Below are 56042 nucleotides of genomic sequence, written 5' to 3'. Positions count from 1 at the left end.
CGTGGAGTACGAGGGCGACGCGGCCTCGTCGTACAACGAGGTCAGGATGACCCCGGTCGACGACCACCGCCAGGCGACGCTGGACACCCAGCTGATCGTCCGGCCCGGCACGCCGGTCTGGACCTACCGCGACTACTGGGGCACCGACGTCAGCGTCTTCGACGTGACCGGCAACCACCGGACGCTGTCGATCGAGGCGGTGTCCCGGGTCGACACCTCACCGGTCCGGCCGCTGGCCAGGCCGCTGCCGTGGGACGTGCTCCGGGCCGTCGGCGGTCCGGTCGCCGAGCTGCTGCGGCCCACCGAGCGGACCACGGTCACCTGCGGAGAAGTAGGGGTCTCCCAGACCCACGGCAGGGACCCCCACGAGACCGCCGAGGCCATCGCCTGGGCGGTGCACGAGCGGGTCGAGTACGTGCCCGGCGCCACCGGCGTCCTCACCAGCGCCCAGGAGGCCTGGGACCAGGGGAAAGGCGTCTGCCAGGACATGGCCCACCTGACCGTCGCGCTGATGCGGGCGGCCGGGCTCCCGGCCCGATACGTCTCCGGCTACATCCATCCGGTCGCCGACGCGGCCGTCGGGGAGGCCGTCGCGGGGCAGTCGCACGCGTGGGTGGAGTACTGGTCGGGCGAGTGGAACGCGCTCGACCCGACAAATCGCTCAAAAGTAGGCGAAACACATGTAGTGGTGGCGCGCGGGAGAGACTACGCTGACGTACCCCCTTTGAAAGGTATTTACCAAGGACCACCTGCGGGAAGACAAGAAGTAAAGGTTGAAGTGACCCGGTTGGCGTGATCATTACGTATTACTGGGAAAGCTGAGACCAATACGGGAGAGGAGAGCCTCTTGTGAAAAGGGTCCAGATCATCCAGCGCCCCCGTCCGCCCCGGCAGCCGCTGCCCATCGACCTACGCACTCCCTCAGGGCGGGTCCTCCCTTTTTGACCCGGCCCCCGACCTACCGCCGGCCCGAAGAAGCGTCGGCGGCCCGCTCGTAACAGCGCTCGAACCCCTCAAGGACCACCGGCCACGAGCATCTGACCGGCGACGTCGACCGATTGTGCTCGGCGATCGCCCCTCGTAGCGCAGGGTCCCCCGCGAGCCGTGCCACCGCACCGGCCAGCTCGTCGAAGGTGCGCCCCAGCAGGCCTTCCTTGCCAGGGCTCACGAAGTCGGCCACACCGCTCTGCGACCGTGCCACCACCGGCACCCCCGCCGCGCGCGCCTCCAGCGCGGCCAGACCGAACGACTCCCGGGGCGCCGGGGCGACGAAGACGTCGGCCTCCGCCAGCAGCTCCCTGATCTGTTCCCGGGTGAACCTTCCCGGCATCTCGACCCAGTCGATCCGCTTCGATCGCAGATGGCGCTCCATCTGCCCCCGTGCGGGCCCGTCACCGACGATCGTGGCCCGCAGGGTGATCGGCTGCCTGGTCTTGGCCCTGGCGGCTTCCAGGAGTTTCAGGAGCCGCACGGGCTGCTTGCGCGGCGCCAGCCGGCCCACCGCGACCACGTGAACCTCGTTCGCAGGTGTACGGCCCGGCCCCTCGGGCCGCCAGCCGGACAGGTCGAGCCCGTTCGACACCACGTGGACGGGCGTTCTCGGCCCCGCCACGCGCCGGATGGGCCGGGCGGCGGCCTCGGAGACCGCCGTGCCGACCAGACCCCAGTTCTGCCAGCCCCACGTCGCCCGCAGCGCCCGGTAGAGGTTGGCGGTGACGGGATCCCACATGCTGTGCACCGTCACGACCGTGGGGATCCTCGCCCGGCGGGCGGCCAGCACCCCCATCCACGCGAACGGCGACACCGCGCCGGTGTGGACGTGGACGACCTCGGGCCGGTATCCCGCCATGATCCGGGCCAGATGGCCGGTCCCGCGCGGATGGACCGGCAGGTCGAACGGCATGCGCGCGGTCACCCGATGGACCCCCGGCAGCGGCTCGCCCGGGGTGGCGGTGACCACCTCGACGTCGTGCCCCGCCTCCCGCTGACTCCTGATCAGGTCGGCGACCTGCACCTCGATGCCGCCCAGCCGGGGCAGGTAGCAGTCGCTCACGTGAAGGATGCGCACCCGTTCAGCCTGACAGAGGTCCGGACCCGGCTCAAACGCGCGATCGGAGGGTGGGATCATGTGTCGGGTGAAGACAGCGGTGTTCTTTCACGCCCATCCCGACGACGAGGCCCTGCTGACGGCCGGGACCATGGCGATGCTCGCAGCCGAGGGCCACCGCGTGGTCCTGGTGGTGGCCACAGCGGGCGAACACGGCCTGGCCGAGCTCCCCCACGGCGACGAGCTCGGCGAGACCCGCATGAACGAGCTCTACGACTCGGCCGCCCGGCTGGGCTGCGCCCGCGTGGTCCGCCTCGGCTACGCCGACTCGGGCCTGGAGGCCGGCGGCGGGGCGGAGGACCGCCCGGCCGACGCCTTCATGGACGCCGACATCGAGGAGGCCGCGACCCGCCTGGCCGCGGTCCTCGACGAGGAGAAGGCCGAGCTCCTGACCATCTACGACCCGTCGGGCGGCTACGGCCACCCCGACCACGTGCAGGTCTACCGCGTGGGAACCCGCGCCGCGAGGCTGGCGGCGACCCCGCCGATCCTCCTGGAGGCGACGGTCAACCGCGACCCCCTCCTGAAGGGCGTCCGCCTGGCCGCCCGGCTCTACCCCCAGCTCGACATCCGCTCGTTCGAGACCGCCTACTCGGCCTCGGCCGACATCACCCACCGCGTGAACGTCCGCAGATGGACCTCGGTCAAACGCCAGTCGATGGCCGCCCACGCCACCCAGGCCAGCGGCGGAGACGGCGACCGCACCCTGGCGGCCCTGCTCAAGATCCCCGCCCCGGTCTACCGCTATGTCTTCGGCACCGAGTGGTACGTCCGCCGCGACCTGCCCCCCGGCACGAAGATGACCCACCCCTTCGACGACTGACTCAGGGCTCCGTGACGACGTCCCGTGTAGATCTCCCGGGCCCGGGCGACGTCGACGCCGCCGGGCACGTGCCAGAACGCCAGATCGAAGCTCATCACGTCTCCACCCGATCTCAGATCACGCCCGAAGCGGAGACGGCACTATCCCCCTGGGGATCTGGGCCGGTTCGTACCAGAGGAGGAGCGAAGCGCTCTGTGCGCCCGGCAGACTGGGCGCATGAACAGGTGGGTGCGGGTCGGCATGTCGGTCGCGTCGCTGGCGCTGGCCGCGGGGCTGATCGTCTACCTGCCCTCGATCATCGGGTCGCTGACCGGGGCGACGATGTCGTGGGGGCAGATCGGGGGCCTGTTCGCCGCGGTCTCCTGGCAGATGGCCGCGCTGATGACGGTCGTGTGGCTGACCAGCCTGCTCGCCTACACGTTCGTGCTGACCGGGTCGCTGCCCGGGCTGGGGCACACGCAGGCGCTCACCCTGAACGCCGCGGGGAGCGCGGTGAGCAATCTGCTGCCGTTCGGCGGGGCCGCCGGAGTCGCGTTGACGATGGCGATGACCAAGGGGTGGGGGTTCCCCGTCGGGGCGATCGTCGCCTCGACGCTGGTCAGCGGCGTGTGGAACATGATCTTCCGGTTCCTGCTGCCCGCGGCCGGCATCCTGGCGCTGCTGCTGTCGGGGACGGCGCTGTCCCCCAGTGTGACCAACGCCGGGTGGGTGGCCTCGGTCTCGCTGCTGGCGCTGGTGGTCGTCGTCGGGGCGGCGCTGTTCTGGGAGCGCGGGGCCCGGGTGATCGGGCACGGCGCCGACCGGGTGGTGGGGCTGACGCCGAGGAAGATCCGGCCGGCCGAGCACTGGGCGTCGGAGGGCATCCACAAGCTGCGGGCCGACATGGCGGGGGTCGTCCGGTCGGGCTGGCTGAAGATGTCGTTCGGGATGGTCTTCTTCCTGGGGTTCCAGTGGCTGATCCTGGCGCTGTGCATGGTCGGGACCGGGTCGTGGGTGGGGACGGCGCAGTCGATCGCCGTGTTCGCGCTGTCCCGGGTGCTGACCAGCGCGCTGGCCACGCCCAGCGGCGCGGGGTTCATGGAGGCCGGGACCGCGCTCGCGCTGATCGGGTTCGGCGCGGGCGAGGCGCAGGCCACCGCCGCCGCGATCCTGTTCGGTTTCTGGACCTACACGATCGAGATCCCGTGGGGCGGGCTGGCTCTCGGCGGCTGGGCCCTCCTGCGCAGGCGGGACGGCAGACGCGAGGCGGAACCCGTCACTCGCGAGAAAGCATCATGATCTTGCGCGACAATTGACCTCACTCTCCCCGAAGTGAGGTTGACCGGTGAACGTCTTGTGTACCGTTTGGCGGCGCGCATAGCGTGGCGGCTGACATGAGCACGGTGGGCTTCCGGGTCTTGGGCCCGGTCGAAGCGTACGACGGCGACAACGAGCTCGATCTCGGCGGCCTCCGCCAGCGGGCCGTTCTGGCCAGGCTTCTCGTCGCCCGGGGTCAGGTGGTCCCGGTCGACACTCTTCTGTTCGACCTGTGGGCCGACGACGCCGCCAAGGGCGCGCAGTCGGGCCTCCAGGTGTACATCTCGCGGTTGCGGCGGGTGCTGGAGCCCAACCGCCCGAGGGGCGGGCCCAACCGGCTGCTGGTCACCGTCGCCTCCGGCTACGCCCTGCGGGCCGCGCCCGAGCAGGTCGACGCGCTCCGGTTCGAGGCGACCGTGCGGGCGGCCGGCGAGCGGCTCGACGACAACCCGCAGACCGCCAGGGCCCGGCTGGAGTCGGCTCTGGGGCTGTGGCAGGGCACTCCGTACAGCGACTTCCAGGACCAGTCGTGGGCCGAGGCCGAGGTGACGCGCCTCAGCGAGCTGCGGCTGGTGGCGCGGGAGCGCCACGCCGACGCGGGGCTGCGGCTCGGGCTCCACGCAGAGACCGTGCCCGACCTCGAGGCGCTGACCACAGAACATCCGCTGCGCGAGGAGGGCTGGCGGCTGCTGGCCCTGGGCCTCTACCGCTGCGGGCGGCAGGGTGACGCGCTGGCCGCGCTGCGGCGGGCGCGGACCATCCTCGACGACGAGCTCGGCATCGACCCCGGGCCCGCGCTGCGCAAGCTGGAGAGCGACATCCTGTCGCAGGATCCGGGCCTTGAGCTGACGATCCTGCCGCGCCGGGCCGAGACGACCCCGACGTGGCCGCCGCGCCCGCTCGAAGTGAGCCCGCTGCCGCCGCTGGAGACCGAGCCGTTCGTCGGCCGTGAGTCCGAGCTGACCTCGCTGCTGGCCGCCGTCCCCCACACCAAGTCGGGCCGCCTCACGATCGCGCTGGTCGGCGGCGACCCGGGATCGGGCAAGACGACGCTGCTGCGGCAGCTCTCCGGCCGGCTGGAGGAGCAGGGCTGGATCATCGCGGCCGGGGGCTGCCCCGACAGCCCGGCGACCCCGCCCGGCTGGGCCTGGGTCGAGGTGCTGCGGGCGCTGATCGCCCGCCGTGGCGCCGGGGAGTACGGCGCGCTGCTGGCCCCCCTGCTCGACGACCACGCGCCGGTCCCCAACGACGACGACGCCTCCGGTGGCTTCCGGCTCCACCGGGCGGTCGGCGGATTCCTGTCGGGCGTGGCCCGCGAGGCGCCGCTGCTGATCACCCTCGAAGACCTCCACTGGGCCGACGACCAGACCCTCGCGCTGCTGCGCGCCCTGCCGAGCCTGCTGGCCGCCAGCAGGGTGCTGCTCGTGGTCACCTGCCGCGAGGGCGAGCTCAACGACCAGCAGCAGGACGTGCTGGCCGCGCTGGCCCGGCTCGGCCCGGTCCGGGTCGAGCTCGACGGGCTGTCCCCCGCCCAGACGGCCGAGCTCGTGCGGGCGACGTTCGTGCGCGGCGAGATCGACCACGACGTCGTGGCCGCCATCGTCGAGCGCACCGGCGGCAACCCGTTCTACGTGAAGGAGACCGTCCGCCTGTTCGAGGCGGAGGCCGACATCTCCCAGGTCCCCTCCGGGGTCCGCGACGTGCTGCGCCGCCGCATCGCCCGGCTGCCCGAGAGGGCCCAGCAGATCCTGCTGCAGGCCGCCGTGATCGGCCGTGACGTCGACGTGGACGTCCTGGTCGACATCTCCGGCGAGGAGGACTCGGTCGTCGACGCGGTCGAGGCCGCGCTGCTGGCCGGTCTGGTCACCGAGCCGGGCGCCGGGCGTCTGCGGTTCGACCACGAGATGGTCCGCGACACGCTCTACTCCGACGCGTCCCGGCTGCGCCGCTCCCGGCTCCACGCCGCTGTGGCGTCGGTCATCGAGGCCCGGAACCCCGGCGACGTCGCGGCCCTGGCCCACCACTACGACCTGGCCGGCACCGCCGACACGGCCGCCAAGGCGGTCCGCTACGCGGGCCTCGCCGGTGAGCAGGCCGAACGCCGCTACGCCTACCGCGAGGCGGCCTCCCAGTGGGAACGCGCGATCAACGCCTACGACCGGGCGGGCGGGCGGCAGATCAAGGAGCGGCTCGAACTCCAGGTCCGCACGATCCACGCCCTGGCCCTCGCGGGCGACATGACCGCCGCACGGGCCCACCGCCGCGACGCGATGGACGTGGCGCTCCCGCTGGGCGACCTCGAACTGACCGCCCGGGTGGCGGCGGCCCTGGCCGTCCCCCACAAGGGCATCGCCCGCGACTTCACCCGCACGGCGTGGGAGATCGTCGACGTCACCGAGAAGGCGCTGCTGGAGCTGCCGCCCAGCGAACACTCGCTGCGCGCCAGCCTCCTGGCGACCCTCGCCCTGGAGCTGGAGGGCTCGGCGACCCCGCGCGGCGAGCAGGCCTCGCTGGAGGCCGAGGAGCTGGCCCGCGCCAGCGGCGACCCCAACCTCCTGGCGATGGCGCTCAGCGGGCGGCTCCGCCAGTCCTACACACTGGCCCAGGTCGACGAGCGCGAGGACATCGGGCGCGAGCTGCTCCGGGTCGGCGCGGAGTCGGGCCAGATCTCGGTCCAGACCCTCGCCCACCTGGTCCTGCTCGAATGCGCGGCGGCCCGCGGCGACTTCGCCGAGGCCGACCGCCAGCTGGCCCGCGCCGACAAGCTGGGCCAGCAGTACGGCCTGGCCGCCCCGGCGGCCGTCGGCGCCTGGTACGCCGGGCAGCGCCTCATGATCACCGGTGACTACGCCGGGGCCGAGGCGGCCTACCGGAACGCGGCCCGGCTGACCGCGCGGGCCGGGATGCTGGAGGGCCGTCAGGACCTGCCGCTGATCGCGACCTTCTGCCTCCACCTGGTCCAGGGCAGGGCCGACGAGATGGCCGACGCCCTCGGCGAGGCGCACACCCGGGGCGCGAAGTGGACCCTCGACGCCTACGCGGTGGCGCTGGCCGAGGCCGGGCACCTGCGCGACGCCCGTGCGGTGGCCGTCACGCGCGAACCCGTCCGGGGCGACTTCCTCTACGAGCTGGCCATGACCTGGCGCGCCCTCGCCGGCCTCCGGCTCGACGACGTCGACCGGATGAACGAGGCCTACGCCGCCCTACGCCCCTTCCACGACCGGATCGCCGGGGCGGGCACGGGCGTGGTGGCGCTGTGGCCGGTGGCCCGGACCCTGGGCGACCTGGCGGTGAAGCTGGGCCACCCGGAGGCGCGCGCCCACTACGAGAAGGCGCTCACGGTGGCCCGGCGGGTCGGCGTCCAGCGCTGGGTCGACGACGCGGAGGTCGCCCTCGACCGCGTCTGAGGCCGGGATCACTCCGGCTCTCCGACCGGCGGCAGGTACGGGAACTCGTCTCTCGGCTTCGGGCTGACCGATTCGCGCCCGATGCCGAGGGTCACCGGCGTGTTCGCCGCGAAGGAGAACATGACGTCGGGGGCGTTGTCGGTCAGGGCGCGGCCGTTCCAGCCCGCGAAGGTGAAGGCCGCCTCGGTGCCGATCGTGTACGGCAGCATGTTCGGCAGCATGCGCTCCATCACCGTCTGGGCGTAGGCCTCCGGGTCGGCGGCCGTTCCGTAGGCGCGGACGACCCCGGCCACCTTCGAGCGGATCACCTCGCCGTGGAGTTCGATGTCCTCGGCCGGGCCGTTGGTGTTGAGGCGGTCGCCGAGGTCCTCGTCGTACTGGGTGAACAGGGGGTGGATCATGGGCAGGCCCGCGCGGTTGATCGGGCGCCAGCCGCCGCTGTCGGTGGCCAGGCTCGTCTGGGCCCAGACGCCGATCCGCCCGTCGGGGGCGGCGATGCGGCTCAGTTCGCCGTCGGGCAGTTCGACGACGGTCGAGTAGACGGTGTGCCCGGCGAACAGGTTCCCGGCCTTGTCGGGGTTCCAGCCGGTCAGGTCGACCTTCATGCCGTGCTGGAAGGCCTGGCCCACGGCGTGCAGGACGTCGGGTTCGATCCAGAAGGAGTCGCCGGCCTGGCCGGTCCAGACCCGGCCGCCGCCGTCGAACTCGACGGTCTCGCCCATGCGGCCCTCGGCGATCGTCTCTCCTCCGGCGGGGGTCACCCAGTCGAGGCGGAAGGTCTGGCCGCCCTGTTCGTCGCGCTCGCCGAAGGTGAAGCGGAGGGTGACGTCCTCGACGGCGTCGCCGTTGCCGTCGATCTTGAACTCGTAGCGGCCCTCCGGGTGGAGGCCCTTCGGGGCGTCGGGGCCGGCGAAGGAGTGGCTGTGGTCGGCGGCGAAGACGGTGCCGCGTTCGCCGCGGAAGACGTAGAGGTCGCAGATGTCCAGGCGCGGGTCCTGGCGGGCGAGGGGTGAGTCGAGGTGGTGGGACATCGCGTGCTCCAGAGGCCGAGGCGTCCTGACCACGACGGCCCTCCCCCGGGCCGGGGAGATCCAGACCCAAGAATCAGCAGGTCACGAGGAACTTCTCGCTCATGATGCGGTCACCTGAGACGTCCAGGACCACCCGGTAGGAGCCGGGGTTGCCGGGGACGCGGACGCGCCAGTCGACGGTCCGGGTGGCGCCGCTGAAGCCGCCGGTGCTGGACAGGTAGTCCTGCCAGGCGCCGGTCGTCACGCTGCGGCGCTGGAGGGTCCATTCGTAGGTGACGGCGCCGGAGGCCACCACGCTGCGGGCGCGGTAGGAGCAGCCGGCGAGTTCGCCCACGGTGACCTCGCCGGGCTCGGGGGTGACCAGGCCGTTCTCGGCGGGGATCGACCGGGCCGACAGGGTGAGGGTGCGGGCCGGCTCTTCGGTGATCGTCGTGCCGGTCAGGTAGGCGGCGGTGGCCACGGCGGTGGCGATGAGGAGTCGCAGCGCGGTCCGGCCGCCGCTCGCGACGAGGCTGCGGGATTTCATGCCTTTTTTGTAGAACGCCGTGGTTGAGTGGTGGTTGCCGTCCGGTTGCAGGGGGTGTGGTGCGTGGCGCGGTCCAGGCGGGCTCGCTTAAGGTAAGGCTGTCCTAATTGTCATTCCAAGGCGGCACGGTGGAGTTCCCAGACCCGATGGCGGCGTCGATTCTCGGGCTGCCCTACTGGCTCGTCGGCGCGATCCTCACGGTCGCCCTCTTCGGCGCCTTCCAGGTCTACTACTGGGTGGGACACAAGGTCGGCGACGCCGTCTACGCGTCGCGACTCGGGCGCAGGATCGGGCAAGAGCGGATCATCAAGGTCGAGAACGTCGTCCGCAAATGGGGGGCACTCGCCGTCTACGGGTGTTTCTTCGTGCCGGGGCTGCGGCACACGCTGCCGTGGGTGGCGGGCGTGCTGCGGATCAACTACCGTTGGTATCTCGTCGCGAGCGCGCTGGGCTGCCTGACCTGGGCGCCGCTGGTCTGGTTCGGGCTCTATTCGGTCGTCTGGGCCTGGCTCCGGCTCGCCGCCGACTCGCCGGTCGCCGCGGTCGTGCTCGCCGTCGTGGTGCTGGCCGGTCTGGTCGGGTGGGCCCGGTGGCGCCGCCGCGGCCGGAACGCCCCGGCGGCGCAGGCGGGTTAGAGCTCCGAGTCGTCGAGAGCCGCCTCGGGGGCGGTGCGGCGCACCGACTCGACGCCGTTGACGCAGGCCGCGCGGCTGGTGAAGGGCCCGCTGACCGCGATGGTCTGCCCGTTGCCCATGACCAGCCTGAACCGGTAGGTCCCGGCCGTGTCCCTGCTGATGACGAATCTGCCCGCCATGTCGTCTCCCCCCGAATGCCGTCCGGCGGTCGCATGCCTACCCGTGCGATCATGCGGGCATGCGTGCCGCCGTTCTCGTCACCGCCGTGCTCACTTGGGCGATTTTTCTCTCCGTTCCAGCCCATGCCGACCCTCGGGTGACCGCCTCCGAGGTGTACGTCGTGGATGTCACGTCGGGAACGGTCCCGTACGCCAAACACGAGGATCGCCGGGTCCCGGTCGCCAGCCTGACGAAGGTGATGACGGCCTATGTCGTGCGCCGCCAGGCCGATCTCGACGACCTGGTGACGATCACCGCCGCCGACGTGAACCACGCCCACGCGAGCGGCGCGACCCACGCCGGGCTGCGGGCCGGTGAGCGGCTGACCGTACGGCAGCTCCTCTACGCCCTGCTGCTGCCCTCGGCGGCCGACGCCTCCAACGCGCTGGCGCGGGCCTACGGTCCCGGCAGGCAGCGGTTCGTGGCGCGGATGAACACCGCGGCCCGCTCCCTCGGCCTGCGCGACACCCGGTTCGTCAACGCCGACGGGCTGCCCGCCCCGGGGCAGTACTCGACCGCCAGGGACCAGCTGGAGCTGACCCGGGTCGTGCTGAAGGACCGGGTGCTGTCGCAGATCGCCCGGACCAGGGTCGCGAGGGCCTCGGGGCACGTCTGGACCAACACCAACAAGCTGCTCGCCACGACGCCGGGCGCGATCGGGCTGAAGACGGGCTACACGCGGGCCGCCGGCTACTGCCTGGCGTTCGCGGCAAGACGCGACGGGCACACCTATCTCGGCGTGATCCTGGGCGACACCGGCGACCTGCGGCGGTTCACGACGGCGCGGAACCTGCTGAGCTGGGCCGAACGAGTGAGTGACAGGCGATAGCGGCGGCGGCCACCACGTTGAGCGAGTCGACGCCGTTCTTCAGGGCGGCCGGGCTCATCGGGATGCGGACGCGCTCGGTCGCCTGCGAGAGCCAGCGCGACGACAGCCCGTCGCCCTCGGAGCCGAGCAGCAGCGCGGTCCTCTCCCCCAGCCTGACCTCGTCGATCGGCACGGCCGAGGCGTCGGGGGTGAGGGCGAGCAGGTCGTAGCCGTCGAGGGCGGCCAGGCCGCCGTGCCAGTCGTCCATCCGCGCCCACGGGACCGCGAAGACGGCGCCCATCGAGACCTTGATCGCGCGGCGGTAGAGGGGGTCGGCGCAGCGCGGCGACAGGACCACGGCGTCGACCCCGAGCGCCGCCGCCGAGCGGAAGATCGCGCCGACGTTGGAGTGGTCGACGAGGTCCTCCAGCACGACGATCCGCGCCGACCGCCGGGCCAGGTCGGCCACCTTCGGAAGGGGCAGCCGCTCGAAGGAGGCCAGCGCCCCCCGGTGGACCGGGAAGCCGGTGACCTGCTCCATGAGGGCGTCGCCCACGACGTACACCACCTGGTTCTCCAGCACGTCGGCCAGGTGGGTGAGCCACTTCGGGGTGGTCAGGAAGGCGCGGGCGGGGTGGCCGGTCTGGAGGGCGCGGCGGATGACCTTCTCGCCCTCGGCCAGGAACAGGCCGTGTTCGGCCTCCAGGCTCTTGCGGAGCTCGACGTCGCGCAGGTGGGTGAAGTCGGTCAGGCGCGGGTCGGCCGGGTCGTGGAGCTCGATGACCATCACGCAAGCCTACCCTTGCCACCCCTTGGCGACGGCGAAACAGATGTGACCGATCGTGACCGGTACAGTACTCAGCGCTGTATCCGGCGGTGCGAGTGCGATCGGGGGTCAAGGTGCCTGACCAGCGGACGCTCACGCGCCCGGCCGTTGTTGTGGCCGAGAGCTGGCTGAGGGACGCCCGCCGCGCGCGCCTGCTGTCGGTGGCGACCCTCGGCTGGCTCGGCGCCGAGAGCCTGCTGGGCGTCTACGCCGGCTGGACCGCCGATTCGGCCGCGCTGCTCGGGTGGGGCCTGGCGGCCCTGGTCGAGGCGCTGGCCAGCCTCGTCGTGCTGTGGCGCTTCACCGGCGACCGGCTGCTGTCACCGTTCGCCGAGCGCCGCGCGACCCGCGCGGTCGCGGTGAGCTTCTGGCTGCTGGCGCCCTATCTGGTGGTTCACGTGCTCCACGACCTCGGCCACGGTCACCGGGCCGCGCCGACCGGTCTCGGCGTCGCGGTGACCACGATCAGCCTGGTCAGCATGCCGGTCCTCGGGTGGGCCAAGCGCCGCGTCGGGGCCCGCCTGGCCTCGGCCGCGACGACCGGCGAGGGCACCCAGAACGTGCTGTGCGGGATCACCGCCGCCGGCGTGCTCGCCGGGCTCGGGGCGGCCTCGATCGGCTGGTGGTGGGCCGACCCGCTGGTGGCGCTCACGCTCGCGGGGATCGCCGTGTACGAAGGCGGCAGGGCCTGGCGCGGGCACGTCTGCGACCACTGAAGCGACAGCACCGCCACGTCCATGCCGGCGTCCCGGAGGGCGTCGATCACCTCTGAGGCCCCGCCGGGGATCGTCCAGACCCGGCCGTGACGGCCCGTCAGATGGACGGCGCGCAGCCCGGGAAGGGCCCGCAGCGCCTCTCTGGCCGAGGGCGGCAGGCCGGGGCGGTTGAACTCCAGCAGCAGGAGATCCCCGTCACGCATCCCAGCCCCCGGGTGCAGATTCGTCGAATTGCACAACACGATACATCGCGAGATGGCGGTGTCAAGATGTATCGCGATGCCCATCATCGCAGTAAAAGGGACGTTTTGCCGGTCTAGTGGTTGCCACTATGGTTCCGTAAGCATTACGGAGAATCTCCCTTTATGCCTGGACAGGGAGACCAACGAGCGACGAAGAGGCCATCGTGGGACGTCACCGCACTGACGAGATCGAGGGCGGCTACCCCGCGTACGAGCAGCCGCCGTCCCGGCGGAAGTCAGCCGGGCCGGGCAAGGTGCTCGTCCCCCTCGCCGGGGCCGTGGCCCTCGCGGTCCTCCTGGGTGTGGCGGCGTACGTCGTGGTGAACAAGGACTCGGCCGGGTGCTCCGGCGAGAAGGTGTCCCTGTACGTGGCCGTCGCCAAGGACATCGAGCCGGCCGTGAGCGAGATCGCCGGCCGGTTCGTCAAGGCCGAGAAGCAGGTCGACGGGCGCTGCGTCGAGGTGGCCGTGAAGGGCACCGACTCCGACGGGGTCGCCGCCGCGCTGGCCGGGACCGGCGGCGCCAGCTCCGCGCCGGACATGTGGATCCCCGACTCGTCGCTGTGGCTGTCCCAGATGCCGGAGAAGTCGGCGCCCAAGGTGACCGGGAACCTGGCCGCCTCGCCGATCGTGCTGGCCGCGCCGAAGGCCGCCGCCGCCAAACTGGCCGAGTCGCTGCAGCCGAGCTGGACCGGCCTGATGACGGCCGCCAACGCCGCCAACCCCGACGGCCTGGCCAGCAAGGTCCGCGTGGTCGTGCTCGACCCCGCCAAGAACGCCGCCGGGCTCGGCGCGCTGCTGGCCGGGGCCGGGGTCCTCCAGCAGAGCGGCGACGAGAACGCCGAGGAGCTGCTGGTCGGCGTGCTGCGCCAGCTGTCGGAGTCGAAGGTGACCTCGCCCGACAACCTGTTCGCGACCCTGTCGAAGGCCGCCAGGCGGGTGCCCATCGGGGTGACCTCCGAGCAGTCGATCTGGGAGTTCAACAGCAAGAACAAGAACGCCGCCGTGGCGCTCTATCCGGCCGAGGGCACCGTCAGCCTCGACTACCCGATCGTCACCACGGCCAAGGACCCCGACGTCGTGCAGGCCGCCAAGCTCTTCACCGCCGAGCTCGCCTCCGCGGCGTCCCGCAAAACCGTCCAGGAGCACGGTTTCCGCTCGCCCGAGGGCAAGGGGACGGTGCTGACCCCCGAGACCGGGATGCAGGCCGAGGCGCCGGTGTCGCTGCCCGTGCCCGACGCCGCGACCGTCACCAAGCTCGCCCAGTCGTGGAAGCGCGTGGGCCTGGGCACCAAGCTGCTGTCGCTGACCGACATCTCCGGCACGATGGCGCGGCCCGCCGACGCGACCGGCATCACCCGCATGCAGGCCATCTCCCAGGTCGGCATCGAGGGCCTGAAGCTGTTCCCGGACAAGACCGAGATCGGCATCTGGGTCTTCTCCGACAACCTCAACGGCAAGGGCGTCGACTGGAAGGAGACGGTCCCGGTCGGGCCGCTCGCCCAGCAGATCGACGGCGTCACCCGGCGTGAGGTGATCGCCGCCCAGATGGCCGCGATCAAGGCCATCCCCACCGGCAACACCGGCCTGAACGACTCCCTGTGGGCGGCCTACCGGAAGATGACCGAGGAGTACGAGGCCGACAAGATCAACACGATCCTGCTGTTCACCGACGGCGTCGGCAACGACGACCCGAGCGGCGGCATCACCAACGCGGGCATACTCAAGCGGCTCAAGGAGCACTACGACCCCGCCAAGCCGGTCTCGATCCTGATCATCTCGTTCAACACCCAGGGTGACGAGAACCGGACGCAGATGCAGAACATCGCCAAGGCGACCGGCGGCGAGGCCTTCTTCCCCGAGACGGTGCTGGAGATCCGCAACATCTTCCTCCAGGGCATCGCCCGCCGCCTGTGCGCCCCCAACTGCCCCAGCGCCCAGTAAGCCTCGGAGGAGCTGGAGATCCGCGCCGTCACCCCCCTCCAGGACCATCGCGGGCCGCCTGCGCACCCCCAACTGCCCCAGCGCCCAGTAAGCCTCGGAGGAGCTGGAGATCCGCGCCGTCACCCCCCTCCAGGACCATCGCGGGCCGCCTGTGCGCCCCCAACTGCCCCAGCGCCCAGTAAGCCTCGGAGGAGCTGGAGATCCGCGCCGTCACCCCCCTCCAGGACCATCGCGGGCCGCCTGCGCACCCCCAACCGCCCCAGCGCGCAGTAGAGGTCACGCAAGTCACAGGAGTCGCTGTTTTCCCAGGTCATGCCACTTGAGCATGGCCTGGAAGACAGTAAACGCGGGCCCCGGAAGGGGCGTCCTTCTCGTGTGGGGACCGGCAGGCCCCCTGTTCTCGGGGAGGAATTCCGTTGCCCGGATGGCCGACCGTCGGCCGAGCCGACGACCATCGTCTGCTCGACGCGCTCAAGCGCTCCGACGCGCACGCACCAGCCAGCCTGTACGACGCGTACGCCGATCGGCTGAACGACTACGCCTACTCCCGGCTGCACGACCTCGACCTGGCCGCGAGCGCCGTGCACGACGCCCTCGTGCTCGCCTGCGCCTCGGTGGGGCGGCTGACCGAGACGCAGCGGTTACGCGCCTGGCTCTACGCCCTGGTGCGCTTCCAGTGCGCGGCCCGCACGCCGGGTCCCGCGACCGGGCCGATCGACCTCGCCGACAGCCCCGACCCCGAGATGACCGCGCTGGTCCACGAGGCCCTGGGTGAGCTGAGCGGGCCCGAGCGCGAGGTGCTGGAGCTGTCCCTGCGCCACGACCTGACCCCGGCCGAGGCGGGCGCGGTGCTGGGGCTGACCTCCCGCCAGGCCGCCACCCGGCTGGAGCGGGCCCGGGACCACCTGGAGAACTCGGCCGCCGCTGTCGTGCTGGCGCGGACCGGCCGGGCCCACTGCCCCGACCTGTCGGCGATGGTCGACTCCTGGGACGGACCGCTGAGCACGCTGCTGCGCCAGCGGCTGAGCCGCCACATCGGCGGCTGCGAGGTCTGCACCGAGGGCAGGCAGCGGCACGTCGCGGCGCCGAAGCTGCTGGAGATGGTGCCGGTCGCGTTCCCGCCGCTGTCGCTGCGGCGCCGGGTCGTGGACACCTGCGCCCACCCGGAACGAGACGAGACGAAGATCCTCATCGCCCAGGAAGGGGATCACTTCGACCGGGACGGGTTCCCCGTGCCGGTCGGGCGGCGGCCCCGAGTGAAGCGGGGCCGCCGGGCGGGGGGCGTGTCACGGCGGGCGGCGGGGAAGAAGAAGTCCCGGCGCGCGACGCCCGCTGTGGCCGCTCTCGGCGTGGTCCTGATCGCCGGGGGCGGGGTGTTCTGGCTGAACGGCGCGAGCGCGGGCGCGCCCACGCGTATCGAGGCCATGCCCCAGCCGCAGCCCACCGACGACACCGCCGACGGCACCGTCCAGGCTCCCCAGTACGACGTCGACACCGACCCGCCGGCCGAGGAGCCGATCCCCGACACGCCGTCGCCCGAGCCCGCGGAGGCCGTGGAGACGTCGTCCACGCGGGCGCCCGCCCCGGTCCCGACGGCGGCGGGCGTCCCGTCGGCGCGGCCCACCCCGACGCGCGCGCCCGCCAGGCCCCGGCCGACCAAGCGGCCCCCGGCGGCGAAGGCCGCCCTGTCGATGACCTGCCCCGGCGACGTCGGCGACGCCACCGGCGAGGTGCTCTACCTCACCGCCAGGAACGCTCCAATCGCATGGCGCGCCAGCGCGGGCGAGGGCGTCTCGATCGCCCCGACGCGCGGGATGCTGCAGAAGGGCGCCAGCGGGCGCATGACGATCTCGATCGTCAACCCGCGCGCGGCCGGTTCGGCCACGATCGCGATCACCTCGCCGGGCGGGAACCCGTCGTGCCGGATCACCTGGCGCGGCGACGGCTACGGCCCGCCGCCCGGCGGATGGCCCGACCCGACCTCCCAGCCGCCCCGGCCCACGCCGACGCCGACCAAGACCGACGAGCCGACCTCCGCGCCCACCGAGACCCCCGCGACCCAGTTGTCGGAGGAGCCCCAGCAGTCCGGCGCGTAACACGGGCGGTTGCCGAGTCGTTACCGATAGAGTCCCTGTTCTTTGTGAACCGGGGGCGGCGCGAGAGCGTCGGCATTGACGGGCTCGTCCCCGGTTGATCCTATGAAGTGCCTCCACCAGCCAGGAGAGTGACATGGGGACCAGCCGGACCGTCCTGATCGGTGTGCTCGGCGCGTCGTGTCTCGCGGGCGCCGTGCTCGCGCTGGCCGACGCGCAGACGCCGGCCAGGTTGATCTTGACGCCCCTGTTCCTGCTCCTGGCGCCCGGCGCGGCCATCGCCGGACTGTTGCGTGATCGTGACCCTCTATCGGCTCTAACCGTCGGACTGGCCGCCAGTCTGGCTGTCAACGTTCTTCTCGCCGAGGCGATGCTCCTCTTCGACGCCTGGTCCCCGCGTGCAGGCGTGGCCACCGTCGCGGTCGTGAGCGCGTTTCTGGTGATCCTGCGCCAGCTTCACCGCCCCCGCACTCGCGTCACCCCCGCACAGCACGGCGGGTGACGACCCCACACACCCTCTGCCCCACGACCGGGACGGGTTCAGCCCCAATTCCGTCCAGTCGCGCCGGTCCGCTGGCAGTCTCCGCTCATGACAGACCGCCCGGAAGGACATTTCCGTCACCATGAGTCCCGAGATCACCGGCTTGCGGCCGCTTCCGCATGTCGAGCGTTACACCGCCGTCGGCCCCCACCTCGCGGTCTCCCCGACCGTCAGCGTGGTCGTGCCGGCGATGAACGAGGCCGAGAACCTGCCCCACGTCTTCGCGACGCTGCCGACGTGGGTGCACGAAGTCGTCCTGGTCGACGGCCATTCGACCGACGACACCGTCGAGGTGGCCCGGAGGCTGCGGCCGGGCCTGCGGATCGTCCACCAGACCGGGCGGGGCAAGGGCGACGCCCTGGCCGCCGGGTTCGCGGCCTGCACCGGCGACATCATCGTGATGATCGACGCCGACGGGTCGACCGACGGCCGGGAGATCGTCCAGTTCGTGAGCGCCCTGGTCAGCGGGGCCGACTTCGCCAAGGGGTCGCGGTACGTCCCCGGCGGCGGCAGCGACGACCTCACGGTCACCCGGCGGGCCGGCAACACCGTGCTGCGGGCGATCGTCAACACGCTCTACCGGACCCGGTACACCGATCTCTGCTACGGATACAACGCCTTCTGGGCCCGCCACCTGCCCGCGCTCGACCTCGACTGCGAGGGCTTCGAGGTCGAGACGCTGATGAACATCCGGGCGGCCAGGGCGGGCCTGCGGGTGCACGAGGTGCCCAGCCACGAGCGCAACCGCATCCACGGCGAGTCGAACCTGCGGGCGGTCCGCGACGGGCTGCGGGTGCTGCGCACGATCGTGCGGGAGTGGCGGCGGCGTCCGGTCGCCAGGCCGCTGACGGCGGCCACGGCCGACCAGGGTGCGGCATGAAGACGTCGGTGGTGATCTGCGCGTACACCGAGGACCGCTGGGACGACATCGCCGCCGCGGTGGCGTCGGTGCGGGCCCAGACGGTCCCGGCGCGTGAGCTCATCCTGGTCGTCGACCACAACCCCGACCTGCACCTGCGGCTCAAGCGCGCCTGCCCCGACGCGATCGTGCTGGAGAACGCGCACGACAGGGGCCTGTCCGGCGGCAAGAACACCGGCACCGAGGCGGCCACCGGCGAGTACGTCGCGTTCCTCGACGACGACGCGGTGGCCGACCCCGGCTGGATCGAGGGCCTGGAGTCGGCCATGGCCGGGCCCGGAGTGGTCGGGGCGGGCGGGCTGACCCGCCCGCTCTGGGCCACCAGGCGGCCCCGCTGGTTCCCGGCCGAGTTCGACTGGACGGTCGGCTGCACCTACAAGGGCATGCCGGAGACCCGGGCGCCGATCCGCAACGTGATGGGCGGCAACGCGATCTTCCGCCGTGAGGTGATCGGCGCGGTGGGCGGCTTCTCCACCGGCATCGGCCGGAGCGTGAAGGGCGGCCGGAGCCGCCCGCTTGGCTGCGAGGAGACGGAGTTCTGCATCCGGCTCACCCAGCGGATGCCCGGCGCGGTGCTGCTGTTCGAGCCCTCGGCGGGCATCGGCCACAAGGTCCCGGCGGCGCGGGAGACCTTCCGCTACTTCCGGTCCCGCTGCTATGCCGAGGGCCTGTCGAAGGCCCTGGTCACCCGGAGCGTGGGCAGCGGCGACGGGCTGGCGAGCGAGCGGTCGTACACGTTCAGGACGCTGCCGCTCGGGGCGCTGAAGGGCCTGGTCACCCTCCGGCCGGGCCGCTCGGTGGCGATCGTCGTCGGGCTGGCGTGGACGACCTGGGGTTACCTCGTCGGGAAGGCACGCCGATGACCACCCCGACGCCCACCAGGGTGCCGATCCTGATGTACCACTCGGTCACCGACCGGCCCAACGCGGAGACGCGCCCGCTCGCGGTGCGGCCGGGCGACTTCGCCGAGCAGCTCGACTACCTGGCCCGCAACGGGTTCACCCCGATGACCTTCGCGGGCCTGATCGCGGCGGTGAACGGCACCGGCGTGACCCTGCCGGCCAAGCCGGTGGTGCTGACCTTCGACGACGGCTACGCCGACTTCCACACCGAGGCGCTGCCGATCCTCGACCGGTTCGGTTTCCCGGCCACGCTCTTCCTCACCACGGGCTGGGTGGCCGACGCGGGCGGGGAGGCCGCCGGGCGTCCGCTCGACCACATGGTCACCTGGTCGCAGGCGCGCGAGGCGGCGGCCCAGGGCCACGAGATCGCCGGGCACAGCCACAGCCACCCGCAGCTCGACCAGTTACCGGACGCGCAGCTCCGCCAGGAACTCCGGCGCGGAAAGGCGATCCTGGAGGACAGACTCGGGCTCCCGGTGACGACGATGGCCTATCCCTACGGCTACTCCAGCGCGCGGGTCCGCCGGGAGGCCCGCCGGGCCGGTTTCTGGGCGGCGTGCGCGGTCGCCAACGACCTCGCCGAGCTGCCCGCCCCCGACATGCTGGCGGTTCCCCGCCTGACGGTGAGCCGGACCACCGGACCGGGCCGGTTCGCCCGCGCCGTGGAGGGCCGGGCGCTCCCGCTGGTCTATCTCCGGGAACGCGCGCTGACCCGGGGCTACGCCGTCGTACGGCGGGGCAGGTACGGGATCGCGCGTTTCGCTCGGAGAGCATAAGGGGAGAAAACAGGGCGACCGAGGACATGAGGGGGCACAGTGGCCCAGGCATGGCTACCCGTCGCCAGTCGCATTCCCGCTCCCCAGGACGCCGGCCCCATGCTCGGGGGCGCGCCCAGGGTGGTCTGGTTCATTTGGCCTACGGACCCGCAAGGGATCTCGGCCAAATCCGTGGCCCAGCGGCTCGTTCAGCTCAACCGCCCCGCTCACCTGGTGTGGAATCCGGTGACGGGGCAGATCATCCAGCAGTTGCCGCCGACCCGCGCGGCCTGCGGCCTCACCGGAGACCTCAACCGGCACGGCCGGGTGTGCGTCCAGATCAGCGTGCTGGGGTCGGTGCACGAACCGTTCACCGACAGCAAGCTCGACGGTCTCGACGAGATCCTCGCCTGGCTGGACTCGTGGGAGGTCCCCCGGCGCTGGCCCGCAGGTCCGCCCCTACCTCTTCCCCATTCGCTGGTGCAGGACGGCAGCCGCCGCCTCTGGGCCCGCGGGGGACATTTCGGGCATTCGCAGGTTCCGGGTTCCGCCGAGGGGGATCCGGGGGCCATCGACGTCGCCCGTCTGATCGGTGACAGCGCGCCTCAGTTAGAGGTGCCCCGTCCCCGGGAGGAGCTCCGGCTCCTGGAGAGCGTGGTCTAGCTGTACGTCTAGCGCCCGGTCGAGAAGTGTCCTGACGATCCCGCAGCCCCGGCGGACGTCGTGGAGTGCGGCGGAGCCGTACCCGACGACCAGGCCGTGGACGCGGGGCGGGCCGTGGTGGTGGCGGAGGGTCGTGTCGACCAGGACGCCCCGCTCACGGGCTCCCGCGACGATTTCCGGCACGACGTGTTCCGGAAGTTCCGCCAGGACGTGGAGACCGGCCGTGTCGCCCTTGGTCCACGGGCCGAGGGCGGCGACCACGGCCTCGCGCCTGCGGGCGTACTCCAGGCGCATGCGTCTCAGGTGCCGGTCGAGGTCGCCGCGGTCGAGCATGATCGCGACGGCCCGCTGGACGGGGCCCGAGGTGCGGTCGGCCAGTTCCTTGCGCGTTCTCGCGATCCGGTCGAGCAGTGGCCTGCCCGCGACCAGCCAGCCGACGCCGACGTCGGGGCTGAGCGACTTCGACAGGGTGCCGAGCAGCACGACCTGTTCGGGGCCGAGGCCGTAGAGGGCGGGGAGCGGGGCGACGTCGTAGCGGAACTCGGCGTCGTAGTCGTCCTCGACGACGAGCGCGCCGGTGGCGCGGGCCCAGGCGAGCAGGCGTTCCCGGCGCGGGATGGGCAGGCGGCCTCCGGTCGGGAACTGGTGCGCGGGGGTCGTGTAGATCATCCGCAGGCCGGCGGGCAAGTCGTCGACGATCAGTCCGTCGGCGTCGACCGGGCAGGGCACGATCTCGGCGCCCCGCGAGGCGAAGATCCGCCGGGCCGACCGGTAACCCGGCTCCTCCACCCCGACCCGGTCGCCGGGCCTCAGCAGGGTGGCGGCCAGCAGGTCGAGACCGTTGCCGGTGCCGCGCGTGATCAGCACGTCCCCCGGCCCGGCGGGCACCGCCCGCGCCCTGCGCAGGTGGTCGGCCAGGGCCTCGCGCAGCATCGGGTCGCCGTAGAGGTCGGGCCACGCGCTCATCGGCAGGTCTCCGGCGGCCCGCCAGGCCCGCCGCCAGGCGGCGGTGTCGTAGGCCATGACCCAGGGGCGGCCGGGCCGCAGGTCGACCAGACCGGCGTCGGGCGCGTGCAGCGGGGGGTAGAAGTCGGCGTCGGGGGACGGCCGGGGCTCGGCCGGGCGGGCGGAGAACCCGTCGCCCGCGTGGACGTCGGCCACGTAGGTGCCCGAGCCGTGCCGCCCGTCGAGCCAGCCCTCGGCGTAGAGCTGCTGATAGGCCTCGGTGACCACGGTCCGGCTGACCCCGAGCAGGCTGGCCAGGCTCCGGCTGGACGGCAGGCGCGAACCCGCAGTGAGCTGGCCGCCGCGCATGGCCGCGCGCAGCTGGTCGCCCACCTGGGTCGCCAGGGGCACCGGACCGGTCCGGTCGACGGCCACGGGCACGTCGACCTGCTGCTCCCGCAAAGTGGTCTCCCTTGACGGCGCCGAAGTGGACGTGTTCCTCCAGGCCACTCGGCTCCTACGGTAACCGTATGACCGAGCTGCTCAGCACCCCTCTGTCCCCCACCGGCCGCACCGCCCTCGGCCGCTCCAAGGAGCGGGGCCGCTCCGACCGGGCCGACCTGCACGCCGTCCTCGACGCCGGACTGATCTGCCATCTCGGGGTGGTCGTCGACGGCGCGCCCATGGTGATCCCGACCGGATACGGCCGCATCGGCGAGACCCTCTACCTGCACGGGTCCACCGGGGCCCGCTCCCTGCGCACCGCTCCCGGGGCGACGGTCTGCGTGACGGTCACCCACCTCGACGGCATCGTGCTGGCCCGCTCGTCCTTCCACCACTCCGTCAACTACCGCTCCGCGATGATCTACGGCGTGCCGCGCCTGGTCGCCGACGAGGACGAGCGGTGGGCGGGGCTGGCCGCGATCACCGAGCAGCTCGCCCCCGGCCAGTGGGACTACACCCGGCAGCCGAACCGCAAGGAGCTGGCCGCCACCGCCGTGCTGGCCCTGTCGCTGGAGGAGGCGTCGGTCAAGATGCGCGCCGGCGGGCCGAACGACGACGACGAGGACTACGACCTGCCCATCTGGGCCGGCGTGCTGCCGGTCGTGACGACGTGGGGCGAGCCGGTCACCGACCCGAAGCTGACCCATGACATCCCGGTTCCGGCCCACATCTCCGGTAGATGAGCTTTCTGACAACCGCCCGGCGGGCCCGCGCGTCTACTTAACGCAGCACGAGGTGTCCGGCGCCCATGTGGCCATCGAGTGCCCGATCAGGGACTCGCGTGGGCGGCCGGGCTCCCCTCGGCCCTTCCTGCTCCGGATGCCGGTCTTCCACTCCGGAGGCGTAACGGAAGAGGCATTTTCCACGACGACGAGACCCGCGCCGATGAGCGCGGGCCGTGTCAAGCCGGTGTGATCACCGTCACTAACCAGACGCTATGGAACGCGCATCGGGCATGATCCGGCGCCTCCGCCGCGCCGGTTTCACTCTCGCGTCCGGGCAGCTCAGCGCCCTTTCGATGCCCTCATGACGGGCTCCCGAAAGTCTCCGCGTCCCCGGTCTACCCACCTGTACCACTAAAGTCACATTTGACACTGAGTCACTACAATCTCGTGACTTTTCCCCTCACCTCTTGGAGCACCGTTAGGCTCTGTGGTCGTCATGGTGGGGGCCCGGGCACATAAGGAGACCGCATGTACGGCCAGACCGGCGCCTGGCGGGTTCCCGGCTATACGGAGCTACGCGAACTCGGCACCGGCGCTGCCGGACAGGTCGTGTTGGCTAGGCACGATGCCGATGGAACGCCAGTCGCGATCAAATACCTCGCTCCAGAACTCCTAGCCGACCACAACTTCATCGCCCGGTTCCGGCACGAGGCCCGCCTCCTCGCACTGATGGACCGCAACCCGCACGCCGCGCGGTTCTACGAGTACGTCGAGCAGCCCCACGGGGCCGCGATCGTCATGGAACTGGTCGACGGCGTCTCCCTGCGGGCGATGATCCGCTCCGAGGGCCCGACCGGGCCGGAGGCCGCGCTCGCGGTCCTCAAGGGCTCCCTCATCGGCCTGGCCATCGCCCACGACATGGGCGTGGTCCACCGGGACTTCAAGCCCGAGAACGTCATGGTCGACGGCAACGGCCACAGCAAGCTCGTCGACTTCGGCATCGCCGCCCGCGCGGGCGAGGGCATGCCCGCCTCGGGCACGCCCTCGTACATGGCCCCCGAGCAGTGGGCGGGCGCCCCGGCCGGTCCGTCGACCGACGTCTACGCCGCCACGGTGGTCTTCTTCGAGTGCCTCACCGGCCAGCGGCCCTTCCGGGCCAACAACCTGGCCGCGCTGGCCCACCAGCACCAGACGACCGCGCCGCCGATCGAGGAGATCCAGCCGCAGCTCCGCGGCCTGATCGAGCGCGGCATGGCCAAGCACCCGCAGGAGCGCCCGGCCTCGGCCCACGCCTTCCTCCAGGAGCTGGAGGCCGTCGCGGTCGAGACCTACGGACCGCAGTGGGAGGAGCGCGGACGCCGCCGCCTCGCCGCCCTGGCCGGTCTGCTGGCCGCCTTCTTCCCGTTCGCCGCGGCCATCCCCGAGGCGCACACCCAGCTCGCCAACACCCAGCTCGCCGCCGGCGGCGAGCAGTTCGACGGCGGTCCCGACCCCGACGACGAGCGCAAGAGCGGCTTCTTCAGCAAGGCGATCGTCAAGATCGGCCTCACCGTGGTCGGCATGGCGGTCATCGCGGGTGGCACGGCCGTGCTGGTCGGCTCGATCAGCGGCGCCACCCTCTCGGCCGGGACGACCCAGCTCACCCCCAGCCCGATCAACACCTCCTCGACCCCCGACCCGCTGGTCGAGGAGGTCGACGACGGCCTGATCGAAGAGGTCCCGGTCACCGAGACCCCCGAGGTCACCGAGTCGCCCGACGCGGACGGCAACCAGCCTCCGGTCACCCAGCCGACCCAGAACGCCCAGCCGAAGCCGACGCAGCAGCCGAAGCCCAAGCCGACGAAGAAGCCCACCAAGAAGCCGACCGCCAAGCCCACGAAGAAGCCGGGCGGCGGCGGTGGTGGCCTGGAGGAGCCGGGCGACCCGACGGCCACCAGCGAGCCGGGCGAGGAGACCCCGACCCCCAGCCCGTCGCCCACCACGGCGACGCCGACCCCGACGGTGTCCAACTCGCCCGAGCCTTCGGCTACGTCGAGCGGCACCACTTCGACACCGCCGACTCAGCCCAGCAGCCCGCCGCCGCCTGGTTCCCCCGGCGGCCCCGGTTCCACTCCCCCGGAGACGCCGACCTCGCGCGACACTGACGAGCCGACCCTCTCTCCCACGGTCGAACCGACCACCGGTGAGACGGCCGCCGCAGGATTCTTCGCCCTCGGCCTGATGACGACCGGCCTGGTTCCCGCCACACTTGCCGTGAAGCGGACCATGGCGGGAAGGCACAGGCGGAGGCGTCAGTAGTCATGCATGACGGGGGGAGTGTCGCGGGCCACCTGCTGACCGGCAGGACGAGGGTCAGCGAGGTCGGAACCTGGCACGACGCGGAAGGCCCCGGCGGCGAGCCGTCGGGGCTGCTCCGGTTCAACGATCATCTCCTGGCCGCCCCGGGCGCGCGTGAGCGCCTGGTGGCGGCCATTTCCGCCGATCGGCGGCTGGCCCAGTCGGGACAGTACGGCCTGCTGCCGGTCTCCGACCTGGTGGCCGCCCGCGGCGAGGTCTGGCTGGTCACCGGCCGCCGCGCCGTCCCGACCGTGGCCGACCTGCTCACCGGCGGGGCGCAGCTCGGGTGGGGACCCGACGCCGGCAGCGCCGCCACGATCCTCATCGAGACCGCCCAGACACTGCTGGGCCTGCACGCCGGGGGCCTCACCCACGGCGCGGTCCACCCCGGCACGGTCGTCATCGGCGAGGACGGCTCGGCCCTGCTGGCCGAGCGCGGCCTGCTGGAGGCGCTGCGCGGCGAGCCCGCCTCGCCGGAACGCGACGTCGCCGCCTGGCAGGGCCTCGCCCGGACCCTCTCGGCGAGCTGGGCCACCGGCCACGCGGCGCAGCTCCTCGACCACGCCGCCTCGGTGGCCGCCCCCCACGGCCTGGCCGCCGCCAGAGACGCCCTGATGAACGGCCGGGACATGCTCCCGGCCGGGTTCTCCACGCGCGAGTCGCTGGTCAGGACCCTGCACGCCTGGTCGGCGCTGCCGCCGGTGGCCGCCGCGCTGCCGCCGGCCCGGCTCCCCGAGACCGGCGAGCTGCAGACCCTGCTCGACCCGTCCCGCCATCCGGGCGGGAACCTCGGCGGGCCGCCCCAGGCCGAGGCGGGCGGGATGCGGTTCGGTCCGGGCGTGCCCCCGGAGACCACGGCCGCCCAGATCTGGCGGCAGGGCGCCACCCAGCACGCCGATCCCGACGTCAAGAGCCGCCGCAGGGCCCGGCCGAACCGCCGCGGCGCGTGGCTCAGCTCGCTGGTGGTCTGCCTGCTGATCGCCGGGTTCATCCTCTACATGCGGATGAGCCCGCCCGCCGAGATGTCGGTGACCAAGGTCAGCGTGTCCGCCCCGAAGAAGACCCAGGGGTGCGACGCGAAGACCAAGATCAACGCGGTGGTCACCACCAACGGCGAGAGCGGAACGTTCAAATACGTCTGGGAGCAGAGCGACGGCCGCAAGACCGAGGGCGCCCAGAGGGTCGAATCGGGCACGACTTCGGTAGATCTTCCGCTCATCTGGCAGGTCAGCGGTCCGGGCCGATTCAAGGGCACCGCAACGCTCCGCGTGCTCGACCACACCCCCAAGGGCAAGCCGATCGCGGCGAAGGCGAGCTTCTCGTACAAATGCTGACTTCACTAGGCTGCCAGGCATGACGACGACCCCCGCCGGCTGGTACCCGGACCCCTACGGCTCCCCGCAGCTGCGGTGGTGGGACGGTTCGCAGTGGACCGACGCCACCCATCCCCTGGAGGGCCAGGAGGCTCCGCCGCCTCCCCAGCCCGCCGAAGAGGAGACGCTCGAGGGCACGCCGGTCCCCGCGGCGACCGCTGCCACCGCCCAGTTCGCTCCCCCGCCGCCCACACAGCAGTGGGGAGCTCCCCCGCCCGCCCAGCCGCAGCCGTGGGGCGCCACGAGCCAGCTTCCGCTGCCCCAGTTCGGGGCGCCGCCGAAGCCGCCGTCGCCGCTGCCCTGGGTGCTCGGCGGAGTGGGCATCGTGCTGGTCATCGCCCTGGTCGTGGGCGGCGCGTTCGTGTTCCTGAACCAGGGCTCGCGCAGCGAGCCGGTCGCCCAGCCGCCGGCGACCAGCGACCCGCTGCCCCCGCCGCAGACCGAAGAGGCCCCGCCGCCGACGGAGCCGGTCCCCGACCCGACGCAGCAGCAGCCCCAGCAGCCGTCGGTCACCTCCTTCCCCCAGCCGGAGAACGGCCGCATCGAAGACCCGGTCTCGGGCCTGAGCTACAAGTTCCTCGGCGAGCCGTGGGAGGTCTCCGACCCCAAGGTGATGAACAGCCCCACCGACCCGACCTATCCGCTCTTCACCAGCGCCTACGCCGCCGTCTCGCAGAAGGCGTTCAACGGCCAGGAGGGCGCCGACTGGATGGGCACGGTCGCGGCGGCCCAGCTCCCCCAGATGCTCCCCTACCGGGGCGTCGAGGACCTGGAAGTGGTCACCACGACGCTGCTGTCGGCCTACGAGCCGGCCTTCTACTCGATCCCGCACGAGCGCCAGGTCATCCGCAACGAGGCCATCAAGGTCGGCGACCGCGACGCCTGGATCATCGAGTACAAGATGGACTTCAGCGCCGAGGCCAAGCAGAAGAAGTACGACTTTAAGACCGAGACGGGCGCGTTCGTGCTGGTCGACATGGGCGAGGGGAAGCGGCCCTCGTTCTTCTACGTGTCGATCCCCGACAACCTGAAGTCCGACCAGGTCGGTGATGTCCTGGACTCGCTCCAAACGCACTGAGCGGGAGCACTACGCTAAGGACATGAACGACCTGCTGGTCTGGATCGACTGTGAGATGACCGGGCTCGACCTCGGGCGAGACGCACTGGTGGAGGTCGCCTGTGTGATCACCGACGGCGAGCTGAACCAGTTGGACCAAGGGGTCGACGTCGTCATCAAGCCCCCGCCGGAGTCGCTGGAGCAGATGTCGGAGATCGTGCGCACGATGCACACGGCCTCCGGTCTGCTCGAAGCCCTGGCGGGGGGCGTGACCCTCGGCGAGGCCGAGGCCATCGTGCTGGAGTACATCCGGAGCCACATCCCGGAGCCGAAGAAGGCCCCGCTGTGCGGCAACTCGATCGCGACCGACCGCTCGTTCCTGGCCCGGGACATGCCCGTGGTGGACAACCACCTCCACTACCGGATGATCGACGTCTCCTCGATCAAGGAGCTCGCCCGCCGCTGGTACCCGCGCGTCTACTTCGCCTCCCCGGAGAAGCAGGGCGGCCACCGCGCCCTCGCCGACATCACGGAGAGCATCCGGGAACTCCGCTATTACCGGGCCACCGTGTTCGTCCCGCAGCCCGGTCCGGACTCGGCGTCGGCGCGCGACACGGCGGAGGCCGTTAGTAGTTCGTAGATGTCTCGCGATACCGCTACACTCGTGCTTGTACGCGAGACCGGGTGAGCGGGATCGCGCACATGGTGGGTATAGCTCAGTTGGCAGAGCGCCAGGTTGTGGTCCTGGATGTCGTGGGTTCAAGTCCCATTACTCACCCAGCGTAAGGGCCGGTCCTTCGGGACCGGCCCTTCACCGTTTCCGGGCCCGCCTCGATTCCGGCCCCTGGGCACTTTGCCCTCAAAGCAACCCCCAAAGGCCTTTCACGCGGGTTAAACTCGCCTTCAACCGCTACGCCGGACGCGCGGGGGCCCTCGGCGACTTAACTCTCTGCCTCGGAGGCCAGATGCGAGTCGACGAACCCACCGGAACGGCACTCAGCAAGCGCGAGACCGAGGTCATGGACCTGATCGCCAACGGGCATTCCAACAACCAGATCGCGCAGCGGCTGTTCCTCAGCGAGAAGACGGTCAAGAACCACGTCAACCGGATCTACGCCAAGCTGGGCGTCGCCTCCCGGGGGACGGCCATCGATCTGTGGTCAGGGCGCGAGTCCGCTCCTTAGCCGGGACAGCCCCACTTCGATCTCCTCCGGGGTGACGTTCAAGGGTGGGCGGAGCCGTACCGTCGATTCGGAGGCGGGCAGGACCAGCAGGGACTCGCGCTCGCGCAACCGGGTGACGACCGCGTCGCGGTCGTCGACGTCGAAGGCGGCGAGCAGCCCCTTTCCCCGCGCGTTGCGGAGCAGGCCCGCCGCTTCCAGCTCGCGCAGCGCGCCGAGGAGTTTGTCGCCCAGGACGGCGGCGTGTGCGACGAGGCCGTCGCGTTCGATGATCTGCAGGATCCGGGTCGCGCGCACGATGTCGGTCAGGCCGCCGCCCCATGTCGAGTTGATGCGGCCGCTCACCCGGAAGACGTTGTCGGGGACCAGGTCGACTCTGCGGCCGGCCATCACGCCGCCGACCTGCATCTTCTTGGCGAAGGCGACGACGTCGGGCTGAAGGCCCATGCCCCGGTACGCCCACGGCGCGCCGGTCGCGCCGACCCCGGTCTGGACCTCGTCGAGCACGAACAGGGCCTCGTGGCGGTGGCAGAGCGCCTGCATGGCGCGGAGGAACTCGGGGGTGAGGTGGATGTCGCCGCCCTCGCACTGGATCGGCTCGGCGATGAAGCAGGCGATGTCGTGGGGGTACTTGCGGAAGGCCTCCTCGGCCTGGGCCAGGGCGTGTTCCTCCCCCTGGGAGGTGTCGACGCGGGGCCAGCCGAACTTGGGGAAGCGGTCGGTCTTGACCGGTTCGGTGTTGGTGAGCGAGAGGGTGTAGCCGCCCCGGCCGTGGAAGGCGCGGGTCAGGTGGAGGACCTGGGTGCCCAGGCCGGGGTGGCGGCCGTTGGCCTCGTTCCAGCGGCTCTTCCAGTCGAAGGCGACCTTCAGCGCGTTCTCGACGGCCGCCGAGCCGCCCTCCACGAGGAACAGGTGGGGCAGTTCGGGGTCGCCGAGGACGCGCTCGAACGTCTCGGTGAAGGCGGCCAGCTCCTCGGTGTAGAGGTCGGAGTTGGCCGGTTTGTTGGCGGCCAGCCGCCCGAGGCGGGCGAGGAAGGCCGGGTCGTCGTCGAAGGGGTTGAACCCCAGCGGCGAGGAGGCGTAGGAGGTGAAGAAGTCGAGGTGTCTCCGGCCGTCGCGGGCGTCGACGAGCCAGGAGCCCGAGCTGCGGGCCAGATCGAGGACGACCGGCAGGCCGTCGACGAGCAGGTGCCGGGAGAGCCGCTCGTGCACATCCATTCTGGAGATATTCCCGGCTTAGGCCCTTATACGCGAATATTCTTCACCCGGTACGCCAGGTAGAACAGAGACACTCCCAGGATGATCGCCAGGATGCCGATGAGCCAGGCCAGCGACAGGGCGCCGGCGGCCGGCCAGATCACCAGGACCACACCGAAGATCACCGACAGGACCCCGGCGAGCATCAGGCTCCAGTCGCTGTCGATGCGCCTGCGGGCGTGCACGGACGCGATGATCTCCAGCAGGCCGGTGACCACGAACCAGGCGCCGATCAGCCAGAGCAGCACGATCGCGGTGATCGCGGGCCAGGTGGCCACCACGATGCCGGCGATCACGCCGACGACGCCGGAGAAGATCATCCAGCCTCGGGAGCCCTTGTTGGCCTCGCGGAACGCCCCGGCGACGGTGAACAGGCCGTTGACGATGGCGTAGGCGGCGAAGACGTAGACCAGGGCGAGCAGGGTGATGCCGGGCCACGCCAGGGTGACGACTCCGAAGATCACCGCCAGCAGGCCGCGGACCCCCAGCACCCACCAGGTGTCCCGGCTGACCGGGCGGAGCCCCGGGTTCAGGTCGGCGTTCAGATCATGCATGGGACCTCACCTCCATCAGGAGGTACCTGTCCCGAAATATCCCGCTTTCAGCCCTTATGTGGGCAAAGGTCACAGGGCATTGAGGAACCGGGCCGCTATCGGGATGGCCACGTCCCGGCCGGTGCCGCCGTTCTTGACGAAGACCGCGAACGCCAGGTCGTCGTGGAAGCCGACGAACCAGGCGTGGTCGTCCTGGCCGGCCTCCTCGGCGGTGCCGGTCTTGCCGCTGACCCCGGCGGGCAGGCCGGTGTTCTCGGCGGTGCCCTCCGAGACGACCGACGACATCATCACCCGCAGGCCCTCGGCCACACCGGGCGGCAGCGGCACGCTGGCCGGCTGGCCGCCCGCGTCGGCCAGCAGCCGCGGGGCCCGCCAGACGCCGCTCTGCACGGCCGCCGCCACCGCCGCCATGCACAGCGGGGTGGCCACGACGGTGCCCTGGCCGAACGACGCCTCGGCCAGGGCGTCGGGGTTGTGCGGCTCGGTCAGCGACCCGCAGGTGCCGCCCGCCCCCGTCGACAGGGTCGCGCCGAAGCCGAAGGCGGCGGCCTGGGCGCTCAGCGTGGCGGCCGGCACCCGCTCCACGGCGAGCTGGGCGAACGTCGTGTTGCACGACTCGGCGAAGGCTTGGCGGAAGCTGATCGTGCCGAAGTCGTGGTTCTGGTAGTTGCTGATCATCCGCCAGCCGGGGATCTGGTACTGCGCCGGGCAGCCCACCTGCTGCTCGGGGGTGACCCCGGCGCCGATCAGCGCCGCCGCGGTGACGATCTTGAAGGTCGAGCCGGGCGGGAACGCCGAGGAGAACGCCCCCTTGCCGCCCAGCCGGTCGGCCACCGCCAGGACCTCTCCCGTCGAGGGCCGCAGGGCGACGATCGCGGCCGGCTTCTGCACCGGGTCGAGCGCGCGGGCGGCGGCCATCTGGACGTACCTGTCGATGGTCGTGGTGAACGCCGGGGCCTCGGCGGCCGGCTGGTCGTGACGGTAGACCTCTTCGACGTCGTCGTCGAACGGCTTGTCGATGACCACGCGCCAGCCGCCGGCCGACGGGTTGGGCGGGGCCTGCGCGGTCAGGTCGCCGATGTAGGGGTCGACGTAGCTGTTGGGCGGCAGCGGCTCGCCCTCGCGGGTGGCCAGCCGGTAAGGGGCCCCGGGCAGGTTGCGGCGCTCGATCACGTCGCCGTGTTCGAGGTCGGGGTGGAGGACGTCGGGCGTCCAGTCGACCACCCACTGGCGTTTGACCACCGTGAGGCGGACCGTCGAGGTCAGCTTCAGCGGGGGGCCGTCGGCCATCGTCCACTCCCCCGTGAACGACAGGTCGGCGGTGGAGTCGTCGATCTCGTCGAGGGAGAGAGGGGTGAAGACCCGGGCGGTCGCCTGGAGGGCCGCGTCGACGGCCTGGTGGAGCGTGGTGAAATCCTCCGGGGGGTCGTGGACGAGCTTGCGCATCGCCGCCAGGTCGCCCTTCTCCCACTCCTTGAGAAAGGCGCTCCCCGCGTCCCAGGGGGTGTTGCGGTTGGGATTGTCCGGCTCGGTGAGCTCGTCGGGCACGTCGTCGGGCGTGGCGGTGGTCACCGGCTCGGCGGGCGGCACGCTCCGGCCGCTCACGATGAGCCCGGACACCCCGGCGACGAACATGGTGACGACCGCCGCTACGAGAACGAGCAGGGGCCGCCTGCGCATTAGGTTCTCCTGGGGGTCGGAGTGCACTCCTGGATATACCACGCGAAGACGACAAGCAGAGAGAACATGATGGCCAAGTCGATGAACCCGGTACCCGGCCGCTACCTCGTCGTGTTCGGGGAGGTCGAACTGCTGCGCGACCTCGACAACCCGGCCGGCTGGATGCTGCTCATGGACGGGGTGCCGCAGTCGTACGTCGACCTGGCCGACCCGACCCACCTCGACTTCGAGTACGTCCAGCTCATGGGGGTCGCCGTCGACTGCCTGCCTGAGGGGCCGCTCGACGTGACGCACGTGGGCGGGGGCGGGTTCACGCTCCCCCGCTACGTCGCGGCGACGCGTCCGGGGTCGCGGCAGATCGTGATCGAGCCCGACCACGCGCTGGTGCAACTCGTCAGGGACCAGCTCTCGCTGAAGTCGGTGCCCCGCCTCAAGGTCAGGACGACCGGCGGCCGGGAGGGCGCCGCCACGCTCGGCGACGCGTCGGCCGACCTGGTGATCCTCGACGCGTTCGCCGGCGCGACCATGCCGCTGGAGCTGGCCACCGCCGAGTACATGGGCGACCTGGCCCGGGTCCTGCGGCCGGACGGCACGCTGCTGATCAACGTGGCCGACGGCAAGGGACTGATGTTCGCCCGCCGCCTGCTGGCGACCGTGCGGAACGTGTTCCGCCACGTCACCCTGCTGGCCGAGCCCGGGATCCTGCGCGGGCGGCGGTTCGGGAACCTGATCGTGGTCGCCTCGAACCGCGATCTGCCGCTCGACCGGCTCGTGCGGTCGGCCGCGGGCGGGCTCACGCAGGCGCGCTGCGTGTCGGGCGAGGATCTGGTGAAGTTCGTCGCGGGCGCGAAGGTCATCCACGACGGAGACCCGGTGGCGGTTCCCGTGCCGCCACCAGCGGTCTTCGGATAGTGCTCCCGCTCAGGCCCCGTGGGAGCGGGCGATCTCGTCGATGCGCTCGGCCAGCCGGTAGTCGAGGTCGGTCAGGCCGCCCGCGTCGTGGGTGGTGAGCGTGAAGTGCAGCGTGCGCCAGCGGATGTCGATGTCGGGATGGTGGTTCATCTTCTCGGCCTCCTCGGCCACCCGGTCGACGATCAGGATCGCGGTCGGGAAGTCGGGGGCGTCGATGGTGCGTCGCAGGATCTCGCCGTCTCTGGTCCATTCCATGCGTTCACCGTTTCACATCACGGGCTCACAACCGGGGCCAGCCGCCCGGGGTGGGCGCGGCCTTGGCGCGGGCCCGGCGGGCCATCGACATGATGCCGCGCACCATGTGGGTGGCGTGGGTCTGCTGCCGGGTGGCGATCGACTTGGCCAGGATCGGCTCCAGGTCGGACATCAGGCGCGGGAGCTGGGTGACGCTCCACTCGTGCCAGCGGGAGAACTGGGTGCCGCCGCTGTCGCTGTCCTCCTGCCGGTAGGCGACCATGACGGGGCAGTGGTCGTTGGCGTAGGCCAGCCACGACTCGATGGCCGAGTTGAAGCGCTCCACGCGCGAGTGGGCGGCGTAGAACCAGCCGTCGTCCCCCAGGTAGTCCTCGTCGCCGGGCTTGGCGGGGTAGGCGCGGGCCAGCGCGCCGTGCAGGAACAGGCCCGAGGCGACCATCAGCTGGCGGCCGTCGGCCCAGTCGATGGTGTCCTGGAGCGGTCCAGGGCAGCTGGACTCGATCGCCGAGCGCTGGTAGCTGGAGGGCTCACGCTCGAAGCGCACGTGGACTTCGGCCCACATGTAGTACTTCGCCTCGCCTGCCCCGTAGAAGGGGAAGGGGAACTCGTTCATCAAAGGAAGCTCCAGAGATGCGGTCAGAGGGAGGACTTTAACCGTCGCACCTGACTGAACTCCTAGCATCCGTAGGATTGCGGGGATTTACTGTCTTTCGTGTTCGTGGGACGTGAAACGGAACTGTCCGCCCTCATCGGAGCCCTGGAGCCCGGCGGTCTCGCCGAGGTCACCGGCGAGCCCGGCATCGGCAAGACCCGGCTGCTGACCGAGTTCGCCGCCGCGGCGGACGGCCTGGGAGTCAAGGTCCTGCGCGGCTACGCGACGGAGTACGAGCGCGACCTGCCCCATCGGGTCTTCGAGGACGCGTTCGGCCCGCTGACGGGCGACCGGCTGGCGCTGGCCCGGACCGTCCGCGAGCACCTGGCCGAGCTCGGCCGGGTGGCGCTCATCCTCGACGACCTCCACTGGGCCGACCCGGCCTCCTGCGAGCTGCTGGCCTACCTGATCCGGCGGCCGGCCCGGGAGCTGCTGCTGGTGTGCGCCTACCGCGACCGGCAGGCGGGCCACCGATTACTGGGCGCGCTGGCCGAGGCGGGGCCGGCGGCGATCCCGCACGTCCACCTGAAAGTGGGCCCCCTGTCGCTCGGCGAGGCGCGGGAGCTGGTCGGCGACCGGCCGGAGCTGCGGGAGCTCCACGACGAGAGCGGCGGCAACCCGCTCTACCTGAAGGGCCTGGCGGGAGGGGCCGCCGGGTCGACCCTGACCGGCCTGCTCGCCGGGGAGCTCGCCCGGCTGTCGGGCATGGAGCTGCGCGCGGCCCAGGCCGGGGCGGTGCTCGGCGACGCCTTCACCCCCGACGACGTGGCGATGCTCGGGCCGATCCCGGCCGTGCTGGGCGAGCTGGCCGCCCGTGACCTCATCCGCGACACCGGCGACGGCCGCTTCCGCTTCCGCCACCCCCTCCTGCGGCAGCTCGTGTACGAGGGCGCCGACCCCGCCTGGCGCATGCTGGCCCACCGGATGGCCGCGCGGGAGCTGTCGGCCCTGGGCGCGCCGGTCCGCGAGGTCGCGCACCACATCTCGCGCACCGCCAGCCGGCACGAGCCCGGCGACCTGCCGGCGCTGATGACGGCCTCCCGCGAGGCGGTCACCGTGGCCCCGGGCGCGGCGATCGAGTGGCTGAGGGCGGCCAAGCCGCTGGTCGGCGACCTGACCGAGCCCGATTCGGTGGAGCTGCACGTGCTGCTGGCGCGGGCGCTGATGTTCGACGGCCGCCTCGACGACGCCCGCACCGCCCTGCACGAGCTGATCCCGGCCCTGCCGCCCGGCGCGCGCAGCGAGCTCGTCGCCGCGTGCGCCGTGGTGGAGCGCCTCCTCGGCCGGTACGCCGAGGCCACCTCCCTGCTGATCGCCGAGTCCGAGGGCGGCGGCGGGGGCGCCTGGCTGCACCGCGAGATGGCCACCCTGCGGCTGCACCTGGGCGACGTGCCGGCCGCGATGGGTGAGATCGCCACCGCCCTCGCCGTCTCGCAGACCCCGGAGGAGGAGTCGGCCGCCCACTCGCTGCTCGCCTTCGCCACCGCCTACGAGGGCGAACCGGGCCCGGCCGGGGAGGCCATCGAGGTCGCCCGGCAGGCCGCCGACGGGCTGAGCGACACCGACGCCGCCCGCGACCTGACCGCGCTGACCCGGCTGGCCTGGGCCGAGTCGTTCATGGACCGGCACGCCGAGGCCGACCGCCACGCCCGCCGGGCGCTGGTGCTGGCCCGCGCGCTGCCCCGCAGCGGGGTGCTGGCCGACGTGCTGATGGCGCTCACGCAGCTCAACGGGCGGATCGGCCGCATCGACGAGGCGATCGCCTTCGGTGAGGAGGCCGAGGACGTCGCCTGCCAGTCGGGCAGCCCGACCCTGCTGGCGCTGGTCCGGGCGATCCTGGCCGAGTCGGTCGCCCACAAGGACCTGCAGAGGGCGGTCGGCCTGGCCACCTGGGCCAGCGAGTCGGTGGCCCAGGTCGACGGCTGGTGGTCGGCCACCACGGTGAGCCTGTCGGCGCAGGTGCTGCTGGCCGCCGGGGAGCCCGACCGGGCCCGCTGGATGCTGCTCGGCATCGGCGGCGGCGTCGGCATGCCGCAGTGCCAGCCCGGCTACCGGCCGATGTGGCTGGAGACCCTCACCCAGGCGCTGCTCGGCTGCGACGAGGTGGCCTGGGCCGGCGCCGCCGCCAATGCGGCGCTGGCCGCCGCCGACACGCTGACGCTCCCCGCCCAGCGGGCGTTCGCGCTGCGCGCGCGGGCCTGTGTACGGGCCGCCGAGGGCGACCTCGCCGGGGCCGCCGGGTTCGCCGTCCAGGCGGAGACCCTGTTCGGCGAGGCGGGGCTGCGGCCCCAGGTCGCCCGGACGCTGATCATGACCGCGCCCTTCCGGGACGACGGCCACAAGGCGCTCGCGATGGCCAGGGCGCTGGCCGCCGAGGTCGGCTCCGGGGTGCTGGCCGAGGAGGCCGAACGCGAGCAGCGCCGCCTGGCCGCCCGGGGCCCGCGCAGGGGCGACCTGCTGACCAAGCGGGAGCGGCAGATCGCCGAGCTGGCCAAGACCGGCCTGACCAGCAAGGAGATCGCCGCCCGCCTGATGCTGAGCAGCCGTACGGTCGACGACCACCTCGCCCACGTTTACCGCAAGCTCGGGGTCTCCACCCGGACGGCGCTCGCCAACGTGCTGGGGGTCTGACCTACTTGCCGACCCCGGCGGTCAGACCGGTCTGGATCTGGCGCTGGAAGATGATGTACACGATCAGGATCGGGATGATCGCCATCGACAGGGCCGCGAACAGCCCGGCCCAGTCGGCCTCGTAGCCGGCGCTGGTCGAGATGTTGGCGATGCCCTGGGTGATCAGCCACTTGTCCTGCTTGTCACCCGGGAGCAGCGCGATCGGCAGCAGGTACTGGTTCCACTGGCCGATCACGTTGAAGATCGTGATGCTGATCAGGCCGGGTCGGGCCATCGGCAGCATGATCTGGAAGAAGGTGCGGGCGTGGCCGCAGCCGTCCATCATCGCGGCCTCGGCGACCGTCGTCGGCAGCGTCTTGAAGAACGCCGTCAGGAAGAACACCGTGAACGGCAGCGAGTAGGCGATGTAGACCAGCACGACCCCGGTGTGGGTGCCGAGCAGGCCGACGTTGTCGACCACCTTGTAGAGGGCCGACAGCGCCAGGAACGGCGGGATCGACAGGCCCGACACGAACAGGGTGTAGACGATCCGGTTGCCGCGGAACGTGTACCGCGACAGGACGTAGGCCGCCATCGAGCCGAGCAGCATCGTGAAGAACGTGGAGAAGGCCACCACGATCACGGTGTTGATCAGGTATTCGCCGATGCGCGAGGTCTCCCACGCCCGGCCCCACGCGCCCCAGCCCCACGACTGCGGCAGCGCCAGCGGGCTGTCGCCGAAGATCTCGGTGTTGGTCTTGAACGAGTTGAGGAACGTGTAGACGATCGGCGTCACCGTCAGGATCGTCCACAGCAGCAGCATGAGGTGGGAGACGCCGCCGAGCAGCCCCGCGGACTGCTTCCCGGCCCTGGGCCGGACCTCGCGGCGGACCGGGGCGACGGCGGGCGCGGTCTCGGTCTTCATCAGTACTCGATCCTCTCGCGCCGGGTGACCCGCAGAGTGAGGGCCGCGAACGTCAGCACCAGGAAGACCAGCGCGACGCCCATCGCGGACGCGTAGCCGAACCGGTAGTAGGTGAAGGTCTGCCGGAAGATCTCCAGCGGGAGCACCGTCGTGGCGTTGTCGGGCCCGCCCCGGTCGATCGAGAGGACCTGGACCAGCGCGAACGCGTCGAAGGCGGCGATGCCCAGATAGACCCAGCCGACCTGGACGGTGTTCCACACCAGCGGCAGCGTGATCTTGAAGAACAGGGTGAACCGGTTGGCGCCGTCGAGCGCGGCGGCCTCGAAGATCTCCTTCGGCACCCCGGCCATGCCGGCGCTGAACAGCACGACGTAGAAGCCGACGCCCTGCCAGACCATCACCCCGATGATCGTCCAGAGCGCGAGGTCGGGCTTGATCAGCCAGCCGACCGGGTCGACCCCGAACCAGCTCAGGACGCTGTTGAGGATGCCCGACCGCTGCGGGTTGAGCACCGCCTGGAACAGCACGCCGACGATGACGACGGCGAGGACCTGCGGGAAGAAGAAGACGACCTTGTAGAAGGACGATCCCCAGACCCCGCGCAGCTGCCCGTTCTTCTGCCCGCCCCCGAGGTTGAGCAGGAACGAGAAGAACAGCGCGATCACGATCGTGACCAGCGGCATGACCAGCAGGATCAGCCCGTGGTGCCGGACCGCGGCCCAGAAGACCTCGTCACCGAACAGCCGGGTGAAGTTGTCCAGCCCGACGTACTGGAAGTCCGGGGAGATGCCGCGTGAGTTCGTCAGCGCGAGCTGGAGGGCCTGCAGGTTGGGACTCACGAAGAAGATGATGTAGATCGCCAGCGGCGCGGCCAGGAAGGAGGCGATGAAGCCCCACTTCCTGACCGCGCCCGGCGTCAGCCGGCCAAGCCGCATGGGTCACACGTTCCGGGTCTGCTTGATGATCGACTCGTCCGCCTTGGTCTTGTCCGCCGCCGCCTGCATCTTGGTGGCGAACTCCTCGGCGCTGATGCGGCCGAACATCAGGGCGTTGGTCTGCTTGCGGAGCTCGGTCTCCAGCTCCTTGTACCAGCCCTCGAAGGAGGAGAAGGTGACCACGTTGGTGCCGGCGGCGGTCTGCGCGGCGGCGACCGAGGTCAGGCCGGGCGACAGGGTCAGGCCCTCGGTGGCGCCGATGACGACGGTCAGCGACTTGGTCTTCTCGGTGAAGTCGCGGGCGCCCTGCTTCGACAGCATCTGGCGCAGGTACTCCAGGCCGCCGGCCGCGTTCTTGGCCTTCGACGGGACGACGAAGCCCTCGGCGGCGGCGGCGCGGATCGCCTCGTAGGGCATCTGGTCGGCGGTGGTGACCGAGGGGGTCGGGACCATGCCGTACTCGAAGCCCTCGGGGGTGTCCTTGGCCTGCTCGGCCTCCAGCCACGAACCCGACGGGTAGAACGCGATCTTGCCCTGGTTCTGCTGGGTCTGGACCTCGGTGTGGATCAGGCCCTCGTAGGCCGGGTCCATGTACTTGCCGATCTCGGCCCACGCGGCGGCGGCCTGCTTGACGGCGTCGTTGTTCCAGGCGTTGTCGGCCAGGTTGTCGATGTCGAGCAGGACCTTGTTGCCGCCGATCTTGGCGGCCGAGATGAGGATCATCCAGTAGGCGTAGTAGGAGGCGTTCTTGCCGGCGTAGCCGAACGGCACGATGTTCTTGGCCTTGGCGGCCTCGGCGAAGGTCTTGAACTCGTCGAAGGTCTTCGGCGGGGTCCAGCCCTCCTTCTCGAAGAGCTTGGCGTCGTACCAGAGGCCGTAGGCGGTGTAGACGTAGTTCAGCGTGTACGGCTTGGCGGGGTCGCCGCCCAGGCCCGACTCGATCGTGCCGGGCACGATGACGTCCTTGACCTTCTTCGACGGGTCGTCGACGCTCGGGGCCTCGAACAGCGGGGTGAGGTCGAGGAGCTGCCCGGCGTTGATGAGGGCGCCGCCGTCGAGGTTGTCGGTGCCGGAGTTGTTGACCACGTCGGGCACGTCGCCGCCGGCGAAGCGCGGGGTGAGGGTCTGCCCGATGGTCTGGATGCCCTGGTGCTTGATCGTCGCGCCGGGGAAGGCCTTCTTGTAGAGGGGCTCGTGCGACTGGGTGGCGTACTCGTCGCTGTAGCCGCCCTTGAAGATGATGACTTCGAGCGGGGCGTCGGCCTTGACGTTGAACGGGTTGTTCGCCGAGGCGCTCGCGCCGCCCGCCGAGGGGGCGGGGGCGGAGGGGGCGGCCGCCTCGGAGCCGCCGCCACCGGTGGCACAGGCGCTCAGAAAGGGGCCGGCGACGAGGGCGGTCAGTCCGACACGGGCCAGCAGCTGGCGGCGCGTGATGTCACGGGGCGTGGTGGTCATCCAACTCTCCTGATGCCGGGGGGATCAATTAGGAAAGTTTCCTAAACGTTCGTGAACGTACGAGCGAGGCCGGAGCAACGTCAAGGTGTCGGGGTCGGTCTAGACCAACCTGTGACGTGACTGCGATGGTCCGAGTGCCAATCGCGGCGTTTTGCCTGGTTATGGGGGATATTAAACATGGGACGATCCCCTCTTTACAGCCGAGCTTTACCGCATCTTATGCCCTACAAGGGGTCTACTGGTATAGACCGGCTGACAGATAGTGTGATCGCCATGAAAGATCTCCAAGAGGAGGTGTGCCGGTACGGCCGCCGCGCCGCCTCGCTCGGCCTGGTCATCGGCACCTCAGGTAACCTCAGCGCGCGCCGCGACTCCCTGGTCACGGTCACCCCCTCGGGGGTCGCCCTCGACGCGCTGACCCCCGGCGACTGCCCGGTGCTGACCCTCGACGGCGAGATCGTCTCCGGCTCCCGCGCCCCGTCGTCGGAGACCCCGATGCACCTGGCCCTCTACCGGGCCACCGGCGCCCAGGCGGTGGTCCACACCCACGCCATGTTCAGCACGGTCGTCGCCTCCACCCTCACCGAGCTCCCGCCGATCCACTACAACGCGCTGCTGCTCGGCGGCGCGGTCCGGGTCGCCGAGTACGCCACCTACGGCACCCCCGAACTGGCCGCCCACGTGGTCGAGGCCCTGCACGGACGGCAGGCCGCGCTGATGGCCAACCACGGCGGCGTGTCGATCGGCCGCACGCTGGAGGAGGCCTTCGAGGCCACCCGGCTGCTGGAGTGGCTGTGCGAGGTGTACGTCCGCGCCCTCGGCGTCGGCACGCCGCGCGTCCTCACCGAGGACGAACTGGTCGCGGTCATCGCAAGGGCGGGTATGGGTTCGGGAAACCCCTGATCGTCGCGCGTCCGGCCGGTGTAACGCGTTGATCGAATGACCCATGGATTTTCTCGCCACAAGGGGGACACCATGGGGATGCTCGTCAACGCCGCACTCGTCGCGGGGATCGCGGTCGCCGCCGCACAGGCGCCGGCCGTCGCCGCGCCGCTGCCGACGGTCGACGTGCCGTGCAGCGTGCCCGCGCTGGCCGCCGCCATCACCACGGCCAACGCGACTCCGTCGATCTTGAAGCTGGCCCGCAACTGCTCCTACAACCTGACCACGGCGCTCCCGCTGATCACCGGCCGGATCACGCTGCAGGGAAGCGCCAACACCGCGATCAAGCGCGACCCGGGGGCGGTGGCGCTCCGCGTCCTGGACGTCAGCCCGTCGGGCAACCTCACCGCCGAGGACCTGTTCATCCTCAACGGCCAGCTCGGCTCCACCGACGGCGCCGGCATCAGGAACGAGGGCACCCTCCACCTGCGCCGCGTCACGGTCTCGGGCAACTTCACCACCAGCGGCAACGGCGCGGGCCTGTTCAACCTCGGCCGCGCCACGATCCGCAACTCCGTCTTCACCACCAACCTGACCCTGGCCGGGAACGGCGCCGGCATCTACAACGACGGCGACCTGCACCTCATCGACAGCACCGTGGTCGGCAACGTGCTGAACAACCAGGGCGGCGGCATCTACACCGCCGCCGGCCGCACCTCGAAGGTGGTCCGCAGCGCCGTCAACGGCAACCTGTCGGCCACCCTGGCCGGCGCCGGCATCGCCAGCGCGGGCACCACCACGCTCCGGGACACCTGGGTGCGGCTGAACAAGTCCGTCCTCGCGGGCGGCGGCGTCCTGGTCCTGCCCGGCGGCGCCGTGACGCTGCACCGGTCGGGCGTCCGGGACAACACCCCGACCAACTGCGCCCCGGTCAACACCATCCCGGGCTGCCTCAACTAGGCCACGCTCAGGCCACGCTGCCGGGCAGCCGGTAGACGGGGGCGGGCTCGATCTCCGGGGCCCGCCTCCGGCCTCTGCGGCGGGGTTCCTCCTCGGCGCAGAGGTAGGCGTACATCCCGGCCAGCAGCCGCTGGACGTCGCCGTGGGGCCGCACCACCAGCCGCAGGAAGCGGCTGTTGAAGCCCAGCTTGTTGCCGCACTCGCGGATGTAGACGCCGTGCTCGCGGATCAGGTAGTCGCGCAGCTCCCGGCCGTCGCGGCCCGGGGGCAGCTTGCAGAGCACGAAGTTGCCCTGAGAAGGGAACACCGTCAGGCCGGTCAGCGAGGCGAGCTGGCGGATCATCATCTCCCGGTCGTGGGCGACCAGGCGCAGGCTGTGGCGGTATTCGTTCATGTGGGCCCGCAGCATGAAGACCACGACCTCGGCGAAGGAGTTGAGGTTCCACTTCGGCAGGACCCGGCGGACCAGACCGGCGATCTGCGGGTTGGCCACCAGGTAACCGAACCGCACGCCGTGGAGCCCGAAGTTCTTGCCGAGGCTCTTGAGCACGACCACGTTGGGCCGGATCACCGCCTCGTCGGCCACGCTCGCGAACGGCTCGGCGTCGACGAACTCGATGAACGACTCGTCGACCACCACCAGGTCGAGGTCGGTCAGCCGGTCGAGCAGCCGCACCACCTCGTGGCGCGGCAGGTAGCCGCCGTCGGGGTTGTTCGGGTTGCAGATCACCGCCACCCTCGACCCGCGTTCCCGGACGAACCGGACGTAGTTCTCCACGTCCAGCCGGAAGCCCTGCGACTCCAGCAGCGGGAACATGTCGCACCGCTTGCCGGTCTCCAGCGGCTGGTCGGTCCAGCGGCCGAAGGTGGGCACCGGCACCGCCAGGCTCTCGCGGACCAGCAGGTGGTCCAGCCAGGTGATCAGCTCGGTCGAGCCGTTGCCCATGGCGATCGTCGACGGGTTCAGGTCGAGGGTGTCGCAGAGCTCCTTCGTGATCGTCTCGGCGTCGCTCGGGTAGTACTTGAGCACGTCGACCAGGTTGGCCCGGAGGTCGTCGAACATCCCCGCGGTCGGGAAGTAGGGGTTGCACGGGATGCAGAAGTCGACGAGGTCCTCACCTGCGGCGCCGCGCCGCAGGGCGAAGTAGGACGGGCTGTGCGCGTCGCTCCGCAGCAACGCCAGGTCTACGGATGCTGTCACGCCGGAGGGTACGCGCCACGACGGCGCGGCGTTCAGCCGAGCGCGGCTTTGCGGGCCAGCCCGAGGGGCAGGCCGCCGCTCCCGGCGATGCGGTCGTGGAAACTCTTGAGGTCGCCGGTGTACTCGTCCCGGATCCTCTCGATCTCGATCGCGCCGGTCAGGTAGCTGGGCGCCTGGGTCGGCCAGGCGCAGTAGCGGCTCACCTCGCCCTTGGCCGTGCCGGGCGACAGCGACGCCTTGGTGGCCATGTAGGTCTCGGCCTCCTCGATCGACATGTCCTCGCAGTGGAGGGCGGTGTCGACGACGATCCGGGCGGCCCGCCAGATGCGGCAGTCGAGGTGGGCGAGCTCGGTCTGCGGGGTGTCGTAGTAGCCCTGCTCCCACATCAGCTTCTCGACGTAGAGGCCCCAGCCCTCGACGAAGTAGGGCGTCCGGAAGACCTTCCTGATCCGCCGCTGGTTCTCGGCCAGGTGGGCGAGCTGCCAGTGGTGGCCGGGGTAGGCCTCGTGGACGGCGATCGAGGGCATCTGCGGGCGCGAGTTGGTGCGCAGCCGCTGCCGGATCTGCTCCTCGGTGAAGTCGTCGGGGGTGTACGGCACGAAGAACACCCCCTCGCGGGCGGTGCTCAGCGGCGGCGGGGCCAGGTAGTTGGCCACCGCGATGATCGGCCGCTGGAACTCCGGCGACGGGAGCACCTGGCAGTGCTCCCCGGCCGGGAAGGTGACCAGGTCGCGGTCGCGGACGTACTGGCGGGCGCGTTCGGTCTCGGCCTCGTACTCGGCCCGCATCGCCTCGAGGGTGGGCGGGTGGTCGTCCATGAGCGACTCCATGGCGGGCCGCCAGGCGTCGAAGCCGAGCTTGCCGGCCACCGCGTTCATGCGCTCGTTCAGCGCCTCCCACTCGGCCACGCCCTTGGCGTGGAGCTCGGCGGCGCCGTAGCCGAGCATCTCGCGCTCGCGGAGCAGGCCCGAGTAGAGCTCCTCGCCCATCCGCCAGGAGCCGCCGGAGGTGAAGCCGCCGAGGAAGGCGACCAGGTCGTCGAAGGCCGCCGCGGCCGGTTCGGCCGCCGCCGCCAGCCGGGTGCGCAGCGCGGGGTCGCCCACCTGCGCGGGCAGCGTCTCGGTCAGGAACCTCCGGCCGGTGCGGGCCTGCTGGAGCCCCCGCGTGACGAGCAGTTCGGCGGCGAGGTCGGGCGTCAGGTTGGCCCGGCACGCCGCCAGCACCCCGGGCACCTCGGCCAGCCGGGCCACGGCCGCCTCGACCAGCTCCGCCTCCGGCGAGAGCCGCTGCTGGAACGGGGTGAACATGGAGGCGAAGATCGCGTCGAGGTAGGGCGCGGGCGTGCGCCGCCACTCGGGCCACCGCGCGAGCAGCACCTCGCCGTGGAGGTGGGAGAGGGCGAGTTCGTGGTCGATCCGGTCGTCGAGCGAGGGACCGGGGTCGGCGTTGGAGAGGCGGTCGAGCCACAGCTCGGCGGCGCGCTCCCGGCGGATGAAGCCCTCTTCGCTGAAATCACCGAGGGTGCGGTCGAATCCGGTGGCCCCGAGCAGCGTCGCCCGCACCGGATTGTCCTTCAGATACCAGTCGACGAACTCGTCCAGCAGCGTCATGCGGCGACCCTACCGCCGACCCGCCTCGCCACATATGACTGACATCCGCGACACTTAATCGCATAGGTCCCCCCAAAGTAGGAGCAACCAGGTGCCACTTCAGATGACCGGCGCACCTTCGGATCCCGATCTCATCCGGCTCCCCTGGGACGTCCCTCTCGAAGAGTGGCCGGAGCACCGCCTGGTCGCCCTCCCCCGCGGCATCTCCCGCCACGTCGTGCGGTTCACCCGCATCAACGGCACCGTGTACGCGATCAAGGAGATCAGCGAGCGCTACGCGAAGCGTGAATACCGCCTGCTCTGGGACCTGAACCGCCTCGACACCCCGTCGGTCGAACCGGTGGCCGTGGTGACCGGCCGCGAGTCGAAGACCGGCGAGACCCTCGACTCCGCCCTGATCACCAGCCATCTGCAGTATTCGCTGCCCTACCGGGCCGTGCTGTCGGGCACGCTGCGCCCGGAGACCCTGGAGCGGCTGCTCGACGCCCTGGCCGTGCTGCTGGTCCGGCTGCACCTGACCGGGTTCTACTGGGGCGACTGCTCGCTGTCCAACACCCTGTTCCGCCGCGACGCGGGCGCGTTCGCCGCCTACCTGGTCGACGCCGAGACCGGCGAGCTGCACCCGATGATCAGCGAGGGCCAGCGCCACCACGACATCGAGGTCGCCCACATCAACATCTACGGCGAACTGCTCGACCTGGAGGCGGGCGGCCTGCTGCACCCCTCGATAGACCCGCTGCTGTTCGCCGAGCAGATCGTCGAGCGCTACCACCGCCTGTGGACCGAGCTCAACTCCGACGAGATCATCGAGGAGGTCGACTGGCACAAGGTCGACCAGCGCATCCGCCGCCTCAACACCCTCGGCTTCGACGTGGCCGAGATGATGGTCCGCCGCAAGGCCGGCACCGGCCGCCTGATCGTCCGCCCCAAGGTCGTCGACGCCGGCCACCACCAGCGCCGCCTGCTCCGCCTCACCGGCCTGGACGTCGAGGAGAACCAGGCCCGCCGCCTGCTCAACGACCTCGACTCCTTCACCGTCACCCACGGCCTGCGTCACGAGGACGAGGCGATAGTGGCCCACCGCTGGCTCGCCGAGGTCTACCAGCCGGTGGTCAGCGCGATCCCGCCGGAGCTGCACCGCAAGCTCGAACGCGCGGAGCTGTTCCACGAGGTGCTGGAGCACCGCTGGTTCCTGTCGGAGGCGGCCGGCAAGGACGTCGGCCTGGCGGCGGCCGTCCGCAGCTACATCGACAACGTCCTGGTCCACCGCCCCGACGAGAAGGCGATCATCGGCTCAGAGCTCTGACCGCGTCGGCGATGCGGTCCTCGCCGAAGACCTCGACGCCCTCGGCGGCCAGGAGGGCGGCCGTCACGCCCGCGCCGGGGACCGACCGGCCGCTGAAGGTGCCGTCGTGGACGCGCAGGGAGCCGCACGACGGGCTGCCCTCCTTGAGGATCGCGATCCGGACGCCGGCCGAGCGCGCCACCGCGAGGCACCGGCGGGCCCCTTCGAGGAAGTGCGCGGTGACGTCGGCCCCCTCGGGGGTGAGGATGCGGGCCGTGCCGGCGAGCACCGCCGCGCCGCCCGCGCCGCCCTCGATCTCGGCCGGTGGGCGGGGCACCGGCAGGCCGCCCTCGACCTCGGGGCAGAACGGGATCAGCCGCCCTTCGGCCCGCCAGCCTGCGAGGACGGCGTCGTCGCTGGTCTTGGCCGCGCCGTCGTAGCGGACGCGGCGGCCCATCAGGCAGGCGCTCACGAGAATGCGTTCCACGCACCGATTTTGCAACACGGCTTCCACCGGGTAGCAGGATCCTCCTCCGCCTGGCTAAGTCTCTATGTCAGGAAACCAACACCCACATGCTGATTCGGTGGGCGATTCTCCGATTTCTCTAAGGTTTGACCCACCACATGGCGGGGGGGTAACCGGATGAGGAGCTGCGGGTGATCGGCATCGAAGACTGCCTGTCCGAGGCGATGGCCATCCCGGGAGCGCTCGGCGCCATCCTGGTCGACCACACCAGCGGCACCGCGCTCGCGACGGAGGGCCTGCCCGACCCCGAGCGGTCGGCGATCGGGCTCAGCGAGACCTTCCGCGCCACGCTCGACGGACTGGCCCTGTCCTCACCCGATGGAACGATCCGGATCGACGATCTGATCATCACCACCGACCACGGCTACCAGCTCATCAAGCCGATGGAGACGATGTGGGACGGCCCCCTGCTGATCTGCGTGCGGCTCGACCGCGACCGGGCGAACCTGGCCCTGGCGCGGCGGCGCCTCGACAGCATCTCCCACGAACTGATCGCGTCGTGACCGGTGCCGATCGACGACATGCTCTCCGAACTGGCGGAGAGCAAGGCGACGGGCGCCCTGAAGGCCGGCCGGAGCGGCACCGTCTACCTCAGCCGGGGCCGGGTCTGTTACGTGGAGTGCGCCCGCACGCCGACGGTGGAGGAGCTGCTGACGGCCTCCGGCCGGATCACCTCCCACGGCGTGAAGACGGCCCGCCAGACCACGGCTGCCACCGCCGACGGCGGCGAGATGCTGGTCCGGCGGGGCGTGCTCAGCCGGGGCGAGCTCCAGCTGTGCGTCCTGGGGGCGACCCTGGACGCCTCCTTCTTCCTGTTCGGCGCGAACGTGCCGAAGCCCAGATTCCGCGAGGGGGACCGGCACTGGCTGGGGATCCACTGGTTCTTCGACGTGCCGGGCCTGTTCCGGGAATGTCACCGCAGGAGGGCCCGGTTGGACCGCGCCTGGCCATCGGCCGAACTCGACAGCCATCCGGTGGTCCCGGTGCGGCGCATCCGCTCCCGGCACGTGATGCTGACCGCCCTCCAGTGGGAGATCCTCCTCAACGCGGACGCGGACACCACGCCCGTCGAGCTGGCCAGGAAGATCGGGCGGCCGGCGTACCCGACTCTGCTCGCGGTCCGCGAGATGGCCGCGGCGGGGCTGCTGGAGTGCGCGGAGTCGCCGGCCCGCGAGAAACCGCCGGACCTCCCCAAGCGCGTGGCGGGTTCGGCCCCCCGGGTGGCGACCGGGGGCGGGGGTGGCCGGCCGGCGCAGTCGTCCTTCCCCCAGATCAGCGGAGACCCGACGGACGTGAATCTGCTCATCAGGCTGCGGAACGCGCTGGAGGCCTTCCAGTGATCACGCGCCCGTGGCTCAAACGGGCCGGAAAGGGCATCCCGATGGACCTGCGCCGCGAGATCCACGAGGAGATGCTGCTCCTCAGAGGCCGCACGAACGAGATCACCGGCGTCCTCACGTGCACCGTCGACGGCATGCTCGTCACGGCCGACCTGGCCGAGAACGTCGACCAGACCGCGGCGCTCACCTCGGCCGTGCTCTCGATGAGCCGCCGGATGACCGACCTGACCAGGATCGGCGAACTGGAGGAGACCCTGATCTCCGCCACCCGCGGCTTCACCGCCCACTACGCCGCGGGTCCCAAGCTCGTCCTCACCGTGCTGGCCGTCCCAGGGGCCAACCTCGGGCTGCTGCGGATCGAGGGCAGGAAGACGGCGGCGAAGATCGCCGCCATCGTCGAACGCGAATGACAGGAGACCCGACATGGCGAACATGGACATCTCTCTCAAGGAGATGATGGCGATCGACGGCGCTATCGGCGCCGCCGTGGTCGACTACAACAGCGGCATGAGCCTGGGTGTGCTCGGCGGGTCCAAGGACCTCGACCTGCAGATCGCCGGGGCCGGCAACACCGAGGTCGTCAAGGCCAAGCTCCGCACGATGGACAGCCTGGGGCTGAAGGACGCGATCGAGGACATCCTCATCACGCTGTCCGGCCAGTACCACATCATCCGCCCGATCACCGGCCGCGGCGGCAAGGGCCTGTTCCTCTACCTGGCCCTCGACCGGAACCGGGCCAACCTGGCGATGGCCCGCCACCACCTGCGGGCCATCGAAGACAAGATGGAGATCTGAGCGGCCGAGCCGCTCAGGCGGAGCCCAGCAGCGGCTCACCTGTGGACTCCCGGCCCGGCTCTCCGGCGGGGAACAGCCTCTCTCCCGGCATGGGCAGCCCGAGCGTGCCGGTCACCCGGCGGATCAGCTCGGCGTGGGACCTGATCCCGGGCAGCCGCAGCAGTTCCTCGCCCTTGCGGGTCAGCAGGACGGTCGGGGTGCGGCCGACGTTCATGGACGCGGCCGCCCCGATCGCGGTGTCGACGTCGGCGAACGCGCCGATCAGCTCGTCGTCGTACTCGGCGACGATGCGGTCGATCACCGGTGCGATCCACTCGCTGGCCAGGCAGTCGCGGCGGGTGAAGACGAGGAGCACCGGCGCGGGGCCCATGACCAGGGAGGCGAGGTCGCGCTCCCCGGTGACGACCCGGCGGCGGGGCGCGATGCCGCTCGGGCGGTCGGGCGCGGTGAGCATCCGCGCGTACGCGTCGGCCAGCCGGGGCGGCCCCGACAGGCCGTTGACGGTCAGGCCGTGGAACAGCAGGCGGGCGCAGTCGGCCCGGGAGACGTGGTCGAGGTCGATCTCCTTCAGGGGCGGCGCGAACGACAGCACCGCCTCGCAGTCGACCGGCCCGGCCAGCGACAGGATGGCCAGCGACTCGCTCGTGCCGAGCCGCCACAGGCAGCCGGGCTCGATGTTCTCGCTGCCCAGGCGCAGGTAACGGAGCGTGGACATGCCGCCGAGGACGCCCAGGCCGTGGCCGCGCACCTCGCCTCCGGAGACGCCGACCACCGCGGCCGAGGTGCGGGCGAGGTGGGGGAAGGCGGCGTCGGTGAGCGAGGAGCCGCCCAGCTTGACCTTGATCAGCGGGCTGTGGACGGGCAGCGGCACGTCGCCGGTGATGTGCGGCGACCAGAGCTCCAGGCTCTCCAGGGTGGTGAGGCTCTGGAGGGCCCGGACCCCCTCGTCGGTGAAGCGTCCCGTCACGGCCAGGTCCCGCAGCTCCGACCGCTTGGCGATCAGGCGCAGGTCGTCGTCGCCGGCGGCGCTCAGCCGCAGGCCGGTCACCTCCGGCACCTCGTCGAGCCGTTCGGTCGTCGTGGCGACGTAGGCCAGCTCGACGTCGTCCGGCACCGGGATCTCCCCCGTGGGCCGGAATTCGCCCATCGTCTGCCCAGCCGGCCTCTCGCCGATCACGACGAAGTGCACCTCGCCCGGCAGCTCCGTCTCGGGGAATCTCAGCACGCGCTCCATTTGCGAAGAATCCCCAGGTCAGCGGCCTGATCAAACGCCTTGGAAGGTACGTTGGAAGCAATGACCCTCCGAGCGTGTTTTTATGGGGCATATGGCGAATCCGGCGATTCTGACGGTGGACGACGACCCCGCGGTCTCCCGCGCGGTCTCCCGTGACCTGCGCCGCAAGTACGGCGACCGCTACCGCATCGTGCGGGCCGACTCGGGTGAGTCGGCCCTTGAGGCGCTGCGCGAGATCAAACTGCGCGGCGAACAGGTGGCGGTGCTGGTGGCCGACTACCGGATGCCGCAGATGAACGGCATCCAGTTCCTTGAAGCCGCCATGGACCTCTTTCCGCTGGCCAGGCGAATTCTTTTGACCGCCTACGCCGACACCGAGGCGGCCATCGACGCCATCAACCTGGTCGACGTCGATCACTATTTGCTCAAGCCGTGGAACCCGCCGGAGGAGAAGCTCTACCCGGTGGTCGACGCCCTTCTGGACGCCTGGATCGCCACCCCTGACCGCCCGGTGACCGAGATCCGCGTGGTGGGGCACCGCTGGTCGGCGGAGTCCTACGCCGTGCGCGACTTCCTAGCGCGGAACCTGGTGTCCTACCGCTGGCTGCTGGCCGACGACCCCGAGGGGCGCAGGCTGCTCACGGCGGCCGGGCTGAGCGAGAACGACGTGCCGCTGGTGGTGACGTCCGACGGCAAGTCCCTGGTGCAGCCGTCGGAGATCGACCTGGCTCCCCACGTGGGCCTGACGACCACCCCGGCCAGCGACTTCTACGACCTGGTCGTCGTGGGCGCCGGTCCGGCCGGGCTGGGCGCGGCGGTCTACGGGGCGTCCGAGGGGCTGCGCACCGTCCTGATCGAACAGCGGGCGACCGGCGGGCAGGCCGGGCAGAGCAGCCGGATCGAGAACTACCTGGGCTTCCCCGACGGGGTGAGCGGCGCGCAGCTGACCGAGCGGGCCCGCCGGCAGGCGCTGAAGTTCGGCACCGAACTGCTGAGCGCCCGCGAGGCGGTCGCGCTGGAGGCGGGCGGCTCGACCCGGGTGCTGCGCTTCGACGACGGCACCTCGATCGCCGCCCACACCGTGGTGCTGGCGACCGGCGTCTCCTACCGGATGCTCCAGGCCCCCGGGCTGGCGGGCTTCACCGGCCGGGGCGTCTTCTACGGCTCCGCCTCGACCGAGGCCCCCTCGTGCCTCGACCAGGACGTCTACATCGTCGGCGGCGCCAACTCCGCGGGCCAGGCGGCGGTCTACTTCTCCCGGTACGCCGCCCGCGTGCACATCCTGATCCGCGGCGACAGCCTCGAACGCTCGATGTCGAGCTACCTGATCAAGCAGATCGCCTCCCACCCGTCGATCCAGGTCCACCCGAACACGGAGATCTGCCAGGCGGAGGGCGACGACCACCTCGAACGGCTGACGCTGCGCGACACCCGTACCGGCGAGATCAGGACCGCCGAGACGACGTGGTGCTTCATCTTCATCGGCGCCGAGCCCCGCACGGCCTGGCTCGACTCCGTCATCGAACGCGACCAGCACGGCTTCGTGCTGACCGGCCCCGACCTGCTGTCGGGCGGCCGGCGGCCGTCGGGCTGGGCGCTCCCCCGCGACCCCTACCACCTGGAGAGCAGCATGCCGGGTGTCTTCGCGGCGGGCGACGTGCGCTCCGACTCCGTCAAACGCGTGGCCTCCGCCGTCGGCGAGGGCGCCATGGCCGTCTCCCTCATCCACCGTTACCTGGAGGCGCAATGAGCGACCTTCTGACCCCGGACGACCTCCGCGGCCTGTTCCTGTTCGAGTCCCTCAACGACGACCAGCTCCGGCTGATCGCCGACTGCGGCCGGGTGATCCCCTACCCGGCGGGCACGCGCGTCTACGAGGAGGGCCAGCCCGCGACCTGCTTCGTCGTCCTCCTCGAAGGCACGATCACGCTGACCCGGCGCGTCCGCGGCGACGACGTCGAGTTCACCCGCAGCGACCAGCGCGGTGCCTACGGCGGTGCGACGCAGGCGTACATGAACCCGGAGGTCACCCAGGAGTACAACAACTCGATGGTGGCCCTGACCGACGTCACCGTCTACGAGATCCCGGCCGACTCGTTCGCCGAGTGGACCCGCCAGTGGTTCCCGATGGCGATGCACCTGCTCGAAGGCCTGTTCGTCGGCATGCGCGCCACCCAGACGGCGGTCGGCGAGCGGGAGCGCCTGCTCGCCCTCGGCGCGCTGTCGGCCGGGCTCACCCACGAGCTCAACAACCCCGCCGCGGCGGCCGTCCGGGCCACCTCGATCCTGCGCGAGCGAGTGGCCGGGATGCGGCACAAGCTCGGCATGATCGCCGACGGCAGGATCGACGGTGGCCGGCTGCACAAGCTGGTCGAGCTCCAGGAACTCGCCGTCAAGCAGGCCGCCACCGCCCCCGAGCTGACCGCCCTCCAGACCTCCGACGCCGAGGACGCCCTGGCCGACTGGCTCGACGACCACGACATCGCCGGGTCGTGGGACATCGCGCCCACCCTCGTCGCCGGGGGGATCCACTCGGAGTGGCTGGAGACCGTCCAGGAGTGCGTCGGGGAGGGGAACCTGGAGGGGGCGATCCGGTGGCTGACGTACACGATCGACACCGAGCTCCTCATGGGCGAGATCGACGACGCCGTGTCCCGGATCTCCGGTCTCGTCTCCGCCGCCAAGCAGTATTCGCAGCTCGACCGCGCCCCGCACCAGACGGTCGACGTGCATGACCTGCTCGACGCGACCCTGACCATGCTCCAGGCGAAGATCCCCGAGGGGGTGCGGGTCGTCAAGGACTACGACCGCACCCTGCCCCCCGTCCCCGCCTACGCCGCCGAGCTCAACCAGGTGTGGACCAACCTGATCGACAACGCGATCGGCGCCATGGAGGGATCGGGCACCCTGACGATCGCGACCTGCCGCGACGGCGAGAACGTGGCGGTCGACGTCCAGGACACCGGGCACGGCATCCCGCCGGAGGTCCGGCCGCGCATCTTCGAGCCGTTCTTCACGACCAAGGCGGTCGGCGAGGGGACGGGGCTCGGGCTGGACATCTCCTACCGGATCATCGTGAAGAAGCACCACGGGGACATCCGGGTCACCTCGGAGCCGGGACGGACCAACTTCCGGGTGCTGCTGCCCCTCGAAGGCGCCTGATCACCGGCTGATGACGAAGGTCTCCTGCTCCGGCTCGCGGCGGCCCGCCCCCTTCCTGAGCAGGAGCGCCAGCCCTCCGGCGACGACGAGCCCGCCCGCGGCGTAAGGCCACATCGGGGGCTCCGCCGCCGCCTTCACGACCGGGGCGTCGGCGGGGCCGGGCCGGAACGGGACGCCCCACGGGTGGCCCGGCGGCTTGATCGCGCCCCACGGGTCGGGCAGGTCCGCCGTCCGCATCGGCTGGTATTCCGGCGGTGACAGGGTCAGCCCGCCCGGGACGGTCAGCGTCCCGATCTCGACGTCGCCGTAGTAGTCCTGGATCGCCTCGACCGTCCACTTCCCCTCGGGCAGGACGATCGACGTGGCGTAGTGGGAGGGCTCGGCGAGCCTGACGCCGGTGAACTCCAACTTCTGCCCGTTGCCGCTGAAGCGCAGCCCGGTCTTCCCGAACGCCTCGTCCCTGATGGGCTCGGAGCCGAGCCCCAGCACCCAGTAACCGATGGTGTAGGCGACGCCGGGGCGGATCTCGGGGATCGGGTCGAGCTCCGTCGCCGCGAACCCCCCGGCGGAGGCGGCGGGGACCGGGACGACCAGCAGGGCCAGCACACCCAGCAGGACCGCGATTCTCCGGCTCAACGGGAGATCACGAACGTGTTCTCCTCCTCCGTGACGGGGGACGTGGCCTTCCGGCGCCGCAGCAGCCCGGCCAGCAACACCGCCACCACGCCCGCGGCCACGCCGCCGGCCACGTATCCCCAGGGCCGGCCCTCGTCCACCGGAGCGGCGGCCGGAGCGGGAGCCGGGGCCTGCGAGGGAGCGGGAACCACGGCGGTGGTGCCGGCCTTCACCACGTACTGGGCGTCCCAGGGGAAGCCCGGCGGCTTCACCGGCCCCCAGTGGTCGGTCACGGTCCCGCCGGTCTGGTTCGGGAAGGGCGGCGGCGCGGCCTTCAGCCCGCCGGGCACCGTCAGCACCCCGAGGGGGTACGGCTGGAAGATGCCCTGCATCGCCTCCAGATTCCACTTCCCCTCGGGCACCTGGATCGTGGTGGTGAAGTGGGCCGGTTCGGCCAGCCGCTTCCCGGGGAAGTCGAGCACCTTCGAGCCCTGCGTCAGGCGCAGCCCGGTCTGCATCTCCGACTCGGGGCCCTCGAACGGGTGGGTCCCGTGCTGGAGCACCCAGTAGCCGATCGTGTACGTCACGTCCGGCTCGAACGTGGCGGGAAGCGGGTCGAGTTCCGTCACCGCCCACGCCCCGGCCTTCGCGGGGACCGCCGGGAGGAGGACGGCGGCGACGACCGCCAGCGCGGCCAGAATTCGTCGTGTCATACCCCTGCTACCGCGCGCCCGGCGAAAAGGTTCTCAGCGGTGCACGATCAGCCACGTCGCCACGGCGGTCACCTCGGCCGACCGGTTGCCGATCAGGTGGGGGCGGTCGCACGGGAACGTGATCGAGTCGCCCACGCCCAGGGTGACCAGCTCCGACTCGAACTCGACGGTCAGCTCGCCCGCCGTCACGGTCCCGACCTCGTAGCCGTCGTGCTTGAGGAACTGGCCGTGGGCGTTGGAGATCGACCCCGGCGGATAGGTCGACTCGAAGAACTCCACGTCGGGCGTGGCCGCCGGGGACAGCCGCCGGAAGGTGATGCCGCCGCTGAGCAGCAGCGGCGCGACCTCGCCCGCGCGCCGGACGGCGAACTCGACCGGCTTGGCGTCGGCGGGGTCGAAGACCTCGGCCAGCGGGACGCCGATCGCCGTCACGTAGGCGATCAGGCGAGAGACCGACGGGCGCATCGAGCCGCGCTCGATCTGGGAGACGGCCGAGGGGGAGATGCCGAGCTCGCGGGCCACGGCGCGGAGGGACATCCCCGAGCGTTCACGAAGGTCGCGTAGCCGGGGTCCGAGCGCGTCCATGGCTCCTTACCGATTGTCATAACGGGTTAACAGCGGCGAAACCGACCAGGTGTTAAGTGACTGCTTAACAGGACCGAACGGTTTCCATCCGCACGATACCCCCCGAGGAAGCTGTGATGACCGACGTCCAGACAGGCCTCATCAAACCCGACTACGACCCCCGCCTTTCCAACGAGGATCTCGTCCCGCTCAAGAAGCAGACCTGGTCCTCCTACAACATCTTCGCCTTCTGGATGTCCGACGTGCACAGCGTCGGCGGATACGTCACCGCGGGCTCGCTGTTCGCGCTCGGGCTCGCCTCGTGGCAGGTGCTGGTCGCGCTGCTCGTCGGCATCGTGATCGTGCAGGTCTTCTGCAACCTGGTCGCCAAGCCGAGCCAGGTGACCGGGGTGCCCTATCCGGTCATCAACCGGGCCATCTTCGGGGTCCTCGGGGCCAACATCCCGGCGATCGTGCGCGGCGCGATCGCGATCGCCTGGTACGGCGTGCAGACCTACCTGGCCTCGCAGTCGCTCCTGATCATCTTCCTCAAGTTCTGGCCGTCGACGGCCTCGCTCAACGAGACGACCTTCCTCGGGCTGTCACCCCTCGGCTACATCTGTTACGCCATCCTCTGGGTGGCGCAGGCCGCGGTGTTCTGGAAGGGCATGGAGGCGATCCGCCGGTTCATCGACTGGGCCGGGCCCGCCGTGTACGTGGTCATGGTCGTCCTGGCCGTCTACCTGGTCAGCGAGGCCGGGTGGGAGAACATCTCGCTCGACCTGAGCTCGGGCGAGAGCCTCGGGTTCGCCGAGTCGATCCCGGTCATGCTCGGGGCGATCGCCCTGGTGGTGTCCTACTTCTCGGGCCCGATGCTGAACTTCGGGGACTTCTCCCGGTACGGGAAGTCGTTCGAGGCCGTCAAGCGGGGCAACCTGCTCGGGCTGCCGGTGAACTTCCTGTTCTTCTCGATCCTCACGGTCATCACCGCCTCGGCGACGGTGCCGGTGTTCGGCGAGCTGATCACCGACCCGATCCACACCGTCGAGCGGATCGACACGCCGTTCGCGATCCTGCTCGGCGGGCTGACCTTCGTCATCGCCACGATCGGGATCAACATCGTGGCCAACTTCATCTCGCCGGCGTTCGACTTCTCCAACGTGTCGCCGCAGAAGATCTCGTGGCGGATGGGCGGCATGATCGCCGCGGTCGGTTCGGTGCTGCTGACGCCGTGGAACTGGTACAGCAACCCCGACGCCATCCACTACACGCTGGGCGTGCTCGGCGCGCTGATCGGGCCGCTGTTCGGCATCCTCATCGCCGGCTACTACGTGATCAGCAAGCAGTTCGTGGACGTGGACGCCATGTTCACCATGTCGCCGAGCGGGCGCTACTACTTCAGCAAG

Annotated in this window: 53 protein-coding genes and 1 tRNA gene (2 of these 54 cut by a window edge); 33 read left to right on the top strand and 21 right to left on the bottom strand. The window is 71.2% G+C overall.

What is annotated here, in order from left to right; genetic code table 11:
- On the top strand, positions 1-796 hold the 3' portion of the coding sequence (locus AW270_RS27470; protein ID WP_061298979.1) for a transglutaminase family protein. 41 nt of this gene lie to the left of the window's left edge; only the last 796 of its 837 coding nucleotides appear in the window; the start codon falls outside the window, past its left edge; it ends in the stop codon at positions 794-796.
- A gap of 162 nt (positions 797-958) precedes the next feature.
- On the opposite strand, the gene AW270_RS27465 is transcribed toward AW270_RS27470, so the two are convergent.
- The gene (locus tag AW270_RS27465) at positions 959-2068 is read right to left on the bottom strand and encodes a glycosyltransferase family 4 protein (RefSeq protein ID WP_061298978.1); all 1110 of its coding nucleotides are present in this window, start codon (positions 2066-2068) and stop codon (positions 959-961) included.
- Between the two features lie 58 nt (positions 2069-2126).
- Here AW270_RS27465 and AW270_RS27460 point away from each other — a divergent pair, with 58 nt between their 5' ends.
- The 3 genes from AW270_RS27460 (at position 2127) to AW270_RS27450 (ending at position 7633) form a co-directional block, all read left to right on the top strand.
- Positions 2127-2930, top strand: a complete 804-nt coding sequence (locus tag AW270_RS27460; RefSeq protein WP_061298977.1) for a PIG-L family deacetylase — start codon at positions 2127-2129, stop codon at positions 2928-2930.
- 216 nt (positions 2931-3146) lie between these two features.
- Positions 3147-4208, top strand: a complete 1062-nt coding sequence (locus AW270_RS27455) for a lysylphosphatidylglycerol synthase domain-containing protein (protein ID WP_061298976.1) — start codon at positions 3147-3149, stop codon at positions 4206-4208.
- Positions 4209-4303: 95 nt separating this feature from the next.
- Positions 4304-7633: an ATP-binding protein gene (locus tag AW270_RS27450; protein ID WP_061299008.1), complete on the top strand. Its 3330-nt coding sequence runs from the start codon at positions 4304-4306 to the stop codon at positions 7631-7633.
- 8 nt (positions 7634-7641) lie between these two features.
- Here AW270_RS27450 and AW270_RS27445 read toward each other — a convergent pair whose 3' ends face one another.
- Both AW270_RS27445 and AW270_RS27440 read right to left on the bottom strand, forming a co-directional pair.
- Positions 7642-8697 carry a DUF4331 family protein gene (locus AW270_RS27445; protein ID WP_218009359.1) on the bottom strand — a complete coding sequence of 352 codons (1056 nt, stop codon included), beginning with the start codon at positions 8695-8697 and terminating at the stop codon, positions 7642-7644.
- 40 nt (positions 8698-8737) lie between these two features.
- Complete coding sequence (locus tag AW270_RS27440; RefSeq protein WP_061298974.1) at positions 8738-9190, bottom strand: hypothetical protein; 453 nt, start codon at positions 9188-9190, stop codon at positions 8738-8740.
- 128 nt (positions 9191-9318) lie between these two features.
- Between AW270_RS27440 and AW270_RS27435 the strand changes: the two genes are divergently transcribed.
- Complete coding sequence (locus AW270_RS27435; RefSeq protein ID WP_245674876.1) at positions 9319-9825, top strand: DedA family protein; 507 nt, start codon at positions 9319-9321, stop codon at positions 9823-9825.
- Here AW270_RS27435 and AW270_RS27430 read toward each other — a convergent pair.
- Positions 9822-10004: a YegP family protein gene (locus AW270_RS27430; RefSeq protein WP_061298972.1), complete on the bottom strand. Its 183-nt coding sequence runs from the start codon at positions 10002-10004 to the stop codon at positions 9822-9824. The genes AW270_RS27435 and AW270_RS27430 overlap by 4 nt on opposite strands.
- A 59-nt stretch (positions 10005-10063) precedes the next feature.
- Here AW270_RS27430 and AW270_RS27425 point away from each other — a divergent pair, with 59 nt between their 5' ends.
- Positions 10064-10873, top strand: a complete 810-nt coding sequence (locus AW270_RS27425; RefSeq protein WP_061298971.1) for a D-alanyl-D-alanine carboxypeptidase family protein — start codon at positions 10064-10066, stop codon at positions 10871-10873.
- Here AW270_RS27425 and AW270_RS27420 read toward each other — a convergent pair.
- Positions 10818-11639, bottom strand: coding sequence for a TrmH family RNA methyltransferase (locus AW270_RS27420; RefSeq protein ID WP_174549897.1), 822 nt, complete (start codon positions 11637-11639; stop codon positions 10818-10820). The genes AW270_RS27425 and AW270_RS27420 overlap by 56 nt on opposite strands.
- A 113-nt stretch (positions 11640-11752) precedes the next feature.
- On the opposite strand from AW270_RS27420, the gene AW270_RS27415 reads away from it, so the two are divergent.
- The 8 genes from AW270_RS27415 (at position 11753) to AW270_RS27375 (ending at position 20452) form a co-directional block, all read left to right on the top strand.
- The gene (locus AW270_RS27415) at positions 11753-12394 is read left to right on the top strand and encodes a cation efflux transmembrane domain-containing protein (protein WP_061299007.1); all 642 of its coding nucleotides are present in this window, start codon (positions 11753-11755) and stop codon (positions 12392-12394) included.
- A 406-nt stretch (positions 12395-12800) separates the two neighbouring features.
- The gene (locus AW270_RS27410; protein WP_245674874.1) at positions 12801-14579 is read left to right on the top strand and encodes a substrate-binding domain-containing protein; all 1779 of its coding nucleotides are present in this window, start codon (positions 12801-12803) and stop codon (positions 14577-14579) included.
- 416 nt (positions 14580-14995) lie between these two features.
- Positions 14996-16675: a sigma factor-like helix-turn-helix DNA-binding protein gene (locus AW270_RS27400; protein WP_061298967.1), complete on the top strand. Its 1680-nt coding sequence runs from the start codon at positions 14996-14998 to the stop codon at positions 16673-16675.
- A gap of 133 nt (positions 16676-16808) precedes the next feature.
- A complete protein-coding gene (locus tag AW270_RS27395) occupies positions 16809-17174 on the top strand; it encodes a hypothetical protein (protein WP_061298966.1) in 366 nt (121 codons plus the stop codon).
- 121 nt (positions 17175-17295) lie between these two features.
- Positions 17296-18093 carry a glycosyltransferase family 2 protein gene (locus AW270_RS27390; protein ID WP_061298965.1) on the top strand — a complete coding sequence of 266 codons (798 nt, stop codon included), beginning with the start codon at positions 17296-17298 and terminating at the stop codon, positions 18091-18093.
- On the top strand, positions 18090-18995 hold the full coding sequence (locus AW270_RS27385) for a glycosyltransferase family 2 protein (RefSeq protein ID WP_061298964.1): 906 nt from the start codon (positions 18090-18092) through the stop codon (positions 18993-18995). The genes AW270_RS27390 and AW270_RS27385 overlap by 4 nt, the downstream gene beginning before the upstream one ends.
- Positions 18992-19810: a polysaccharide deacetylase family protein gene (locus AW270_RS27380; RefSeq protein ID WP_061298963.1), complete on the top strand. Its 819-nt coding sequence runs from the start codon at positions 18992-18994 to the stop codon at positions 19808-19810. The genes AW270_RS27385 and AW270_RS27380 overlap by 4 nt, the downstream gene beginning before the upstream one ends.
- A gap of 171 nt (positions 19811-19981) precedes the next feature.
- Positions 19982-20452 carry a hypothetical protein gene (locus AW270_RS27375; protein WP_245674873.1) on the top strand — a complete coding sequence of 157 codons (471 nt, stop codon included), beginning with the start codon at positions 19982-19984 and terminating at the stop codon, positions 20450-20452.
- On the opposite strand, the gene pdxR is transcribed toward AW270_RS27375, so the two are convergent.
- On the bottom strand, positions 20399-21859 hold the full coding sequence (gene pdxR, locus AW270_RS27370) for a MocR-like pyridoxine biosynthesis transcription factor PdxR (protein ID WP_061298961.1): 1461 nt from the start codon (positions 21857-21859) through the stop codon (positions 20399-20401). The two genes, AW270_RS27375 and pdxR, sit on opposite strands and share 54 nt — an antisense overlap.
- Before the next feature lie 68 nt (positions 21860-21927).
- On the opposite strand from pdxR, the gene AW270_RS27365 reads away from it, so the two are divergent.
- From AW270_RS27365 to AW270_RS27335, 7 genes are all read left to right on the top strand, one after another.
- A complete protein-coding gene (locus tag AW270_RS27365; protein WP_061298960.1) occupies positions 21928-22584 on the top strand; it encodes a pyridoxamine 5'-phosphate oxidase family protein in 657 nt (218 codons plus the stop codon).
- A gap of 510 nt (positions 22585-23094) precedes the next feature.
- Positions 23095-24864 carry a serine/threonine-protein kinase gene (locus AW270_RS27360; RefSeq protein ID WP_061298959.1) on the top strand — a complete coding sequence of 590 codons (1770 nt, stop codon included), beginning with the start codon at positions 23095-23097 and terminating at the stop codon, positions 24862-24864.
- A 2-nt stretch (positions 24865-24866) separates the two neighbouring features.
- Positions 24867-26237: a protein kinase family protein gene (locus tag AW270_RS27355; protein ID WP_061298958.1), complete on the top strand. Its 1371-nt coding sequence runs from the start codon at positions 24867-24869 to the stop codon at positions 26235-26237.
- Positions 26238-26256: 19 nt separating this feature from the next.
- Entirely contained in the window at positions 26257-27354 is a 1098-nt protein-coding gene (locus AW270_RS40695; protein WP_061298957.1) for a DUF2510 domain-containing protein, read from the top strand.
- Between the two features lie 22 nt (positions 27355-27376).
- Positions 27377-27973 carry an oligoribonuclease gene (gene orn, locus AW270_RS27345; protein ID WP_061298956.1) on the top strand — a complete coding sequence of 199 codons (597 nt, stop codon included), beginning with the start codon at positions 27377-27379 and terminating at the stop codon, positions 27971-27973.
- 65 nt (positions 27974-28038) lie between these two features.
- Positions 28039-28111, top strand: a tRNA-His gene (locus AW270_RS27340).
- A gap of 187 nt (positions 28112-28298) precedes the next feature.
- Positions 28299-28517 (top strand): response regulator transcription factor, encoded by a 219-nt coding sequence (locus tag AW270_RS27335; RefSeq protein ID WP_061298955.1) that lies wholly within the window; start codon positions 28299-28301, stop codon positions 28515-28517.
- Here AW270_RS27335 and lat read toward each other — a convergent pair.
- From lat to AW270_RS27320, 3 genes are all read right to left on the bottom strand, one after another.
- Positions 28494-29732, bottom strand: a complete 1239-nt coding sequence (lat, locus tag AW270_RS27330; protein ID WP_061298954.1) for an L-lysine 6-transaminase — start codon at positions 29730-29732, stop codon at positions 28494-28496. The two genes, AW270_RS27335 and lat, sit on opposite strands and share 24 nt — an antisense overlap.
- A gap of 26 nt (positions 29733-29758) precedes the next feature.
- Positions 29759-30325, bottom strand: a complete 567-nt coding sequence (locus tag AW270_RS27325; RefSeq protein WP_061298953.1) for an HdeD family acid-resistance protein — start codon at positions 30323-30325, stop codon at positions 29759-29761.
- Between the two features lie 69 nt (positions 30326-30394).
- Positions 30395-32005, bottom strand: coding sequence for a penicillin-binding transpeptidase domain-containing protein (locus AW270_RS27320; protein ID WP_061298952.1), 1611 nt, complete (start codon positions 32003-32005; stop codon positions 30395-30397).
- A gap of 81 nt (positions 32006-32086) precedes the next feature.
- Between AW270_RS27320 and AW270_RS27315 the strand changes: the two genes are divergently transcribed.
- Positions 32087-32917, top strand: coding sequence for a spermidine synthase (locus AW270_RS27315; protein ID WP_245674872.1), 831 nt, complete (start codon positions 32087-32089; stop codon positions 32915-32917).
- A gap of 9 nt (positions 32918-32926) precedes the next feature.
- Here the strand turns inward: AW270_RS27315 and AW270_RS27310 are convergent, their stop codons facing one another.
- Together AW270_RS27310 and AW270_RS27305 are read right to left on the bottom strand one after the other, a co-directional pair.
- Positions 32927-33172, bottom strand: coding sequence for a 4a-hydroxytetrahydrobiopterin dehydratase (locus AW270_RS27310; RefSeq protein ID WP_061298951.1), 246 nt, complete (start codon positions 33170-33172; stop codon positions 32927-32929).
- Between the two features lie 25 nt (positions 33173-33197).
- Positions 33198-33785: a hypothetical protein gene (locus AW270_RS27305; RefSeq protein ID WP_061298950.1), complete on the bottom strand. Its 588-nt coding sequence runs from the start codon at positions 33783-33785 to the stop codon at positions 33198-33200.
- 105 nt (positions 33786-33890) lie between these two features.
- On the opposite strand from AW270_RS27305, the gene AW270_RS27300 reads away from it, so the two are divergent.
- A complete protein-coding gene (locus AW270_RS27300; protein ID WP_157522721.1) occupies positions 33891-36455 on the top strand; it encodes a LuxR C-terminal-related transcriptional regulator in 2565 nt (854 codons plus the stop codon).
- 1 nt (position 36456) lies between these two features.
- Here the strand turns inward: AW270_RS27300 and AW270_RS27295 are convergent, their stop codons facing one another.
- Genes AW270_RS27295 through ngcE form a run of 3 tightly spaced genes read right to left on the bottom strand, consistent with a single transcriptional unit; the run spans position 36457 to position 39749 of the window.
- Positions 36457-37359 carry a carbohydrate ABC transporter permease gene (locus tag AW270_RS27295; protein ID WP_061298948.1) on the bottom strand — a complete coding sequence of 301 codons (903 nt, stop codon included), beginning with the start codon at positions 37357-37359 and terminating at the stop codon, positions 36457-36459.
- Positions 37359-38294, bottom strand: coding sequence for a carbohydrate ABC transporter permease (locus tag AW270_RS27290; RefSeq protein WP_061298947.1), 936 nt, complete (start codon positions 38292-38294; stop codon positions 37359-37361). Before AW270_RS27290 ends, AW270_RS27295 begins: the two co-directional genes overlap by 1 nt.
- 3 nt (positions 38295-38297) lie before the next feature.
- On the bottom strand, positions 38298-39749 hold the full coding sequence (ngcE, locus tag AW270_RS27285; RefSeq protein ID WP_061298946.1) for an N-acetylglucosamine/diacetylchitobiose ABC transporter substrate-binding protein: 1452 nt from the start codon (positions 39747-39749) through the stop codon (positions 38298-38300).
- Between the two features lie 273 nt (positions 39750-40022).
- Here ngcE and AW270_RS27280 point away from each other — a divergent pair, with 273 nt between their 5' ends.
- The gene (locus AW270_RS27280) at positions 40023-40652 is read left to right on the top strand and encodes a class II aldolase/adducin family protein (RefSeq protein WP_061299005.1); all 630 of its coding nucleotides are present in this window, start codon (positions 40023-40025) and stop codon (positions 40650-40652) included.
- Between the two features lie 72 nt (positions 40653-40724).
- Positions 40725-41591 (top strand): hypothetical protein, encoded by an 867-nt coding sequence (locus AW270_RS27275; RefSeq protein WP_061298945.1) that lies wholly within the window; start codon positions 40725-40727, stop codon positions 41589-41591.
- Positions 41592-41598: 7 nt separating this feature from the next.
- On the opposite strand, the gene AW270_RS27270 is transcribed toward AW270_RS27275, so the two are convergent.
- Complete coding sequence (locus AW270_RS27270; protein ID WP_082801870.1) at positions 41599-42792, bottom strand: pyridoxal phosphate-dependent aminotransferase; 1194 nt, start codon at positions 42790-42792, stop codon at positions 41599-41601.
- Positions 42793-42824: 32 nt separating this feature from the next.
- The gene (locus AW270_RS27265; protein WP_061298944.1) at positions 42825-44402 is read right to left on the bottom strand and encodes a DUF885 domain-containing protein; all 1578 of its coding nucleotides are present in this window, start codon (positions 44400-44402) and stop codon (positions 42825-42827) included.
- A 103-nt stretch (positions 44403-44505) separates the two neighbouring features.
- On the opposite strand from AW270_RS27265, the gene AW270_RS27260 reads away from it, so the two are divergent.
- Positions 44506-45708 (top strand): DUF4032 domain-containing protein, encoded by a 1203-nt coding sequence (locus AW270_RS27260; protein WP_061298943.1) that lies wholly within the window; start codon positions 44506-44508, stop codon positions 45706-45708.
- Here the strand turns inward: AW270_RS27260 and AW270_RS27255 are convergent.
- Positions 45689-46174, bottom strand: a complete 486-nt coding sequence (locus tag AW270_RS27255) for a 2-thiouracil desulfurase family protein (protein ID WP_061298942.1) — start codon at positions 46172-46174, stop codon at positions 45689-45691. The two genes, AW270_RS27260 and AW270_RS27255, sit on opposite strands and share 20 nt — an antisense overlap.
- A 170-nt stretch (positions 46175-46344) precedes the next feature.
- Here AW270_RS27255 and AW270_RS27250 point away from each other — a divergent pair, with 170 nt between their 5' ends.
- The 4 genes from AW270_RS27250 to AW270_RS27235 are packed head-to-tail and all read left to right on the top strand — an operon-like array spanning position 46345 to position 48348.
- On the top strand, positions 46345-46716 hold the full coding sequence (locus AW270_RS27250; RefSeq protein ID WP_061298941.1) for a hypothetical protein: 372 nt from the start codon (positions 46345-46347) through the stop codon (positions 46714-46716).
- A 3-nt stretch (positions 46717-46719) separates the two neighbouring features.
- Positions 46720-47553 (top strand): hypothetical protein, encoded by an 834-nt coding sequence (locus AW270_RS27245; protein WP_061298940.1) that lies wholly within the window; start codon positions 46720-46722, stop codon positions 47551-47553.
- Positions 47550-47963, top strand: coding sequence for a roadblock/LC7 domain-containing protein (locus tag AW270_RS27240; RefSeq protein WP_245674871.1), 414 nt, complete (start codon positions 47550-47552; stop codon positions 47961-47963). Before AW270_RS27245 ends, AW270_RS27240 begins: the two co-directional genes overlap by 4 nt.
- Before the next feature lie 13 nt (positions 47964-47976).
- Complete coding sequence (locus AW270_RS27235) at positions 47977-48348, top strand: hypothetical protein (RefSeq protein ID WP_061298939.1); 372 nt, start codon at positions 47977-47979, stop codon at positions 48346-48348.
- A 13-nt stretch (positions 48349-48361) separates the two neighbouring features.
- Here the strand turns inward: AW270_RS27235 and AW270_RS27230 are convergent, their stop codons facing one another.
- Positions 48362-49582 (bottom strand): thioredoxin family protein, encoded by a 1221-nt coding sequence (locus AW270_RS27230; protein WP_061298938.1) that lies wholly within the window; start codon positions 49580-49582, stop codon positions 48362-48364.
- Between the two features lie 91 nt (positions 49583-49673).
- On the opposite strand from AW270_RS27230, the gene AW270_RS27225 reads away from it, so the two are divergent.
- Both AW270_RS27225 and AW270_RS27220 read left to right on the top strand, forming a co-directional pair.
- The gene (locus AW270_RS27225; protein ID WP_061298937.1) at positions 49674-51332 is read left to right on the top strand and encodes an NAD(P)/FAD-dependent oxidoreductase; all 1659 of its coding nucleotides are present in this window, start codon (positions 49674-49676) and stop codon (positions 51330-51332) included.
- Complete coding sequence (locus AW270_RS27220; RefSeq protein WP_061298936.1) at positions 51329-52744, top strand: ATP-binding protein; 1416 nt, start codon at positions 51329-51331, stop codon at positions 52742-52744. The genes AW270_RS27225 and AW270_RS27220 overlap by 4 nt, the downstream gene beginning before the upstream one ends.
- Here the strand turns inward: AW270_RS27220 and AW270_RS27215 are convergent, their stop codons facing one another.
- From AW270_RS27215 to AW270_RS27205, 3 genes are read right to left on the bottom strand one after another with little or no spacing between them, the layout of a single operon-like run.
- Positions 52745-53380, bottom strand: coding sequence for a hypothetical protein (locus AW270_RS27215; protein ID WP_061298935.1), 636 nt, complete (start codon positions 53378-53380; stop codon positions 52745-52747).
- Positions 53377-54072, bottom strand: a complete 696-nt coding sequence (locus AW270_RS27210) for a hypothetical protein (RefSeq protein ID WP_061298934.1) — start codon at positions 54070-54072, stop codon at positions 53377-53379. The genes AW270_RS27215 and AW270_RS27210 overlap by 4 nt, the downstream gene beginning before the upstream one ends.
- 33 nt (positions 54073-54105) lie before the next feature.
- Positions 54106-54657, bottom strand: a complete 552-nt coding sequence (locus tag AW270_RS27205) for a helix-turn-helix domain-containing protein (RefSeq protein ID WP_061298933.1) — start codon at positions 54655-54657, stop codon at positions 54106-54108.
- Positions 54658-54773: 116 nt separating this feature from the next.
- Here AW270_RS27205 and AW270_RS27200 point away from each other — a divergent pair, with 116 nt between their 5' ends.
- Positions 54774-56042, top strand: partial view of an NCS1 family nucleobase:cation symporter-1 gene (locus tag AW270_RS27200; RefSeq protein ID WP_082801869.1) — the 5' portion only. Its footprint extends 195 nt past the window's final position; 1269 of the gene's 1464 nt are visible here — the first part of the coding sequence; its start codon is at positions 54774-54776; the stop codon falls past the right edge of the window.

Source organism: Herbidospora cretacea (assembly GCF_001570605.1).
In the GTDB taxonomy this organism is placed as follows: domain Bacteria; phylum Actinomycetota; class Actinomycetes; order Streptosporangiales; family Streptosporangiaceae; genus Herbidospora; species Herbidospora cretacea.
The sequence above is the reverse complement of the archived record's forward strand: the minus strand, read 5'-3'. Positions and strand labels throughout refer to the sequence as shown.

What these genes read in the sequence shown, in the direction of transcription:
- AW270_RS27310 (WP_061298951.1), bottom strand. Translation starts at nt 33,172, where the DNA reads ATGGAATGGACCAGAGACGGCGAGATCCTGCGACGCACCATCGACGCC.
- AW270_RS27280 (WP_061299005.1), top strand. Translation starts at nt 40,023, where the DNA reads ATGAAAGATCTCCAAGAGGAGGTGTGCCGGTACGGCCGCCGCGCCGCC.
- AW270_RS27360 (WP_061298959.1), top strand. Translation starts at nt 23,095, where the DNA reads ATGTACGGCCAGACCGGCGCCTGGCGGGTTCCCGGCTATACGGAGCTA.
- AW270_RS27295 (WP_061298948.1), bottom strand. Translation starts at nt 37,359, where the DNA reads ATGAAGACCGAGACCGCGCCCGCCGTCGCCCCGGTCCGCCGCGAGGTC.
- AW270_RS27290 (WP_061298947.1), bottom strand. Translation starts at nt 38,294, where the DNA reads ATGCGGCTTGGCCGGCTGACGCCGGGCGCGGTCAGGAAGTGGGGCTTC.
- AW270_RS27230 (WP_061298938.1), bottom strand. Translation starts at nt 49,582, where the DNA reads ATGGAGCGCGTGCTGAGATTCCCCGAGACGGAGCTGCCGGGCGAGGTG.
- AW270_RS27335 (WP_061298955.1), top strand. Translation starts at nt 28,299, where the DNA reads ATGCGAGTCGACGAACCCACCGGAACGGCACTCAGCAAGCGCGAGACC.
- AW270_RS27325 (WP_061298953.1), bottom strand. Translation starts at nt 30,325, where the DNA reads ATGCATGATCTGAACGCCGACCTGAACCCGGGGCTCCGCCCGGTCAGC.
- AW270_RS27385 (WP_061298964.1), top strand. Translation starts at nt 18,090, where the DNA reads ATGAAGACGTCGGTGGTGATCTGCGCGTACACCGAGGACCGCTGGGAC.
- AW270_RS27355 (WP_061298958.1), top strand. Translation starts at nt 24,867, where the DNA reads ATGCATGACGGGGGGAGTGTCGCGGGCCACCTGCTGACCGGCAGGACG.
- AW270_RS27305 (WP_061298950.1), bottom strand. Translation starts at nt 33,785, where the DNA reads ATGAACGAGTTCCCCTTCCCCTTCTACGGGGCAGGCGAGGCGAAGTAC.
- AW270_RS27440 (WP_061298974.1), bottom strand. Translation starts at nt 9,190, where the DNA reads ATGAAATCCCGCAGCCTCGTCGCGAGCGGCGGCCGGACCGCGCTGCGA.
- AW270_RS27225 (WP_061298937.1), top strand. Translation starts at nt 49,674, where the DNA reads ATGGCGAATCCGGCGATTCTGACGGTGGACGACGACCCCGCGGTCTCC.
- AW270_RS27315 (WP_245674872.1), top strand. Translation starts at nt 32,087, where the DNA reads ATGAACCCGGTACCCGGCCGCTACCTCGTCGTGTTCGGGGAGGTCGAA.
- AW270_RS27420 (WP_174549897.1), bottom strand. Translation starts at nt 11,639, where the DNA reads ATGGTCATCGAGCTCCACGACCCGGCCGACCCGCGCCTGACCGACTTC.
- AW270_RS27430 (WP_061298972.1), bottom strand. Translation starts at nt 10,004, where the DNA reads ATGGCGGGCAGATTCGTCATCAGCAGGGACACGGCCGGGACCTACCGG.
- AW270_RS27455 (WP_061298976.1), top strand. Translation starts at nt 3,147, where the DNA reads ATGAACAGGTGGGTGCGGGTCGGCATGTCGGTCGCGTCGCTGGCGCTG.
- orn (WP_061298956.1), top strand. Translation starts at nt 27,377, where the DNA reads ATGAACGACCTGCTGGTCTGGATCGACTGTGAGATGACCGGGCTCGAC.
- AW270_RS27275 (WP_061298945.1), top strand. Translation starts at nt 40,725, where the DNA reads ATGGGGATGCTCGTCAACGCCGCACTCGTCGCGGGGATCGCGGTCGCC.
- AW270_RS27460 (WP_061298977.1), top strand. Translation starts at nt 2,127, where the DNA reads ATGTGTCGGGTGAAGACAGCGGTGTTCTTTCACGCCCATCCCGACGAC.
- AW270_RS27390 (WP_061298965.1), top strand. Translation starts at nt 17,296, where the DNA reads ATGAGTCCCGAGATCACCGGCTTGCGGCCGCTTCCGCATGTCGAGCGT.
- lat (WP_061298954.1), bottom strand. Translation starts at nt 29,732, where the DNA reads ATGGATGTGCACGAGCGGCTCTCCCGGCACCTGCTCGTCGACGGCCTG.
- AW270_RS27320 (WP_061298952.1), bottom strand. Translation starts at nt 32,005, where the DNA reads ATGCGCAGGCGGCCCCTGCTCGTTCTCGTAGCGGCGGTCGTCACCATG.
- AW270_RS27220 (WP_061298936.1), top strand. Translation starts at nt 51,329, where the DNA reads ATGAGCGACCTTCTGACCCCGGACGACCTCCGCGGCCTGTTCCTGTTC.
- AW270_RS27380 (WP_061298963.1), top strand. Translation starts at nt 18,992, where the DNA reads ATGACCACCCCGACGCCCACCAGGGTGCCGATCCTGATGTACCACTCG.
- AW270_RS27260 (WP_061298943.1), top strand. Translation starts at nt 44,506, where the DNA reads ATGACCGGCGCACCTTCGGATCCCGATCTCATCCGGCTCCCCTGGGAC.
- AW270_RS27235 (WP_061298939.1), top strand. Translation starts at nt 47,977, where the DNA reads ATGGCGAACATGGACATCTCTCTCAAGGAGATGATGGCGATCGACGGC.
- AW270_RS40695 (WP_061298957.1), top strand. Translation starts at nt 26,257, where the DNA reads ATGACGACGACCCCCGCCGGCTGGTACCCGGACCCCTACGGCTCCCCG.
- AW270_RS27425 (WP_061298971.1), top strand. Translation starts at nt 10,064, where the DNA reads ATGCGTGCCGCCGTTCTCGTCACCGCCGTGCTCACTTGGGCGATTTTT.
- AW270_RS27205 (WP_061298933.1), bottom strand. Translation starts at nt 54,657, where the DNA reads ATGGACGCGCTCGGACCCCGGCTACGCGACCTTCGTGAACGCTCGGGG.
- AW270_RS27210 (WP_061298934.1), bottom strand. Translation starts at nt 54,072, where the DNA reads ATGACACGACGAATTCTGGCCGCGCTGGCGGTCGTCGCCGCCGTCCTC.
- AW270_RS27395 (WP_061298966.1), top strand. Translation starts at nt 16,809, where the DNA reads ATGGGGACCAGCCGGACCGTCCTGATCGGTGTGCTCGGCGCGTCGTGT.
- AW270_RS27265 (WP_061298944.1), bottom strand. Translation starts at nt 44,402, where the DNA reads ATGACGCTGCTGGACGAGTTCGTCGACTGGTATCTGAAGGACAATCCG.
- AW270_RS27365 (WP_061298960.1), top strand. Translation starts at nt 21,928, where the DNA reads ATGACCGAGCTGCTCAGCACCCCTCTGTCCCCCACCGGCCGCACCGCC.
- AW270_RS27450 (WP_061299008.1), top strand. Translation starts at nt 4,304, where the DNA reads ATGAGCACGGTGGGCTTCCGGGTCTTGGGCCCGGTCGAAGCGTACGAC.
- ngcE (WP_061298946.1), bottom strand. Translation starts at nt 39,749, where the DNA reads ATGACCACCACGCCCCGTGACATCACGCGCCGCCAGCTGCTGGCCCGT.